The following is a 56,995-nucleotide window of genomic DNA, read 5'->3' on the forward strand; positions in this document are numbered from 1 at the left end:
CGATGTGGTTGTCGAGGATGTTGCGTTTCGATGAGTTCGAGGACGGCATCGTCAGGGCCGGCGAAGTAGATGCTGCGGGCCTGCCAGTTGGCCGCGCAGTCGAATTCGTCGTGCCATTGACCATCGGTCTGCAGCGTGACGCGCTGCGATAGCCACGCCTTGGCCGTGTTCAGGCTTCCCGCAGGAATGGTGAAGGCGATGTGATGCGCACCGTGATACGCCGGTCCCGGAATCAACGTGAGCGTGCTGTCACCGATATGAACCGTCGCCCGGTCGCGATCCAGTTGTACTGGTAAACCAAGGATTTCGGTGTAGAAGCGAGCAGCGCCGGGCACGTCGGTAGCGGTGATTCGCACATCGTGAATCTTCATATCCGGATGCTAGGAGCTCACGTGCGCTTGAGGTCAAACGAGTGGCTGAAGCTCACCCAGGACGGTGGGTAAGAACTCCGCCACGGTGGGATGAATGTGCACGGTGCGTTGAAGTTGTCGCGCGGGCACGCCGTACTGCATGGTGTCGAGCAGGCAATGCACGACTTCGTCGCCGCCCACCCCGAGGATGGTCGCGCCCAGGATGAGATCGGTATCGGCATCGACCAAAACCTGCATGTAGCCGTCGGTCTCGCCTTTTTCTATGGCGCGGCCGACCTGGCTCATCGGTTTGCGGCCGACGAGAACGGAGTGTCCGGAGGCGCGTGCCTGCGTCTCGGTCATGCCGACCCGACCCAGCGGCGGGTCTGTGTATAGGGCGTAGCAGGGCAGTCTGTCGGTGACCCGTCGTGGATCGTCATCGAGCAGGTTCGCGGCGACGATCTCGAAGTCGTTGTACGACGTGTGGGTGAAGGCTCCGCGCCCGTTGCAGTCGCCCAAGGCCCAGATGCCCGGCACATTGGTGCGCAGCTGATCGTCGACCGTGATGTACCCGCGATCGTCGGTGGTAACACCGGCGCTCTCCAGGCCCAAATCGTCCGTGTTCGGTCGGCGTCCCACCGCGACGAGTATGTGAGAGCCGGTGACCTCGGGCGCACCTTGTGTGCAGTCCACGCCAACGCCGACGCCGTCGTCTCCGCGAGACAGGCTGATACAGGAGGCATTGAGGCGGAAGGAGATTCCCTCACGCTCCAGGACTTCTTGAATGATCGCCGAGGCGTCGGGGTCCTCGCGTTCGACCAGCCGTGGTCCACGGTGCACCACCGTCACCTTGCTGCCGAACCGGCGGTAGATCTGCGCGAATTCCAGTCCGACATAACTGCCGCCGATGACGATGAGATGTTCGGGGATCTCGTCGTACTCGATGAGCGAGCTGTTGGTGAGCAGCGGAACCTCATCGACGCCCGGCCAATCCGGAACCACGGCCCGGCCACCGACGTTTAGGAAGATTCTTTCGGCAGAGATGATCTCGTCTCCCACGGCGAGTTCGGTGGGAGAGATGAAGCGTGCGTGTTCGTGATAGATCGTGCAACCAAGATCCTTGAGCCATTTCTCGCCGCCGTTGCGCGACGGGAGGATCACTGAATCCTTGCGCTCCCGCACGCGGGCCATGTCCATACTCACTGAGCCGTCGAGGACAACTCCCCACCGGGCTGCGTCGCGCGCCATATGGGCGGCGTGCGCGCTGGCGACCAACGCTTTGGTGGGGCGGCATCCGGTGTTGACGCAGGTACCGCCGAACAGGTGTCGCTCCACGATGGCCACCGTCATTCCCGCGCCCCGCAATCGGGCAGCCAGGGAGGGGCCGGCCTGGCCGGCGCCCACGATGACGGCGTCAAAATGTGTGCTCACGTGGCGAGCGCCACGGTGATGGCCACGGCCGCGGCCACAGTGACGACGTCCTCGGTGAGGGCGGCGGGCAGATCCTTACCGAAGGCCTCGGCCAGCTTGCCGCGCGCCCACGCCCCGCCGAGCGTGCCGATCACCGCACCGACGGCGCCGAGCAGAAGACCGATGATGAGTCCGGGAGAAGTGCCGCCCGCCAGAGTGCCGAACACCGCGCCGTAGAAGGCGCCGAGGACCACGCGCGCCGCGAACGCGGGCGGCGCCTTGCGGCTCGGCGTCTTGGGTAGTTTGTCGTTGACGATCTCACCTACCGCCAGCACCGTGGCGATGATGGCGACGATCAGGCTGGCCAAAAATGAGGCCCAGGTACCTTCCACTAGAAGGCATTTGGCGAATGCCGCCCAGCTCAACACGGCAAGTGGGGTCATCGCGCGCAAGCCCGCGACGATCCCGATGAGAAGTGCAGCTATATACAAACCGGTCATGAGTTCTCCCGATGCGTTGGCCGGATCTTGATGCGCTAGAGCGTAGACCTGCGCTGTGTCTTTCGCGTCAGAACAGGGTGGGGTCGTCGAAACCGGGGGCGTGCTCGAGCTTGAGTAGTTCGCGCTTGGTCACGACGCCGCCGTAGGCGGAGAAGCCGTGCAGGCTGTGATCGGCGGCCAGCACACGGTGGCAGGGGACGAGCAGCGGAATCGGATTGCGGCCCAACGACTGTCCCACGGCCTGCGCGGCGCCCGGCGCACCGACTGCAGCTGCCACCTCACCGTAGCTGCGGGTTGTGCCGGGGCCGATGTCCCTGGTTACCGCGTACACCTCGCGATCGAAATCGGTGATGCCGTCCAAATCCAGTTGAACCCACTGCAGATCGTCGTCCTCGCCGGCGAGGACGCGCGTCAGGCCATCGATCGCCGCGGCCACGAAGGGCGGCGGTATCAGTTCGCTTCCGGCGGGGCGTCGTATCCTGGCTAGGGTGGCCGCTTCGTCATGCTCGGGCAGCTGCAACGCGACGATGCCGTTGTCGCTCCACGCGATGGCGCAGGTGCCAATTGCGGTGCCGAAGAAGCAGTGGCCGACAGTGCTCACGCCGCCCAGTATGGCCGGACCCACCGACAGGTCGCGCTCGCCGGTGGGTCCGTGCCGTGGGGTGTCGTGACCGTCATTGCAATGCGCGCCGCAGTTCCGCGATCGCGGCGTCCTTCTCCTCGGCAGTCAGATCGGGATCGCTCTTCACGATCTCGATCTTGTGCTCGATGAACGCGCGGTCATCCGCCCCCTGCCGGTGCTGGCGGCTGAGTTCTTCGAACTCCTGCCGCCGGTCGGCGATGGGGCCGGTACCGGGAGGGGAAGGCGATCCGTTATCACTCATGATCGGCTGCTCCTGCTCAGTCAACTCTTGACCACGAAAGAGTAATTCGGGTCCAGGAACAGTGGCGAGAATCCATGTCCGTCATTGCGAATGGTCGAGTCGGCCGCGCGCAGCAGTGCCCATTGTCCCCAGTTACCGGCCGCGTCGCGGCCCACCAGCATGGTGTTGAGGAATCCGAGCCAGCGGGTGTTCGTGTAGCTGTTCTGGAATGTCTCGACGATCGGTCCCCAGCTGCCGACCCAGCCGGAGGTCTGTTCGGCGGTGGAGGATTGGTAGTCGAAGCGGTACACGAGATCCCAACGGTTCGCCGCACGGTTGTGCAGCAATACCTCGTTGCGCCACCGGTTCGGTGCGATCTCGAAGGACTGATTCCACACGAGCAATGTCTGCAGACCCCAGCCATGTGAGGAGGTGCTGCGCAGGTAGGACGTCAGATTCGCGAAGGGGATGTCGGTCTGCCAATGATCCGAGCGTGCCCAGTCGAACACCTTGAATCGGGCGATGTCCTGCGCGTGGTAGGACACGAACGCCTCGACACCTTTTTGTGCTCGGTTGGTGGCGGTCAGGTACAGGTAGTCGGCCACGTTCCCGCCGGGCTGGTGTGGGCAGACGATCTCGTAGTAGAACGAGGTACCGCGCGCGAAGCGGGTGCGAAAGCTGTTCGTGTAGAACATGCCGTAGCCGACTCCGCCTGGAGGCGGGGTTATCCCGGCGGCGAGTTCGGCGATATCCGCCACCCCCGCAGCCTCGGCCAGCGTTGCCTCGGCCTCGCGGCGGGTGGTCGCCGGGAGCTTCGGATGTGATTGCAGCACAGCCAGCTTCGATGCGAGGAAGGCTCGTTCTGCGTACGGATCCTTGGCGGTCTCGGCGGTCAGCTTGCGGAACTTACTGCGTCGATCGGCCACCTCGCCGTCCAGGGGCGGCGGCGCGGTCACTTCGGTGTCGAGTGTTGCGGTCATGGTGTGTCCTTCGATTCCAGCCCGATGACTGTCACCGGGTTGGCACCATGTTGTGCGAGTGGACATCCGCTCGACATGCGTAGCGGGCTACTCCATTCGCGCTTCGATCACTGTGGGTCTGCTACTTCGGTGCGGCAGCGATATCGTCGTCGGGCGTGTCTGCCAGCGCCCGTTGGGGTTCCGCGGTCGCTGCGATCTCGCTGAGGTCTCCCGCGGCTTCGGCGGGGGTGAGCTTGGCCTTGCGCCAGGTGTACGCGACCAGTGCCACCCAGGCGATGACGATCACCAGGTAAATCGGCGTACGCACTGAGTCGGGAGTGTCGAAATACCGCAGCAGTGTGCGGGCGTTGGTCAGCACCAGTACGCCGCCGACCGCGGTGCCGAGCACCACGGAGTTGACGCGCGAGACAAGCCAGGCCGCGATCGGCGCGGCGATCACGCCGCCCAGGGCCAGCCCGGCGATCACGATCAGATTGTTGAAGAACTCAGAGCCGAGCCCGAACAGGAAGCCGATGCTCGCCGAGACGGCGACGATGAACTCCGACGCACTCACCGAGCCGATCACCGTGCGGGGTGCGGCCTTACCGCTCGTGAGCAAGGTGCTTGTCGTGATGGGCCCCCAGCCGCCGCCACCGGAGGCGTCGATGAATCCGCCGAAGAGGCCCAGCGGGGCCAGGAACCTCGCCGAGAACGGTGTCGTCGGCGCATAGTTCCCACGCGGCGGGTTGGTGCTGAATCGGTAGATGAGGTAGACGCCGATGGCCAGCAGGATCCCCGCCGTGATCGGGGCGGCGGACTCCGTGGACAACCGTGACAGCACGGTGGCCCCGAGGAACGCGCCGATGCCGCCGGGTATGCCCAACCGCAGCAGGACACGCTTGTCGACATTGCCGAACCGCCAGTGGGAGACACCCGAGGCCAGCGTCGTGGCGACCTCGGCGAAGTGCACGGCGGCACTGGCGTGGGCGGCACCGACACCGGTAAACACCAGCAGCGTCGTGGCCGTGACCCCGAACGCCATACCGAGCGTCCCGTCGACGATCTGGGCACCAAGACCCACGAGAGTAAAGATGAGAAGTTTGATCACGGGACGGGCTCCTGGCGGGTATTTGTGCGTCTAGCAGGAGTTTCGACAGTAGAGCTGACAGGTTCCGAATTCGCCGGTTGTTCTTACCGTGATCGAAACCTGTGGCTGACCTGTCAGCTCACTGTGAATACCTGCCGACGCCGTCCGCCAGCGCGGAACGGGGTCCTAGTCGAGGTAGTCGCGCAGCACCTGCGAACGGCTCGGGTGGCGCAGCTTCGACATGGTCTTGGACTCGATCTGCCGGATGCGCTCACGGGTCACCCCGTACACCTGACCGATCTCGTCGAGGGTGCGCGGCTGGCCGTCGGTCAGACCGAAGCGCAGACGCACCACGCCGGCCTCACGCTCGGAGAGCGTCTCCAACACCGACTGCAGCTGATCCTGCAGCAGGGTGAAGGACACCGCGTCCACGGCGACCACGGCCTCGGAATCCTCGATGAAGTCGCCGAGCTGCGAATCGCCCTCGTCACCGATGGTCTGGTCCAGCGAGATGGGCTCACGCGCGTACTGCTGGATCTCCAGCACCTTCTCCGGCGTGATGTCCATTTCCTTGGCCAGCTCCTCGGGCGTGGGTTCGCGACCCAGGTCCTGGAGCAGCTCGCGCTGAATGCGGCCGAGCTTGTTGATGACCTCGACCATGTGCACCGGGATGCGGATGGTGCGGGCCTGGTCGGCCATCGCGCGGGTGATGGCCTGACGGATCCACCAGGTGGCATACGTCGAGAACTTGTAACCCTTTGTGTAGTCGAACTTCTCGACCGCGCGGATCAGACCCAGGTTGCCTTCCTGGATGAGGTCAAGGAAGGCCATACCGCGGCCCGTGTAGCGCTTTGCCAGCGACACCACCAGACGCAGGTTGGCCTCCAGCAGGTGGTTCTTGGCGCGATCGCCGTCACGGCAGATCCACGACATGTCGCGGCGCTGGGCGGCGGGAAGCTTCTCACCCTTTTCGGTCAGCTCGGTGACGATCTGGGTTGCGTACAGACCGGCCTCGATCCGCTTGGCCAGCTCAACTTCCTCTTCGGCGTTGAGCAGGGCCACCTTGCCGATCTGCTTGAGGTAGGCGCGCACCGAGTCCGCGGAGGCGGTGAGCTCGGCGTCCTTACGGGCCTGTCGCAGCGCCTCGGATTCCTCTTCGTCCCAGACGAAGTCGCCTGACGCCTTGTCCTTCTCGGTGGGCTCGTCGCTTTCGGCCTCCGCCTCGGGCTCGGGTTCGACGGCAACCTCGGCGAGGTCGGCCTCGATGTCGGCGTCCTCGGCGAGGTCAGGCTCGAGATCCTCACCGGGCTCGATGTCGGCGTCCTCGGGGCTGCCCTGCGGTTCGAGAGCGGGATCGATTGCCTTGCCTGCGGCTTTCTTGGCCGGTGCCTTCTTGGCGGGGGCCGCCTTCTTCGCGGGGGCCTTGGCCGCGGCCTTTTTGGCCGGTGCCTTCTTCGCGGGTGCTGCCTTGACGGCGGCCTTCGCGGGGGCCTTCTTGGCTGGTGCCTTCGCGGGTGCTGCCTTGACGGCGGTCGTCGTCGAAGGTGCTTCGTCGGCGGCCTGCGTTACCGGAGCTGCTTTCGTGGCTGCCACGTACGCCCTTTCCTGGCTACTTCTTCGACGCGCATGGGCATGCAAAATCGAGAATTTGGCTGTCTGCTTGATGTTCGTCGCTGCCGGGGAGCACCTGCGTGGCCCTGCGTGCGGCTATCTGTTGCCATTGTAACGACAACAGCGCAGAACCTGTGAAAAAGCTAAGGTGAAACGCCAGCATGTGCGGCCATCGCCGCGCCAACGATTCCCGCCGTGTTCTGCAGTGCAGCGGCCACCACCGGGGTTCGATTCGTCAGCAGCGGCACCCACTTGTCGGCCTTGCGGCTGATTCCTCCGCCCACGATGAACAGGTCGGGCCACAGCGCGTTCTCCACGGCCTCCAAGACCTTGGTGACCTCGGGCGCCCACTGCTTGTAGCTCCAATCGTTCTTTTCCTTCACCGACGACGCCGCACGATGCTCGGCCTCCATGCCGCCGACTTCGATATGTCCGAACTCTGTGTTGGGCAACAGGATTCCGTTATGAAGGACGGCAGACCCGATCCCGGTTCCGAACGTCAAGAGGACGACCAGGCCGGACTGATCCTTGCCCGCTCCGTACCGGTCCTCGGCCATTCCGGCGGCATCGGCGTCATTGAGCACGGTGACGGGTTGGCCGTTCAATTCGGCGCTGATGATGTCGTGGACGTTGACGCCCAACCATGATTTGTCGACGTTCGCGGCGGTACGCGCCTCGCCGTGCACGATCACGCCCGGATAGGTCACGCCAACGGGCCCTGTCCAGGAGAAATCACGGACGACTGTGGCGATGGTCTCTGCGACGGCCGTCGGCGTGGCGGGCTGGGGAGTGGGGTATTTGACTCGTTCGCCGATCATCTCGCCGGTAGTCAGATCCACGATCGCGCCCTTGATGCCGCTGCCGCCGACGTCGATGCCGAACCCTCGCTGTGCGGTCTCGCCGGCTTGCGTCGCAGGTGCGGACGGTGCGGATTCGGTGGCGGTCATCGGCGCTCCTTGGCCCTGGATCTACATGGCTGGCGAACACGGTCGAACACAGCCGGAACAGACTAAATGCGAGTGACACCCTAATGCCCCAGGGGACGCCGCGCGTGACGCTCGTGGCTGTGCTGCGATAGACGCGTGGGAATCGATCCGGGAGCGTTGCGTTCGGTAGCGGTGCGGCTGGCATCGGAGGCCGCCGAATTTGTGCGGCATCGGCGCGGAACCGTCGATTGGGCGGCCTCTGTGCGGACCAAGACCTCCGAGACAGATCCGGTGACCCTCGTCGACACAGAATGTGAACGGCTGCTGCGCCGCAGGCTCTCGACGTTGCGCCCGGATGACGCGATCCTGGGGGAGGAGGACGGGGTGACCGAAGGGGGCGCGAGCGGCTCATCGCACGTGCGCTGGGTGATCGATCCGATCGACGGCACGGTCAACTTTGTCTACGGCATTCCCGCGTATGCCGTGTCGGTGGCCGCTCAGGTGGACGGGGTGTCGGTGGCGTCTGCGGTGGCCGATGTCGCGGCGGACCGCGTCTTCTCGGCGGCCTCAGGCCTTGGCGCGACCGTGCGTGAGGCAAATGGCCTGCAGTGGCCCTTGGCGTGTAATCCGGTCCGGGAGGCACGGTTGGCTCTAGTGGCTACGGGCTTCGCGTATTCGACGGCGCGGCGAGAACGTCAGGCTCAACTGGTCGCACAGCTCCTGCCCAAGGTGCGTGACGTGCGGCGGATCGGATCCGCAGCGCTGGATCTGTGTGCGGTGGCAGAGGGGCGTGTCGATGCCCAGTACGAGCACGGGCTGGGGCCGTGGGACTGGGCCGGCGGTGCTCTCATCGCGCGTGAGGCCGGTGCGGTGCTGGTGCTGCCGGACGCGGATGCCCGCAGTGCCGACGGCGCCCTCATCGCGGCCATGGCTCCCGGACTCGCCGAGGAATTCGGGCAGCTCCTGACCGATATCGACGCGATGGCGCCGATTCCCGGCTAACAGGTGCTCTGCCGCGCCTTGAGGATGAAATCAGAGTTGGCCTGGTTACCGGATTTGAGGCTGTTGAGCGCCGAGGTGACCGCGTTACCCGAGGCGAGTTCGGTGAACTCGCTGCCGAGCGCCAGGTCCACCGAATTGTCGGATCGCTTGTCCTCGATGAACTCGACACACGGCGCCACCAGCGAGAGTGTCAGGGCGTTGGCGTACCCGGATTCCCCGAATCGGATCTGTCCGACACAGTTCAGACGGGACCCGCTGGGGTAGAAGGGGTCGTTGTCGGCGGTCGGTGAGGGGAACCCCAGATCGCGCAGCGCGGTGGAGACATCCCCGGCCTGACCGGCCTGGCCGTTGGCGTTGAGGACGCGTGCCTTGACGTCGTTGAGCGTCGCCGGGGTGGTTCCCGACAGCGAGGAGCGTGACACCGGCTTACCGATGGACCCGGCCCCGGGCTCGGTCTGCGGAGCGGGCGGGTTGCATGCCGTCGCCTCCTTGACCGGCGCTTCCCGGGTGAGCGCCGAGGCCCAGACAAATACCGTGACGACCAGGAGCGCTATTCCCACGCAAAGGGCTGGCAAATAGTTCCGGCGGCGGAACGGGCGCCCGTACTTGTCTACCGAGGTGCCCTCGGTGATGTCTGCGACCACGGATGGCACTCTAGGCCAGCTGACTTCTAGGCGACAGACGGCGAAATAGACTGGGTGTCCACTACCGTGTGATGTAAATCACACAAAGAACCGACGGGATCTGGGCACTAATAGTTTGTGGTGTCCGTTTCAGCCTGGTACAAAGCCTTGCTGCGCCTAATGCAGAAGCTTGAAGACGAGATGGTGATAAGGGGATGGACGCATGGCTACCGACTACGACGCTCCGAGGCGATCAGACGCCGACGATGTGTCAGAGGACTCGTTAGAGGAGCTCAAGGCTCGTCGTAACGAAGCACAGTCGGCGGTGGTCGATGTCGATGAGGCGGAAACCGCCGAATCGTTCGAGCTACCAGGTGCCGACCTTTCCGGTGAGGAACTTTCGGTCCGGGTCATCCCGAAGCAGGCCGACGAGTTCACCTGTTCGAGTTGTTTCCTGGTGCACCACCGCAGCCGGCTGGCCAGTGAGAAGAACGGCCAGCTGATCTGCACCGACTGCGCGGCCTGAGAGTCGGAGCTAGTCGCGGCCTAGCCGCGTACTAGCTCCGTAGGGCTGCCAGTACCCGGTCGGGATGGCGGCTGCTCACCAGCCAGTACGGCGTCGGATCTTCCGGGTCGTCGAGTACCACCAGGACCAGCGGGCCGATCCAGGCCCGATGCACGACGAAGGCCGCCGGATCGAGCTGACGGCCGAGCGCCGAGCTCTTCGCGGTGGCGGGAATTGCCGCTGACTTGGCGATGACACTGACCGGCAGATGTGCTGATCCGGCGCGCAGCTCGGCGCCGCCGTCCGGTCCGGCGGCAACCTCCACGCGGATCCTGCTGAACCACAACAAGACTCCCGCGACAATCGCGAACAGGATCGGGTACGGCACCCAGCTGGGCAGTTGGCGCATGCTCTGATTGATTTCCAGCCCGAGCAGCGTTGCCGCGCCAAAGCCGGGCAGGGGCCACCACCACGGAACCCACAGCCGCTCGACGTAGCGGATATCGGTCGTGTTGTTGGGGGAGGCCGTCACGCGGCCAAGGGTAGTCTGGGCGATCGTGCCCACACCTACGAGATTGGCGATCGTTCGCCTCGATCGAGAGCTGCCCCTGCCGTCCCGTGCGCATGCCGACGACGCGGGGGTCGATCTCTACAGCGCCGAGGACCTCGTGATCGAGCCCGGGCGCCGGGCGTTGGTGGGTACCGGTATTGCCGTGGCTGTCCCGACCGGGATGGTCGGGTTGGTGCATCCACGCTCGGGCCTGGCTGCGCGCGTGGGCCTTTCGATCGTCAACAGCCCTGGCACGATCGATGCCGGGTATCGTGGCGAGGTGAAGCTGAGCCTCATCAACTTGGACCCGGAGACCCCGATCGTCATCGCCCGTGGTGACCGGATCGCGCAGTTGCTGGTTCAGCAGGTTGAGCTGCCCGAGCTGGTTGAAGTGGATTCTTTTGACGAGGCCGGTCTGGCCGTGACCACCCGCGGTGTGGGCGGACACGGATCCAGCGGCGGACATGCGAGTTTGTGATGGCTTTGCACCGAAGTGGTGGTCTTAACGACCTGGACGATGCCGACGACGCGTCGGGCGAAACATTCGACGGTCCATACGAAGTCGAGGACTTCGAGAGTCCGGAGGACGCCGGAATCGGGCGCCTGGACCTGGGTTCGGTACTCATCCCGGTGCCCGAGGCCGGACAGATTCAGGTCGAGTTGACCGCTTCCGGTGCTCCCGGTGCGGTCTTCGTGCTGACACCCAACGGGCGCTACTCGGTGGCCGCCTACGCCGCACCGAAATCCGCCGGACTGTGGCGCGAGATCGCGGGCGAGCTGGCTGAATCGCTGCGCAAGGAAGCGGCAGAGGTGTCCATCGCCGACGGACCGTGGGGCCGTGAGGTCGTCGGAGTCGCCGAGGGAGGCTCCGTGCGCTTCATCGGGGTCGACGGCTACCGCTGGATGATCCGCTGCGTGCTGCAGGGGCCCGCCGAGACTTTCGACGCGCTGGCGCAGGAGGCCCGCGACGCGGTGGCCGATACCGTCGTCCGCCGCGATGACAGCCCGTACCCCGTGCGCACTCCGCTGCCGGTCGCACTGCCCGAACCGATGCTCGAGCAGCTGCAGGCGGCTCAAGCGCAGGCGATGGCCCAGGCAGAGGCCGAGGCCGTCGCCGAGGAGCCCGCCCCGCAGGATGATCCGACGCCCGTGGCCCGCCGCAGCGTCTCCGGGTCAGCCATGCAGCAGCTGCGGTCCACGATCACCGGCGGCTAGATCCGGCGGGCGAGCGCGAGCTTGGGGTTTAGTCGGGATCGAACCGGAACACCGACAGCGTTCCGGCCAGGGCTTCGAACTCATCTGGGGTTCCATGACGGACCAGCCCGGCGCTTTTCGCGAACCGCACACCCACCGGAACCTTCACAGCGAATTCCCGCAGGGCGCGCCGTGCCGTCTCGGGCGGCACGCTGATGATCCTGACGTGCTGGACGCGGTTTCGTCGGGTGAGAGTTCCGGAACCGGCCGCGGCGGCGTTGCGTGGCCAATCCGAGCCCGGATAGCCGCCTACGGCGTAGAGCTGACCGTCCATCTCGAATGGTGTGATCGGCGTGGGGCGGGGATGCCCGGTCTTCCTGCCGGGGACGGTCAGCACCATCGCCGGACCAGTGGGTATGCCGAGGCGGTGAAATGCCCGCACCACTTTGTTCATCGATTTGAGCCACCGCGGTGGGGTGTTGGTCATGGCCGTCATCCCTTCTGTGGTGCGAACTCGGCACGTGCGAACTCAGCCCGGTATCTGTTGGCCCAGGATGTGAAGGTCTCCGCGGGACGCTCGAGTATCCGGTCCACCCCGTGCGTCACAACCGCCGGCACGGTCACCGTGGCTGCCTGCATGGCCAGGTATGCGTCGGCGAATCCCGCCGGAAACCCCAGACCGGCGAAGTGTTGACGGACGAGATCGTCGGAAACCTGCAGGTATTCCAACGGCCGATGCAGAACCTCCCCGAGTGCCGCGACCAGGTCGGCGTTGGTGAATGCCTGCGGGCCGGTCAACGGGATGCGATGTCCGACGAGGTCGTCCGTGAGCAGGGCATGCGCCGCGACCTCGGAGATGTCCCGGTCCGCGATCGGGGCGACAGAGGCGGCCGCGTACGGTCCGCGGACCGCGTCACCCGCCTTGAGCTGGCCCGCCCACATCCCGAGAAAATTGGACGTGAAGACCGTCGGACGCAGACTCACCCACTCCACTCCGGAATCGACGGCGCACTGTTCCACCTCTTTGTTTCGATCACCGCGGAACCGCGATGGTTGCCGGGAGACGTCGTCGTCGCAGTTGATCGCCGAGAGTGCGACCAGGCGGGTAACCCCTTCGCGTACGGCCTGATCCACAAAATCGATGAGGTCCTCTCCGAGTGCTCGAGAATTCAGGAAGACGGCGGTGGCACCGCGCAGGCCGGCTCGGGCCCTCTCGATGGTTTTCACCTGGGGTGAAAAATCCGCGTGCGCAGGGTGGCGAGTGACCGCGCGTACGTCGGCGCCCGCCCTGCTGAGCAGATCCACAAGCGGGCGCCCCACATTGCCTGTTGCGCCGGTGACGAGAATTGTCATGTCGGGTGCTCCAATTCGGGAGGTTCGGATGGCTTTCCATGTTTCGGCCACATGAGTACGACGGGGCGCGGGCGCGAGAAGTTACCGAAGTGGGCGGTAACTTTCCGGGCCGCGGAATCGTCGTAGTGACATGAGTTCCTCGTCTACGCGCGGCGCGCTGGTGGCCGCGGCCTGGCGTGAGCACTACCCATACCTGGTGAATCTGGCCTATCAAATGCTCGGCGACATCGGGGATGCCGAGGACTGTGCTCAGGAGGCGTTCGTGCGGCTGGCGCGCGCCGACCGGACGGAGATCGACGAGCCGCGGGCCTGGCTATCGGTGGTGACCGGCCGGTTGTGCCTGGACCAGTTGCGTTCGGCACGAATGCGCCGTGAGCAGACGGGCGTCGCATCGACCGTGGAATCCGGTGCACCGCTGCATGTTTCCGCGAGCGCTGATCCCGTCGACAGAGTCACTCTGGACGACGAGGTGCGGGGTGCCTTGCTGGAGGTGTTGCGCACGTTGAGTCCCGGCGAGCGGGTCGCGTTCGTCTTGCATGACGTGTTCGGAGTGCCGTTCGAGGAGATCGCGTCGACAGTAGGCCGTCCGGTGGGCACGTGCCGCCAGCTCGCCCGGCGTGCGCGGACCAGATTCCAGCAGTCGGCATCGCGCACCGGTGATGTCACCGGTGCCGAACACCAGCAGCTGATCGAAAAGTTCGTCACCGCATGTGCAAACGGTGATCTGACCGGACTGATGGGGGTTCTGGATCCCAGCGTCTGGGGAGTAGGCACCATCATCGGGGATCCGGCGCCCCCACCACAGGTCAACCGTGGACGCACAGATGTCGCCACCAACCTGCTCGTCTACCTCGGTCACGGTGCCACGTTGGTCGGTGGGCCGTTCGGGCAGCCGGTTCTGCTGGCCTTCGCGCAGCGCAGGCTGTTCGCGGTGGTCACCCTGACGGTGCGCGAGGGCCTGGTGCTCAAGATTGAGGCCACGGCCGACCCCGCAGCGCGTGGTCTGTGATTCAGATGTCGCTCAGCGCACCGACGCACGCCCGGCCCAAACAGGACGGGTCGGCGCCCAGCTGATCGAGGGTGAAGGTGCGCAGCGCCGCGCGCGGCGCCCAGGACGCCCAGTCCTGGGCGACTGTAAGCGGATGTATCGGATCATCGGTGGCCGCCGCCACTGCCAAGGGCACGGTCAGTCCGCGGATATCGTCGGCCGTCGGGTTCATAAATGCCGACACCTCCTGCATGGCGCTGGGCAGACCAGGCCACTGGGCGGCCCACGAGCGGGTGAGCTCTGCCGCAAGCCAGGCGGGGCTGCTGGCCTGCATCGCGGCGGTGACTGCGGCCAACCCGTCCGAACGCAGCGATTCCGCGGTGACCCGGGCGGACACCGAGGCCGGCGAGTTTTCCGGCTTTCCGGTCCACGCGGGCATGGCTGCGAGCACCGCCACCGTCGCCCCGGGGTTGCGCAGGGCCCACGTCAGGGCCACGGCGGTGCCGATGGACATCCCGCCCACGACGATCGGGCCACCCCGAGCGGCCCGGTCAAGCGCCCGTAAGTAACTGTTGACCAGGTCATTCGGTTCTGGACGCACCGCGACCAGGGTGGCCCCCGCGCTGCTGAGAGCGGGGCCGAACGCCCGCGTGATGTAGTCGTCGTCGGAGCCCGTGCCCGGCATGAGAACAGCCGTGTGGCCATCAAGTTCGGGGGATAGGCCGCTTGCGGCAAGACCGTTGATGGGTGTCACGCACCTGATCTTGCCCGGTGTGCGGGACACCCCGGGGGCCGCCTGGCATCGGGGCGTGCAAAGGTCTACCGTGGCGGTTGCACCGATGAGCCGCTTGCGCCAAGTGACTCCACGAGCGATCACACGATCGGGCATGTTGAGAGGCCAGGACGAGAAGTGGCTACCACAGGCGGTTATCTGCGTCGACTGACTCGTCGGCTGACAGAGGACCTGGAGCAAGTAGACGCCGAGAAGATCGGTGACGACGCCGCCGCCACCGGTGCTCAGCGCGTCATCGATTGTCAGCGCGGCCAAGAGGTCACCATGTGCGGAACCTTGCGCACCGTCGAGACCAATTCCAAGGGTTGCGTGGCAGGCGTGAAGGCCGAGCTGTTCGACGGCACCGACACGGTGATGCTGGTCTGGCTGGGTCAACGCCGAATCCCCGGTATCGAATCGGGCCGCACCCTGCTGGTGCGCGGTCGACTCGGCAAGCTTGAGAACGGCGGCAAGGTGATTCACAACCCGTACTACGAGATTCAGCGCTAAGTGCCAGAGACCCCATCGCACGAGCCGGACGGCTCGGGCGGCGCGCATGTCGGCTCGGATACCGCGGAGGGCCCGCAGCTGAAATTCAGCGTGCCCGGGACCAAGCCCGAGGAGCCGGGAAGCTCGCCACTGCACGAGATGTGGCATCAGGCCGGGGGATGGCAGGGAATCGTCTACTCGTCGATCCCGGTGATCGTTTTCGTTGTCGCGGTCAGCATCTCCTCGTTGATGCCGGCGATCGTCGCTGCGCTGGTGGCCGCCACCCTGGTTTTGGTCTGGCGTCTGGTGCGGCGTGAATCGCTGCAACCGGCAGTCTCGGGGTTCATCAGCGTCGGCATCAGCGCACTGATCGCGTACCTACTGGGAGAGGCCAAGGGCTACTTCCTCATTGGGATCTGGGCCAACTTCTTCTGGGGCACGGTCTTTTTGGTATCGGTGATCATCCGCCGCCCGATCGTGGGCTACGCGTACAGCTGGGCCACCGGCGGCGACATGTCGTGGCGCGGTGATCGGCGCATCCTGACGGCCTTCGATATCGCGACGGTGGCCTGGATCGTGTTGTTCGCCACCAGATTTGTCGTGCAGCAGTGGCTATACCTCGCGGGCAACACGGCCTGGCTGGGCGGCACCAAGATTGCGATGGGCTGGCCGTTGACGGCCGTCGGCGCATTGATCACCTTGCTGGTGATCCGCTATGTGCGCCGCCACACCGACGTGGCCGAGGAATCCTCGACCAGTACCTAGCCGAGGACCGCGCGGTGGAGCTCGTCCTCAATGTCCGCGGTCGCGACCAGGATCAGCTCATCGCCGCCTTCGAGGGGCTCATCGGCCTGTACGGGAATGACCCGTGATCCGCGCAGAATCGCCACCAGCACTGCGTCGCGGGGGAGCTCCAGCTTCCGAACCGGCTTGCCGCCCCACGGGGTGTCGTCGGGAAGCGTGATTTCCACCAGATTGGCCTGACCGCGCCGGAATTCCATGAGCCGCACCACGTCACCCACGGCGACGGCCTCCTCGACGAGGGATGCCAGCATGCGCGGTGTCGATACCGCGACATCGACGCCCCAGGCATCGTCGAACAGCCACTCATTGCGCGGGTCGTTCACCCGGGCCACGACGCGCGCCACGGCGAACTCGGTCTTGGCCAGCAGGCTCAGCACCAGATTGGTCTTGTCGTCACCGGTCGCCGCGATCACCACGTCGAAGGTGTGCAGTTCCTCGGATTCCAACAGGCTGATCTCGCAGGCATCCCCAAGCCGCCAATGCGCCTCGGGCACCGCCTCCGGATCGATGTGATCGGGATTGCGTTCCAGCAGGGTGACTTCGTGTCGGCTCTCGATGAGCTCGCGTGCGATGGAACGTCCGACGGCGCCGGCGCCTCCGATGGCGACCTTCATCGGGCACCCCCGTGGTCATCGTCGGCATCCTCACCCGGCGGCTGCGCCGCGATCGCCATGGCCTCGGCGGCGCGTCCGGACACCGCCGACACATACACCTCGTCACCGTCCTGGATGACTGTCTTGGTGTCGGGAAGCACGCCCGTACCAAACCGGATGATGAAAGCCGCCCGCGCACCGGTGGCGGTCTCCAGCGCCGTGACGCGCTTGCCTATCCACTCTTCGTGCAGCGCGAGCTCGGTGACGACCACCGAACCGGACGGATCACGCCACTTGGTCGTGTCGCTTTCCCGGGTGAGGGCATGCAGCAGACGATCTGTCGTCCACGGCACGGTGGCGACGGTCGGAATGCCGAGGCGCTCGTAGACGGCGGCACGCTTGGCGTCGTAGATACGGGCCACCACGCGCTCGACGCCGAAGGTCTCGCGGGCCGCCCGGGCCGAGATGATGTTCGAGTTGTCACCGGAGGAGACCGCGGCGAACGCCTGTGCCCGCTCGATCCCGGCCCGCAACAAGACGTCGCGATCAAAACCCATGCCGACGATGCGTTCGCCAGTGAATTCGGGGCTGAGCCGGTTGAACGCGGAGGCTTCCTTGTCGATGATCGCCACCTCGTGGCCAATCCTGGCCAGGCCCCCGGCCAGCGCGGCGCCCACACGCCCGCAGCCCATCACCACTACTCGCACCGGTAGACCCTTCTGGATAGGCGTTCGTCTTACTACGCGCCGCGATGCTGAACGCCGCGTCACGGCACCCGACACAGCGATGTCAAGTGAGACCGTACCGCGATTGCTCGCGTGGCCTAATGTTGGCGTTCGTGTCTACGCTTTCCAAGCTGTCGACGGCGGCTCGACGCCTGGTAATCGGCCGACCGTTTCGCAGTGACAGCCTTGGCCATACCCTGCTGCCGAAGCGCATCGCGCTACCGGTTTTCGCCTCGGACGCCCTGTCCTCGGTGGCGTATGCGCCCGAGGAAATCTTCCTGGTGCTCTCGGTCGCGGGCATGTCCGCCTATGCGTTGACGCCGTGGATCGGACTTGCGGTCGCCGCGGTCATGATGGTCGTGGTGGCGAGTTACCGGCAGAACGTGCACGCCTATCCTTCCGGTGGCGGCGACTATGAGGTGGTCACCACGAATCTCGGGCCTACCGCGGGCCTGACGGTCGGTAGCGCCCTGCTGGTGGATTACGTGTTGACCGTTGCCGTTTCCATGTCCTCGGCGATGTCGAACATCGGCTCGGCCATCCCGCTAGTCGCGCAGCACAAGGTCACCTTCGCGGTGGTCGCCATTGTGATCCTGATGTCGATGAATCTGCGCGGAGTCCGCGAATCGGGCGCCGCGTTCGCGATTCCCACGTATGCCTTCATGATCAGCATGTACCTCATGTTGGGCTGGGGGCTGTTCCAGATCTACGTGCTCGGTACCCCGCTGAAGGCGGAATCGGCCTCCTTCGAGATGCATGGCGAAGGAAACGGCCTCCTGGGCTTTGCGCTGGTGTTCCTTGTCGCGCGGGCTTTCTCGTCGGGCTGTGCGGCGTTGACGGGTGTGGAAGCGATCAGCAATGGTGTGCCTGCCTTCCGGAAACCCAAGTCGCGCAACGCGGCCACGACGCTGTTGCTCCTCGGTGGCGTCGCCATCACCCTGTTTATGGGCATCATCCTGCTGGCCGAACGCACCGGAGCCAAGATCGCCGAGGACCCGGCGCAGCAGCTCGTGGGTGCACCCGCCAACTACCACCAGAAGACCCTGGTCGCCCAGCTTGCCGAGGCGGTGTTCGGTGACTTCCGGATTGGATTCCTGTTCATCACCGTGGTGACGGCCCTCATCCTGGTGCTGGCCGCCAATACCGCGTTCAATGGTTTCCCGGTGCTCGGATCGATTCTGGCGCAGGACCGTTACCTGCCGCGCCAACTGCACACGCGCGGCGACCGGCTGGCGTTCTCCAACGGCATCATCTTCCTGTCGGCAGTCGCCATCTTGTTCGTGGTGGCGTTCAAGGCCGAGGTGACCGCGCTCATTCAGCTGTACATCGTCGGCGTCTTTGTGTCCTTCACGCTCAGCCAGATCGGCATGGTGCGGCACTGGACCCGGCTGCTCAAGACCGAGACCGACCCGGCGGTACGCGGCAAGATGATCCGCTCACGCATCATCAACACCATCGGTTCCATCATGACCGGCACAGTGCTGATAGTCGTCCTGGTCACCAAATTCCTTGCCGGAGCATGGATCGCGATCCTGGCAATGGGTCTGCTGTTCGTGCTCATGAAGATGATTCACAAGCACTACAACACGGTGGCCCGTGAGCTGGACAACCACGAGGGAGAAGTGGTGTTGCCCAGCCGCACCCATGCCGTCGTCCTTGTCTCCAAGGTGCATCAGCCCACGCTGCGCGCCCTCGCCTACGCCCGTGCCACCCGTCCCGACGTCCTGGAGGCGATCACCGTCAGTGTTGACGATCGGGACACCCGAGAACTCGTCAGGGATTGGGAGACAAGCGATCTCAGCACTCCGCTGAAGGTGATCGCCTCCCCGTATCGCGAAATCACTCGGCCCATCCTCGACTACGTCAAGCGCATCAGCAAGGAAGCGCCGCGCACAGTCGTCTGCATCTTCATTCCCGAGTATGTGGTGGGGCATTGGTGGGAGCAGGTGCTGCACAACCAGAGTGCGCTGCGACTCAAGGGGCGCCTGTTGTTCGTTCCCAATGTCATGGTCACATCCGTTCCGTGGCAGCTTGACTCGTCCGAGCGTCGCCGCGAGCTCGACGAGCAGTCCGCACCCGGCGACTCACGGCGAGGGTTCGACTCCTAGTGGCAATCGGCGAAATCCTCGAGGTCCAGACCGGTGGGCCCGCCAATGGGGGCAGCGTGGTGGCCCGGCACGACGGGCGCGTCATCTTCGTCAGATACGCGTTACCTGGCGAGCGGGTGCGTGTCCAGATCACCGATGACCGGCAAGCCAGCTTCTGGCATGGCGTCGCCGTCGACGTCCTGGACCCGTCACCGCACCGCATCGATCCGATATGCCCCATCGCGCATGGTAGCGGCGAGTCTGGTTGCTGTGACCTGTCTTTCGTCGATCCGGCGTATCTGCGCGAGCTCAAGGGTGATGTGGTGAGCCAGCAGTTGTCGCGGCTCGGCAAGTACGACTGGCAGGGTGCGGCCGAACAGATCGGGGCCGGAGACTCCACGGGGTGGCGGACTCGGGTGCGTTTGGACGTGAACGCGTTGGGGCAACCCGGCTTTCACCGGTATCACAGCAACGAGCTGGTCACCGACCTGCGCTGTGCCCAGGTGGTGCCGGGATTGCTCGAGGGGCTGGATGAACCGGATCTCGGTTCCGAGGGTCCGCTGCACGCCGTGCTGGACGATCAGGGGCGTCGGCACGTGCTGCGCGGGCGTTCGGTGGTCGAAGGCGAGGACGTTGCGGTTCAGAAGGTCGGGGACCGGCTCTGGTTGGTACCGGTGACGGCGTTCTGGCAAGCACATCGCGACGCGGCGAGCACCTACAGTCAGCTGGTCTCCGAATGGGCCGAGCTGGAGCCGGGCATGAGTGCCTGGGATTTGTACGGCGGTGTCGGGGTCTTCGCGGCGGTGCTGGGGGAGGCGGTGGGACGCACGGGACGTGTTGTCAGTGTCGACACCTCACGTCCGGCGTTCCGGAGCGCCAAGGGTGCGCTGGGAGATCTGCGTCAGGTCACCATGATCTGCGGTTCGGTACGCAACGCCATGCGCGACCTGGGTAAGGCCGATGTCGCGGTTCTCGACCCGCCCCGCGCGGGTGCCGGACGTGAGGTCATCGGGCGAATCGCCGATGCCGGCGTGCCGCGAGTCATCCATATCGGTTGTGAGGCAGCGGCATTCGCACGCGATGTGGGGTTGTACCTGGAGCGCGGGTATCGGGTAGAAGAGCTGCGGCTGTTCGATGCGTTCCCGCTCACTCATCACATCGAAAGCTTCGCGCTGCTCACCCGCTAAGACGGCGGCGGGCGTAAAGATCTTATAAAGTAGCTTCCCAGGTGTGCCGGGAAGTCTGGTCGGCGGTATTTAGCCCTGCCAGAAAGGACGGACACCAATCCATGAGGCTGCGCCAACGCGTCTTTACCCGCGGATCGTGGGCGGAATCGTCTCGTGTCGCCGAGATTCTGCGCCAGGAAACCGTCGGCGGCGTGCTGCTGGTGGCGGCGGCGCTGACCGCACTGCTCTGGGCCAACTCGCCGTGGAGTTCCTGGTACTACCGGCTGGGAGCCATCACGGTCGGGCCCGAGCGGCTGCATCTGAACCTGACGCTGGCGGGCTGGGCCACCGACGGGCTGCTCGCGATCTTCTTCTTCGTTGTAGGCGTGGAACTGAAGCGTGAATTCGTGGCGGGGGATCTGCGGGACCCGGGGCGCGCCGCGTTGCCGATTGTCGCCGCCATCGGCGGCATGCTCGTTCCGGCCGCCATCTATCTGGCGGTGAACGCCTCCGGTGGTGGCGAGGCGATGCGCGGCTGGGCAATCCCCACCGCCACCGATATCGCCTTCGCGCTCGCCGTGCTCGCCGTGATTTCAACACATCTGCCGTCCGCGCTGCGCACATTTCTGCTCACCCTGGCGGTGGTGGATGATCTGCTGGCCGTCATCGTGATCGCGGTCTTTTATACCGATGAGCTGCATTGGGGGGCGCTGGGCCTCGCGCTCATTCCGCTCGCGCTGTTCGCGCTGGCGGTGCAGCGCCGTCGCCGGGAATGGTGGCTACTGGTGCCGCTGGCACTGTCCGCCTGGGCGTTGGTACACGCCTCGGGGGTGCACGCCACTGTGGCGGGCGTACTGCTGGGATTTGCCGTCCCGGTATTGAGGCGGGACGGGCGTACCGATGTGCACGGCATGGCCGAGCGATTCGAGCACCGGCTACGACCGCTGTCGGCGGGTGTCGCGGTGCCGGTGTTCGCGTTCTTCGCTGCGGGCGTCACCCTCGGCGGCTTCTCCGGGCTGTGGCAGGCGCTGCTGGATCCGGTGGCCTTGGGAGTGGTCCTGGGCCTGCTGGTGGGTAAGCCGATAGGGATCTTCCTGACGACGTATCTGTTGGCGCGGTTCACGCGGGCCAGTCTCGATGACGATCTGAGCTGGCTGGATATCGTCGGTGTGGCCCTGCTGGCCGGGATCGGCTTCACGGTGTCGCTGCTCATCGGCGAATTGGCGTTCGGCGCCGGATCGGCCGCCGAGCACGTCAAGGTCGGCGTGCTCGCCGGATCGTTGACATCGGCGGCCGTGGCCTCGGTCGTGCTGAGGCTGCGCAACCGGGCATATCGGCGCATCGAGGCCAAGGAGACCCTCGATGCCGACCACGATGGAGTGCCCGATGTTTTTGGCTCCGCTCCAAGCGACCAAATCTGAATCGCTGCGTAGACTGACCTGATGCTTGACGACATCAGGGGACCGGGTGACCTGCAGGGTCTCTCGAAGCGAGAGCTGGACTTGCTCGCCGACGAGATTCGCGAGTTCCTGATCCATAAGGTCGCCGCGACCGGCGGCCATCTAGGACCCAACCTGGGTGTCGTCGAGCTGACGCTGGCTCTCCATCGTGTGTTCGAGTCCCCGTATGACCCGATCATCTTCGACACCGGGCACCAGGCGTATGTGCACAAGATCCTGACCGGCCGTTCCGGAGACTTCGACACGCTGCGCCAGAAGGACGGCTTATCGGGGTACCCGTGTCGGGCCGAGAGCGAACACGATTGGGTGGAATCCAGCCACGCGTCGACGGCGCTGTCCTACGCGGACGGACTTGCGAAGGCATTCGAACTGACAGGGCAACGTCGCCGCCATGTCGTCGCGGTGGTTGGCGATGGCGCGCTCACCGGCGGCATGTGCTGGGAGGCTCTGAACAACATCGCGGCCGCCGATCGCCGCATCATCATCGTCGTCAACGACAACGGACGAAGCTATGCGCCGACCATCGGTGGCCTCGCCTCGCATCTGGCCGGGCTGCGGCTCACGCCCACCTACGAGAAGGTGCTCGACGAGAGCCGGAAGCTGCTGCGCGGTATGCCGGTGGTGGGACCGTTGGCGTACGCGTTGATGCACAGCCTCAAGGTGGGAGTCAAGGATGCGGTATCGCCGCAGGTGATGTTCACCGATCTGGGCATCAAATACGTTGGGCCCGTTGATGGACACGATGAGCATGCGGTCGAGGATGCACTGCGCCGTGCCCGTGGTTATGGCGGCCCGGTGATCGTGCATGTGATTACCCGCAAGGGCATGGGGTATGCGCCTGCCGAGGACGACGAGGCCGAGCAGATGCATTCCACCGGCATTATCGACCCGAAAACCGGCCGCTCCATCAAGGCTTCGGCGCTGGGCTGGACATCGGTGTTCTCCGACTCGCTCATCGATGTGGCCAGTGAACACCGCAATATCGTGGCGATCACCGCGGCCATGCCGGGACCGACCGGGCTCAGCAAGTTTGGTGAGCGTTTCCCGGATCGGCTCTTCGACGTCGGTATCGCCGAACAGCACGCCGTCACCTCCGCGGCCGGTCTCGCGATGGGCGGCCTGCACCCCGTGGTGGCGATCTACTCCACCTTCCTGAACCGTGCGTTCGATCAGGTGATGATGGACGTTGCGCTGCACAAGCTTCCGGTGACATTCGTGCTGGACCGGGCGGGCATCACCGGAAGTGACGGGGCCAGCCACAATGGCATGTGGGACCTGTCGATCCTGAACGTGGTGCCCGGAATGCGGGTCGCTGCGCCGCGTGATGCTTCGCGGCTGCGTGAAGAGCTGACCGAAGCGCTGGCGTTCGATGATGGGCCGACCGCGCTGCGTTTTCCCAAAGGCGAAGTCGGCGAGGATATCCCGGCTGTCGAGCGTCGAGACGGCGTCGATGTGCTGGCCCGTCCGGCGGGCGGATTGCACGCCGATGTGCTGCTGGTGGCCGTCGGCCCGTTCGCATCGACCGCGTTGGCGACGGCCGAGAGGCTTGGCAAGCAGGGGATCGGGGTCACTGTCGTCGACCCGCGGTGGGTGCTGCCGGTGCCCGAGTACGTGGTCGGCCTGGCCAGGCAGCATCGGCTGGTGGTGACCTTGGAGGATAGCGGCGTGCACGGCGGTGCCGGTAGCGCGGTGACCAAGGCGATGCAAGACGCCGATGTAGATGTGCCGAGTCGGGATATCGGTGTCCCGCAACAGTTCCTAGACCATGGGTCCCGGGGGCAGGTTCTTGAGCAGCTCGGTTTGACCGATCAGCACATCGCTCGCAAGATCACCGGCTGGGTGGCCGCGATGAGCCGCGAGACGGCCGACAATTCGGTTTCCGAACAGATCGACTAGCTCCGCACCCAGTCCGGAGTGGCGAGGATTTCGCGCAGCTCTTCCACGAGACGCCCGCTGTGAAATCCGTCGGCCGCCGCATGGTGGATCTGCACTGCCAGCGGCATGATGGTTTGGCCAACCCGATCATGGAACTTGCCGACGGTGAAGATGGGAGCCAGATGTTCCCAGCCGGGGGCGATGGTCAGCGTGAAGCTGGAAAAGCTCGTCCACGGGATGCTGGAGATGTCGAACACATTCCGGGGTCGGGGCAATCCTTGTGGGAAAAGCGTTGAGGAGTGGCGATGTTCGGCGAGCAGGTCGACGACTTCGGTGTGGAACGCGTCGAAGTCGGTGCTGTAGTTGGCGCTGATACTCGCGAAGGTCTCGCGGTCGGGATTGAACACGGTGAACGCCGGGTCCACGGTGTCCCAGATTCCCGGATTTCCTTGATCGTCAAGGGCCATGCGGAATTCTGGATAACGATTCACGACGGTCGCCAATGCCCAGATCTGTGTCGGATATGTCTTGCGACCGGATGCGCGAATCGCTCTGAGGAGGTCGGTGACGTCCAGATCGACCGTAATCGAGTAGTAGGTGGGACAGCGGTTGAGATAGTGCGCGAACCATTCACCGCGTGGCCACTGTTGCACATCGACGGGTTCAAGTGTTGCCATGGAGACCAGCAGAGCGTCTCCCGGGCGGCCTTGCAACTCAATTTTGGCCGTGTCGGCGAGTTAGCCCCGGCTGTCGGTCAGCGTCGCGGTGAGGATCGGCACCGTCAGTTCCCGTTGCCATGGGCGCGCGCCGTGGCCGGCGAGTAGTTCTTCGACGTCCCCATTGCCGTTCCAGTCCCAGCAGAGCCGTCTCACGATCTCCGGGGTGACGATGTTCTCCACGGGCACCGAGATCTCCTCGGAGAGCGCCGACAGGGCTGTGCGCGCGGCTTCCAGGCGCGCGTAGGCCTCGGGTTTGCGTCGCGACCATCGCGATACCGGCGGTGGCCCGATGGTGGGCTCATTGACCGGTGGAGGGGTGTCCGCGCTGCGGGCTTTCGCCAGCGCCGCGAGCCAACGATCGGCCTGCTGCTTCTGCCGGGGACCGCCGAACACCGGAAGAGCGATCAGTTCGTTCCGTGTCTTCGGGTCGGCCATCGCAGCTTCGACGATCGCCGAATCGGGAAGCGTCCGGCCGGGGGCCACATCTCGCGCGCGCGCCAGTTCATCACGGCTGAGCCATAGTTCGCGGACGGCCGCCAACTGGCCGGGTTTGCGTATCTTGTGGATTCCGGAGGTGCGACGCCAGTTGTCCCGCCGCGTCGCCGAGGCCGTCATGTGCGCAAGGTACTCGAATTCCTGCCGGGCCCATTCGGTCTTGTCTTGCTCGTCGAGAACTTCGGCGATCTTCTCGCGCAGCTCGATGAGCACCTCGACGTCTAGTGCCGCGTAGTTGAGCCAGTCGTCCGGCAGGGGACGTTTGGACCAGTCGGCGGCGCCATGTCCCTTGGCCAGACCCAGACCCAGCAGTCGATGCACCATCGCCGCCAGGTTCACCTTCTCGAATCCGGCTAGCCGCCCGGCCAGTTCGGTGTCGTAGAGCGACGGCGGTCTCATCTCCAATTCGGCCAGGCAGGGCAGATCCTGGTCGGCGGCATGCAAGATCCATTCGTCGGCGCTCAGCACCTCGACGATCGGTCCCAGTGCGTCCGGAACATTCGTCGGGTCCAGCAGCACCGATCCGGCGCCGCGTCGGCGAATCTGGATCAGGTAGGCACGATTGGAGTACCGGAATCCGGAGGCGCGCTCGGCATCAACGGCGAAGGCGCCGGTTCCGGACGCCAAACGTTGTGCGGCCATGCGGATTTCATCCGTCGAGGCGGTGAGTGGCGGCACCCCTTCGGCGGGGCGAAGCAGTGGTGTCGGTTCGGGGAGCTCGGAGTCGTTGTCCATATCTGAATCAGCAGCGTAGGCCCTAGGCGCGGTGGCGCGACCCCAGATCGGTCACACCGACCGGTGGCAGGCCGGCGGCATGCTCTAGTACCTCGCAGAACGCCTCGACGTGAGTTCCGATATCGGTACCGGTGGCGGTCCAGGATGCCCGTAGTTCCAACTGGTGAGCGCGTCCCGGACCGGCGATATCGCCGTAGCGGACCGAGGTGGTTGCGGTCACCGTTCCGCCCAACGCCGTCACGTCCGCGGTGCGCGTGTTCAACGCGTCCACGAGCCAGCTCCACGCGACCTCGGGCAGCAACGGGTCCACGGCCTCTGAGGCATCCAGATCGGCCTGGATGTAGGCGACCAGCCTCATGGTGCCGTTCCACGCCTCATCACCCTCGGGGTCGTGCAACAGGATTAGCCTGCCGAAGGCGTCGCCCTCGGATTGTTCGGGCACGTTATCGGTATCGAGGTGCTTGATTTCAGCGCCGAGTGCGTAGCTGAACGGAGCCAGCCGCTGTGGGGGACGAATAGTGCCCAGCTCGATTTCCGGACGCGCGGTCACGGAGTTCATCGCGTCGACCGCCGCGCGGAACGGGGCTGGTTCGGCAGACGTCACAGCAATGGACGCTAGCGCGCCGGGCCGACATGCTCCCGAAGGCGCGCCGTACGAGGTTGCCATGGCAGCATGGGCAGTGATGACCGGATTGAACGAAGATCGCACGACGCAGGCAAAAACCCGTCGTGAGCTGCCACTTTCCCCATATCTCGCAGCCGCCGAGGGCCGGGTTCCCAGCCGACCTCCGGTGTGGTTTATGCGGCAGGCCGGGCGTTCGCTGCCCGAGTACCGCGCGGTGCGCGCCGATCACGCCATGCTGGACGCTTGCTTTAATCCTGAACTGGTTTGCGAGATCACGCTCCAGCCGATCCGGCGGCACCAGGTCGACGCCGCCATCTTGTTCTCGGACATCGTGGTGCCACTCAAGGCCGCCGGGATCGATCTGGACATCGTTCCCGACGTGGGACCCGTGATCGCGAACCCGGTGCGCACCACCGCCGATGTGGCGGGACTGCCGCGTCTGGAGCCCGGGCAGGTTGAGGCCGTCAGCGACGCGGTGCGACTGCTGGTCACCGAGCTGGGCGCCACCCCGCTGATCGGCTTCGCCGGCGCTCCCTTCACGCTGGCTTCCTACCTTGTCGAGGGCGGCCCGAGCCGCCACCATCAGCGCACGAAGGCGCTGCTGCAGGGAGATCCCCAGACCTGGCACGCGTTGATGACCGCGCTGACCGATATCACCATCGCCTTCCTGCGCGCACAGCTCGATGCGGGCGTGGATGCGCTACAGCTATTCGACTCGTGGGCGGGCGCGCTGTCGCTGGCCGACTATCGGTCTGCTGTATTGCCGCACAGTACAAGGATTTTCGATGAATTCGCCGGTGCGGGCGTACCCATGACGCACTTCGGGGTGGGCACCGCCGAGCTGCTGGGTGCGATGGGGGAGGCCGGCGCCACGGTGGTCGGTGTGGACTGGCGTACTCCGCTGAATGTCGCGGCGGGTCGGGTTGGCCCCGGAAAAGCCTTGCAGGGCAACCTCGATCCGGCGGTCCTGTTCGCCGGGTGGCCGGTGGTGGAGCGTGAGGTGCGCCGAATCGTTGGCGAGGGGCGTCAGGCCGTGGCCGACGGTGCCGCCGGGCATATCTTCAATCTGGGGCACGGGGTGCTGCCGGATACCGATCCGGCGGTACTCACCGATGCGGTGGCGCTGGTGCATTCGTTGTGACCTCCGCGGCGTCGTCGGCCTCGCCTTCCATTGCCATTGTGGGCGGCGGTATTTCGGGGCTGACGGCGGCGTACCGGTTGCGGTGCGAGCTAGGCGATGACGCGCGCATCACCGTGTACGACCCGGCCGAGCAGCTGGGTGGGATCCTTCGCACCATCACCCTCGGTGAGCACCGGATTGACATCGGTGCCGAGGCATTCATCACCCGCCGCCCCGAGGTGCTGGACCTGTTGGAGGAACTGGGGCTGGCGGACCGCAGGCTCGACACCACAGGAGCGCGACCACTCATATATGCCGGAGGCAGTCTGCATCCGCTACCCACGCGGACGGTGAACGGCATCCCGGCCTCGGCGTCGTCGGTGGTCGGGCTTGTCGACGAGGAGACGGTAGCGCGCATCGAGAGCGAGCCGCAGCGCGATATGCACTGGACCGTAGGAGCCGAACCCACCGTCGCGGACCTGGTCTCGCTGCGGTTTGGTCCGCAGGTGGTCGAGCGGCTGGTCGATCCGCTGCTCGGCGGCGTGTACGCGGGTTCGGCCGCGACGACGGGGCTGCGTACGGCGGCACCCGGCATTGCCCGGGCGCTCGATGAGGGGGCGGGCAGCTTGCTCACCGCGGCCCAGCAGGCGTTGCCGCCGATCTCGGCCACCGGCATCTTCGGTGCCATCGATGGTGGCTATGCGGTGCTGCTGGAGGAGCTCTGGCGCCGCGCCCGCGCCGAACATCGGCAGCTCGCGATCACCGGTATCGCGCGCGATGGCGACGGTTGGACGCTCACCGGCGACGGAACGTCGGCTGATCATTTCGACGCGGTCATCGTCGCAGTGCAGGCACCCCGCGCGGCGGCGATTCTGGATGCGGTCGCACCCGAATCGGCCGCGGCGGCGCGGACCATTCCGGTCGCGTCTTCGGTGGTCGTCGCGCTGACACTGCCCGGCGATGCCCCAATTCCGGCGAATTCAGGCGTGCTGGTGGCGTCGCAAGAAACCTTGCACACCAAGGCCATAACCTTCTCGACCAGCAAGTGGGGATTACGCGGACGCAATACCCAGGTGGTGCGGTTGTCCTACGGACGCTTCGGTGACACCGTGGCGCGGGCCACCAGCGACGAGCAGCTGCGGCACTGGGCTGTTGTCGACCTAGAAACCGTGCTGGGTGCGCCTGTCACACCGATCAATTCGGCGCTGGCCCGTTGGATCGACGCCATGCCGCAGTACGGTCCCGGCCACGCCGATGTGGTGGAAGCGATCCGCGACGGGTTGCCGCCAGGGGTCGCGGTGGCGGGGTCGTACCTGGACGGGATCGGGGTGCCCGCTTGTGTGGCCTCCGCCTCTCAAGCGGTGCGAGCCACCGTGGCACGATGGGGACATGGCTAGCCTCGATTTCGACACCCTCAACTCCACCATTCGCTACCTGATGTTCTCGGTGTTTCAGGTGCGCGACCAGGGACTGGGCGAGGATCGCGATACCGCCGCCGATGAGGTGGCCACCCTGATCAAACGCCATGAAGATGACGGTGTCGTGGTGCGCGGCATCTACGACGTGGCCGGGCTGCGCGCCGATGCCGACTTCATGATCTGGTCGCACGCCGAATCCATCGAGAAGCTGCAGGCTTTGTACAGCGACTTCCGCCGCACCACCGCGCTGGGCCGGGCCAGCACCCCGGTGTGGAGCAACGCGGCCCTGCACCGGCCCGCCGAGTTCAACAAGAGCCACATCCCGGCCTTCCTGGCGGGGGAGGAGCCCGGCGCTTACATCTGCGTGTATCCCTTTGTGCGGTCCTACGATTGGTACCTGCTGCCCGATGAGGAGCGACGCAAAATGCTCGCCGATCACGGTATCGCCGCGCGCGCGTACAAGGATGTGCGCGCCAACACCGTGCCTGCTTTCGCGCTCGGCGACTACGAGTGGCTGCTGGCGTTCGAGGCGCCCGAGCTGTACCGCATCGTCGATCTGATGCGCGATTTGCGTGCCACCGAGGCGCGGTTGCACGTCCGCGAGGAGACGCCCTTCTTCACCGGCCCGCGGGTCTCGGTCGAGGAGCTCGTGGCCCGCCTCCCCTAGGGCCACTCCGCGCCGACACGCCGTGACATGCCGAGACACGCCCGCGGAACGCGGCGTGTCGGCGACTGAAGTCAGTCAGGACGGCTGCAGTGTCAGTGAGATGGAGTTGATGCAGTAGCGCTGGTCGGTGGGCGTGGGATATCCCTCACCCTCGAACACATGCCCCAGGTGGCTGTGGCAATTGGCGCACACGACCTCGACGCGACGCATACCCAGCGACTTGTCGGGCTTCAGGATCACCGCGTCCGAATCGGCCGGGTCGAAGAACGACGGCCAGCCGCAATGGGATTCGAACTTCTCGGTGCTGCGAAACAGCTCGGCCCCGCACGCCCGGCAGGCGTACACGCCCTCGGTCTTGGTGTCGGTGTACTCACCGACGAACGGTCGTTCGGTACCCGCGCGGCGCAGCACCGAGAACTCCTCAGGAGTCAGCCGCTCCCGCCACTGCTCGTCGGTCAGATTCACCTTCGGGTCGTTCGATGTCGTCATCGGTCGCTGACTCCTTAGTGCTTGTCCCAGCCGTCATCCAGTCCGGATCTAGCCCGTTATCCAGTGTGCCAGCGGCCTTGGCCTCCCGGTACCGAAGCACCAGCACCATCATCACCACGATCAGCAGCAGGCACCATCCGTAGGTGATCTTCAGGTACTCCAGGGCGCGGCCGGTCGTCAGCCAGTGCACGAGCAGCCAGCGGTCCATGGTGAAGAAGCCGTAGATCGCCAGCCAGGCCGGCCAGTTTCGCAGCACCGAGTTGGGCAGCACGATCGTCATGACGAACGGGAACAGCGCCATCGAGTAGTAGCCCTGCCCCAGCCCCAGGAGCAGGAACGAAGCCGTCAGCACCACACCGCCGGTGGTCAGCGCCCAGAACCTGGGGTCGCGCCGGCGGTAGTACTTGTACAGCAGCCAGACGCTCACCAGGGCGATCAGCAGGAATGCGATGCGCAGGAAGCCGATCAGCGGCGTGGGGAGCCCGTAGTACACGCCATTGCCGGCGATGGAGCTGTTGAAGTAGTCGCGGGTCTCACCGAGGTAGCTCATGGTGCGCCGGAGATAGTCCCAGCCGTCGACGATCCGCACCTTGTGCGGGCCGAACATCGCCACGAGATTGAAGAAGGCGGGGATGCCGAAGGCGGCCGCGAAGACCCGCCACTGCCGGTTGAGTAGCGGCAGCAACAGCAGCGGTAACAGCAGCGGTTTGATCACCAGTGTCAGGCCTATCGCGACGCCGGCCAGCCATTCGGAGTTCTTGCGGCCGTCTAGTAGCCAGCGGAAGAACAGCACCTCCAGCAGCAGCACCACGCCGTTGATGTTGGTGAAAACAATTGTGTTGGTCACGCTTTCGGTGCAGAACATGGCCAACAGCAGCGCCGGTGCGGCCACCGAGGCCAGCGTGAAGTTGAACAGCCTCAGCAGGAAGTAGGCCGCGATCACAATCGCGATGGCGTTGATGGTGATGAACCAGTACCGCGATGCGTCCACGGGCAGATATCCGAAGGGCGCCAGCAGCAGCGTGCCACCCGGTGGGTAGATGTAGTGCGGGTCGACGTAGCTGAAGTTCTCGTTGTACACCGGCAGGTGTCGCTTGAAGGCGATGACGGCGCGGTAGACGGGCCCGAAGTCGTCGGTGATGTAGCCGTTGGTGCCCAGCACGTAGCTGCGGTGGATGACCGCCATGATGGCGACGGGCCACAGCACCGAGCGCAGGATGGTCGCGATCGTGGGCGGTGCGGTCGGAGGTTTCAGGGCCTGCGAGACGGAGTTTTTGAAGCCTTCAATCAGGCCTGAAAAGGACGTATCGACTGACACCACGCAGGCACCGTACCTTGAGCGCCCAGGGCAGTTCCGGCAAGTACGACTAGGCCGGGCAGAACGTGTCGGTCTCCGGGAGCTTTCCGTCGTTCAGGTAGGCGAGGAAGGGCGGCTGTGCGCATGCGGTGTAGACGATCGCACCGTGGCCGATGCCCTGCCACATGACCCGCTTGCTCGCGGCCTTGGCGTTGATGATCACCGCGGCGGTTGGCGACACGCCCTCGCTGCCGGAGATCGGATCGTGCTGTCCGCCGAGGATCAGCACGTTGATCTTCAGGTCCTGCGGCGGGTTCGGCTTGGATCCGCTGGGCCATTGCAGGCAGTTCACCAGCCCGAGGGCAGAGGTGCGCCCGAACAGCGGGTACTGCTTACCCCAGGCCACCACGAGCTCGCGCACCCGATCAGGGGTGGGGCGTGCCAGTGCGTCGCTGCAGGAATTGACGAACTGTCCATCGGAATCGCGCAGTGCGTTGGCCCGGTCTACCAGGGGGGTGAGGGCCTCTCGGTCGGTACCGCGCGCCGCATTGAGTGCGTTCGCGAGGTTCTGCACGACGGCTGTCCCGTCGCCGACCGGGTACCCAAGTGCCGTGGTGATCGCCCTGACGATTGTCGCCCGCGACCACGGCAGTCTGCCGTTCTGAGCGCGGTTCAACAGGTCGCCCACGGCACCCGCGGGATCCGGTCCCAGCGGGCAGTTGTTCGCGACGCACTGCGCCGCGAATGCGTCGAATGCCGACTGCTCACCCTTGAGCCGCTGCTCGGCAGCCGCTTCGGCGGCGATATCGACGGCCACCGGTGAGTCGAGCATCAGCCGGGCCAGCTTGTTGGGGTGGGATCCGGCGTACGCCAGGGCAACGCGAGCGCCGCTGCCGATGCCGAGCAGCGCCAGGCCGGGCACATCCCATTGGGCACGCAACGCTTCCAGGTCCTCCGCGGCATGCGCGTCGTTGTAGGCGGAGTCGCCGGGGGAGATGGTGTCGGTGCAGTTGGTGGTCGCGGTCTCGACGATCTTGCCCAGACTCGCAACGGGATCGTCACCGCCACGGTTCTGCGCCAGGTCTCGCATATCCCGCAGGTCCCAGGTGTCGCGACACGTGATCGCATCGGATCGCCCGATACCGCGGCGGTCGACGGCCACCACGGGGCGCTGTTTGAGCACCTGTGCGCCCGGACCGTTGAGCCACGTCGCCAGCTGGACCGAGGACGGCAGATCGGAGCCGGTAGTGAATACCAGCGGGCCGGCGTCGGCGGGTGTCTGGGAGGTCTTGGCGCGCACCGCGCCCACCGTCACGCTGCCCGGCGCTCCGTTGATCGGGTCCAGTGGCGCCTTGTACTCGGCGCACTCGAGCGTGAACGTCGGCGACGTGGTGATGTTGGCGCTGCCGAGCACCTCCCGGGTGCAGTCCTGCCAGGACAGGTCGACCTTGGGCTTGTCGATCGATGGGGGTCCGCTCGGCGGCGGTGCGGTGGCGGGGCCCGCATTTCCGTGGCCCTCGTCCATGGCGAAATGCGGTCCCGCCGAGGGGCCGGGGGCGCATCCGGCCAGTACTCCGGTCAGCAGCTGGGCAACCGCCATCGCCCCCATCAGCCGTGCACGCATGCCGACCACAGTATCGGGTGAATGTCCCTCAAGCCCGGACGTGCCGCGCGAACAGGTAGCCGTCGGCATCGCCGAGCAGCAACACCCGCCGCCACGACGTGAGCACGTCGGCGGGGCTTGCCGTAATGCGGGCTGCGCCGCCGCTGACGGTGGTGGGTGCGGTGGTCAGGCACAGTTCGTCGACGAGCCGCGCCGCCAGCAGGCTGCCTAACAGGGACGGTCCTCCTTCGCACAGCACCCGGGGCAGGCCCCGGCTGTGCAGCTGCGCCAGCGCCGCGTGCAGATCGACCTTCCCGGCGCGCTCGGCGGCCAGAACCTGCACGCCTGATATTCGGGCCTCGACATTCCTCGCTCCGGAGGCCGTGGTCACCACGATGGGCGCGACCTCGGACTCGGTGAACAAGGGAATGCTCGGGTCCACCGTCCCCGAGGCCGTGACCACGGCAATCACCGGAACCTCGCTCTGCCCGCGGGCCTGGCGGCGCTGGCGCAGACCGACCGGCAGATGCGCGCCGTGATAGCGCTCTGCCCGCACGGTGCCGGCCCCGACGAGAATCACATCGGCATTGGCGCGCATTGCCGCGAACACCGCCTGGTCGCCTTCGCCGCCGAGTCCGCCGGACAATCCGGTTACCGTGGCGGCCCCGTCGAGGCTGCCAATCATGTTGGCGCGCAAGTACAGTCCGCCGCCGCCCGGGTAGTCATAGAGGTCCACCAGCTCGCCGGAATCCACCGGTGCCCCGGTTGTCAGCTGTGTGAGCTGTATCCCAGCCGGGCCCTGAATTGCCTGTTCACCGTCACTGTCGGCCACAAGGAGATCTCAACACGCCGTTACGCTGCCCGTGTGACTGATCCGCAATCCGGTGCCGTTCCGGGCCATTCCCCGTCGCTTCGCCCGCCCGGGAACCCCCAGCACCTTGCCGACCGGCACCCCACCGTCTCCAATGAGCGGCTGATTGCCCAGCTGGTGCCGCCCCCCACGTTCACGTCGGTGAGTTTCGACTCCTACCGGCCTGACCCCAACGAGCCGACGCAGGCGGCGGCCGTGGAATCGTGCCGTGCCTTCGCTCAGGAGGCGACCATCCGCCGGGCGGGCAAAAAGAAGCTGTTCGGCAAGCGCGAGGTGTTGCCCGGGGTCGGGATTTATCTCGACGGCGGGTTCGGAGTCGGTAAGACCCACCTCTTGGCGTCGATCTATCACACCGTGCCCGGTCCGAAGGCGTTCGCCAGCTTCGGTGAGCTGACACAGGTGGCAGGTGTTTTCGGCTTCCTGGAGTGCATCGAGCTGCTCGCGGATTACACGGTGGTGTGCATCGACGAGTTCGAGCTGGATGACCCGGGCAACACCACGCTGGTGTCGCGGCTGCTCTCGGAGCTGGTGGCGCGCGGGGTGTCGATTGCCGCCACCTCCAACACCCTGCCCGAGCAGCTCGGCGAGGGCCGATTCGCCGCCCAGGATTTCCTGCGTGAGATCAACACGCTGTCGGCGATCTTCAACACGGTGCGGGTCGAGGGCCCCGATTACCGCCACCGTGACCTGCCGCCGGCTCCCGAGCCGCACACCGATGATGAGCTTCGCGAATTGGCAGCCTCGATCGACGGCGCCACCTTCGACCAGTTCGACGATCTGTGCCGGCACCTGGCGAGCATGCACCCGTCGCGGTATCTCACCCTGATCGAAGGTGTGACGGCGGTGTTCATCGCGGGCGTGCAGCAGGTGCACGATCAGGCGGTGGCGCTGCGGATCGTCGCCTTGACGGACCGCCTCTACGACGCGGGTATCCCGGTGGAGGCCTCGGGGGCGAAGCTGGACACGGTTTTCGACGACGAGATGGTCGCCGGCGGATTCCGCAAGAAGTACCTGCGTGCCACCTCGCGGCTGCTGGCGCTCAGCGCCGCTCCGCTACCAAGCACTATATGACCCGCTGCATCACGTAGTCGTTCTCGACGCGCTCGCCCACCTGGAAGGTCTTCGTGCCACTGCGGTTGAAGCCGTGTTTGGCGTAAAAGCGCTGCGCACGTTCATTTTCCTGGTTGACGCCCAGCCAGACACCCATCGCCCCGTGCGCGGCGGCGTCGGTAAGGGCCGCGGTCATCAGCGCGCCCGCCACCCCGGCCCGATGGAACTCGGGGAGCACGTACATCTTGGAGAGCTGCATCGCGGGCCGCAGCGTGACGGCTCGCTGCACGTCGGGATCCTCTGCGACACCGTCCACGAGCATCGCGTACCCCACGATGGCGTCGTTCTCGCGCGCGACCAGTACCCGGTGCTCGCTGATGTACTTATCGAAGTTGTTTGTGCTGAGGTTGGCCGCGATGAATGCCGCGATGTTCTCCGGGGTTGACGACGCGGGACACGCCAGCGGGAAGGTGTGGGCGGCGACGGCCGCGACTTCCGCACTGTCGGCGGGCGTCGCGCTGCGGACCTGAATCGGCATGACCGGCACGCTACCTATACTTGGCGCGGTTCCGAGACAGCGACCATGTTGATGATCAACCCTGAGGAGCACCATATGACGCGGCGCGTGACGGCCTTCGGTGAGATTCGTGACGCCGTGGTGGGGCAGGGCCTGCGCACACTCGCCCGCACCACCCCATGGGTGGAAACCGAGCTGGTGGGTATCGCGCAGGTGGTCAAGCCAGGGGATGTGTGCCTGGACGTGGGTGCCGCCGCCGGTTTCTACACCGCGGAGCTGGCGCGCCTGGTGGGTGCGGACGGCCTGGTGTACAGCCTGGAGCCGCTGCGGTTCGCCCATGCCACCTCGTCGGCGGCCCTGGGGCTGCGTAGCGCGCAGAACGTGCGCCGCCACGCAGTCGCACTCGGCACCAACCCGGGTGAGCAGGTCATGAGCGTTCCGTTGCGCAACGGCAAGCCGATCACCGGACGGTCCTTCGTCGACGCCGGGGCCGATGGGCTGGGCTCGAACGCCGAGTTCGATGAGCACATCCGGGTGGTCGTGGACACCGAGACGTTCGACGGGTTCTGCCAGCGCCTGAGCATCACACGGATCGACTTCGTGAAGATCGATGTCGAGGGCGCCGAACTCGATGTCCTGGTGAGTGGCGAGAAGACCATCGAACGGGCCCGTCCGGCGATGATGCTCGAGGTAGAGGATCGCCACATGGAGCGGTTCGGACGCAACGCCGAGGACATCGTCGCGTGGTTCACAGCGCGGGATTACCGGATGTCGGTATGGAGCGCAGACTCCTGGCGGCCAGTGGACAAGGTCACCGATACCTTCCGGAACTACCTGTTCCAGCCCCGCTGAGAGCTCAAAGGTCCCACTGGGCCAGGTGGACCTGGGTCTGCGACGAACGCAGCACGATGTGCCGCACCGGTCCGCGGTAGACGTCCCAGTACACCGCGCCGCTCACGGTCGAACCCTGTGGCGCGTTGCGCAGCGCGTAGTTCAGATCGTCGGGCTCGTCGGTGCGCTGAGGCTCATAGGCATCCCCGGTTTCGGGTGAAATGCCGCCGAGCTTGAGCGCCATCAACAACGCATACGCATTGGGCACCTTGGTCGGCCGGATGGTCACGTACGCCTTCCAGATGATGCCGCGTGGGGGAGCCATGCCGGCCGGGACACCGGTGGGTTCGATGTTGTGCACGGTGACATCGGCGCCGATGGTGCCGTAGTCGAAATGCAGCGTCTCGCCGATGTGCCCGATGGGCGTCACCCGCTCGGGTTGTGCGGTCGCCGTCGGCGCCAAGGCCATGGCGATGGCGGTGAGGGCGGCGATGAGCTGGAAGGCGGGGCGTAGACGCACCCAGCGATCTTGGCACACGTCGTGCCGGGGACGGTGCCACATGGCTCTTCGGCATTCGCCCGGTATGGAGGCGCTGACAACCTACGATGTCCTGATTGGGGCGGTCCGCCGCACCGGACGGGACGTGAAGTATGCGCGTATTGGTCACTGGCGGTACCGGATTCGTGGGTGGATGGACGGCGAAGGCGATTGCCGACGCCGGGCATCAGGTCCGCTTCCTGGTGCGTAAGGAAGCTCGTCTGCACACCACGGCGGCGACGCTCGGTGTCGACGTATCGGACTACGCCGTTGGCGATATCACTGATCGGGACTCCGTCGAGGCCGCGCTCGACGGATGCGATGCGGTGCTGCACAGTGCGGCCATGGTCAGCACGGATCCCCAAGAAGCCGACCGGATGATGTCCATCAACCTTGAGGGCACCCAGAACGTTCTCGGGACGGCGGTTGACCGCGGCCTCGACCCGATAGTGCACGTTTCCAGCATCACAGCGCTGTTTCGGCCGGGCCTGGAAACCTTCGAGGCGGACCTGCCCGCAGCCGGAGGCAGCGATGGATACGGTCAGTCGAAGGCGCGGGTCGAGCTGTACGTGCGCGATTTGCAGGAATCCGGTGCACCGGTGACCATCACGTACCCGGGCATGGTGCTGGGACCACCGGTGGGGGATCAATTCGGTGAGGCCGCTGAGGGAGTGCGCTGGGTCCTGCTGATGAGGTCGGTCCCGGGACGCAGCGCGGCGTGGCTGGTGGTCGATGTCCGAGACCTCGCTGCCCTGCACGCCGCGCTGTTGGAACCGGGGCGGGGTCCGCGGCGCTACACCGCGGGCGGTCATCGGCTGGAGGTGGATGAGCTGGTGAATGTGTTGACCGATGCGGCCGGCAGTACGGTGCTGGCCGTTCCGGTGCCCGACTCACTGCTGCGCGTGGCGGGGACGGTGATGGATCAACTCGGCCGTTATGTGCCGCTCGGTACTCCGATGACCGAGGCAGGTATGCAGTACTACACGCAGATGCCCGCCTCTGATGACTCACCCAGCGAGCGTGAACTCGGTGTCACCTACCGTGACCCACGGGAAACGCTGACGGACACCATCGTCGCCTTGCGTGGTCAGAAGGCGACCTCGAGATTGTTCGGTCTATGGCCCTTCTCCGAATAGAGCGCGTCAGCGCGCTGTCTGTCGGCGAAGCTTTCGTTCGCATCACCGACTGGCCGCGGCACAGCGAGCACATTCCGCTGACGACGGTATCCGTGACGAGCGACCCACCCGCGGGGGTGGGCACCACGTTTGTAGGGCGAACAGGTCTGGGAGCCATAGGTTTTGACGACCCGATGACGGTCACGTGCTGGCAGCCGCCACAGGAGGGGAGCCCCGGCCGCTGCCGGTTGGAGAAGACTGGGACGTTGGTCTTGGGGTGGGCCGAGATCGAGGTGCAGGCACTCGATTCTGGTTCACGCGTCGTCTGGACCGAAGAGGTGAGCATTCGAGGCCTGCCGCGCGCCTTCGACCGGTTGACACAGGCGGGTGGGCAGTGGATGTTCGGCCGCGCGATGGACGGATTGCTGCGCTAGCGGGAAGCGCGCCACTGCGCGATGGCGATTCCGACCTCGGTGGCGGGCGGGTCGCCGTAAATCCACTCGCGCGCGATGCGGTGCCAGTTGCCGGTGACATTGAGCTGGCCGAGCACACCGAAGGTGTAGAAATCTGCACGACGCGAGAAGATGTGCTCGGGAGGCAGGTTTTGTCTGCGCATTCCGGTGAATTCACTGGAGCGTGGATCCACCGCGAGAATCATGGCGCTGGAAGCGATTTCCGGAGTGATGGTCATTTCCTCGTCGACAAGATTCCACCCCGAAGCCGCATGGCAGTACTCCAGACAGTCCTGGGGGGTGACGTCCGAATGTGGGTCGACGATCCCGCGCGCCACCATCGCGCCGTACATGTCCTGGGCGCGGCCCTCGGTGGCGGCGCGCATGATCTTCCGTTCGAAGTCGACGTGTTCGGGATTCATCCGGTTGTACAGCCCGAAGTCCACGAATCCGATGGTGCCGTCGGCCGCGCGCAGAATGTTCCCCGGATGCGGGTCACCGCAGAAGTCGTTGTCCTGGAACAGTGATCCGATATAGAACCGGAAGATGAGCTCACCGATGCGGTTGCGTTCCTCGTCATCGAGTGTCTGCATGAAGGGAAAGGACTGTCCGTCAAGGAATTCCGTCACGAGAATCTGTGATGTGCACATGTCGGACACGCAGTCCGGGATCACGATGAACGGGTGCCCGCGATAGCGTTCGGCGATCTCGTGTTGAGTGCGAGCCTCCCGCGGATAGTCGAGCTCGCTCTCCAAATTCATGGAAATCTCTTCCATGAAGGCCGAATTGGACAGTGTTGGTACCGCTTTGCGCCAGAACTTGGTGAACAGTGCGAGATTCTGCATGTCTGCTCGTACCGCGTCATCGACGCCGGGGTATTTGACCTTGACCGCGACCTCGCGCCCGTCGTGCAGGACGGCTCGGTACACCTGGCCGATGGAGGCGGCGGCGACGGGCGTCTCATCGAAGTCGCGGAAGTTCTTCTGCAGCGCTCCCAGGTTGGACTCGATGATCGGGCGCATCACCGTGAACGGCTCACGCGGAGCCTGATCGCGCAGCCTGGCCAACTTCTGGCGGAAGCGCTCGCGATGGGCCTCCGGCACCATGTCCACTTCCAGCATCGACAGCAGTTGGCCCAGCTTCATCGCCGAACCCTTGAGGCCGCCCAGCACGGTCACGAGCTGATCGGCCGCCTGCAGCGTGGAGCGCTCCGCGAGGAGCGCGCGTGCTTGTTCGGATCGACCGATCATGGAGAGTCGGCTGCTCGCGGTGCGTACCGCCTGCCCGGCCGCCAACTTGCCGAGCGCACGGCCACGAGTGATGCGCGCCAGGGGGACGCCGTCGGTCATGCGGTGCCGCCTGGTGTGCTGGTGAACGCCAGGTGCAGCGGCTGGTCGGGATCAAGCGTCAGGCCGTTGAACTCGGCGATCGACGCGGCGAGCCCGGACAGGACGGTGGTCAGATACTCCACGAATCTCTCGATGGGCATCGGTTGGGCACGTTGCTGATTGGGCCCCAGGAACCATTCGGTGGCGGTGCCGATGGCACCGGCGGCAGAGCTGACCGCCAGGTCGGCGTCGTCGATGTCCACCGTCTCGTCGTCGATCGCATTCGACAGTATCTCGGCGATATCGTGCGTCATCTGCTGCGCGGTCTCCACCAAACGCTCAGTGCCGTCACTGGAATTGACGAAGTGGCCGTGCACGATGAAGCGCAACACGTTCGGATGATCCGAAATCATGCGGGCGTACTCGTTGGCGCCATGCTCGACCAATTCGCGGGCCGAGTCTGTCATCAGATTGATCCGACCCATGGCCGCGTTCCACACCATGTCCTGCACACGTTCCAGCACGGCGCTGTGCAGGTCGGCCTTGTCCTCGAAGTAGCGGTACAACTTCGGTTTGGCGACCCCCGCCTCGCGCGCGATGTCGTCCATGCTGACGGTCGAACCGATGGCATCGATGGCGCGAAACGCGGCGTCCAACAACTCTTCCCGGGCAACCTTGCGGCGGTCGCCACGTCGGGCGGCACCGGGGCCGACTTTCGACGCGATGGCTGTACTCACGCTTTCCACGCCTCTCATCACCAGTGATGGTACGTGTGCCCGGACCCTGATTTGCCAGTTCGGGGGGACACATGGGTCTTGCCTATTGTGCTTGCGCCGTGCGGTATGGATACTACCAGTAGTACTCCGAGTACTACTAGAAATCGCCAGGTCAGACGTCAATGGTGACGTCCCAGGAAGGAGTTCCGTCATGGCTGTTGTCGAGCAGGGGCGGCCGGGAGTCGCGGCGCGCGAGTTGCCCAAGGTGCGCCGGATGAACTTCCGGTTCGGTGAGCCGGCCCCCATGAAGAAGCACTACGTCGAGGGTGACATCGTCTTCAGTCACTTGGTGTCGCTGCTTTCCGGTGCGTTTCCTCCCGGCGAGGAGTCCTTCATCAGGTCCGTGCGCAACTACGCCGACCAGATCACCGACCCGGTGTTGAAGAAGCGGGTGGCGGGGTTCATCGGGCAGGAGGCCATGCATGGCCGCGAGCACCGCAAGCTCAACGAGAAGATCATCGATATGGGCTACCCCTTGGTCCGGATCATGAACTTCGAAGAGGGGAGCCGGCGTGAGAAGTTCGTCATCGCGCTGGAGAAACGTGCACCCAGAATCGCGCACTTGGCGATGACCGCTGCCGCCGAGCATTACACGGCGGTACTCGCCCAGCGGGTCCTCTCCAGTGCTCAGCTGCAAGAGATTCCGATGTCCGACGAGGTTCACCACCTCCTGAACTGGCATGCCATGGAGGAGATGGAGCATAAGTCGGTCGCCTTCGACGTGTATCGCTCGGTGGGTGGTCCGGAATCGGTGCGCATCGGTGTGATGTCACTGATTTGGGCAGGCACACTGCCCTTGATGACGCTGGCTGTCTTGGCGTCGATTCTCACTGACCCGAGCGGCTGGAAGCCGTTGTCGGTGCTGCGGCAGACCATCGATGTGTACCGCGGTCCGCTGGTGAAGGGTTTGATGCGCGATATCGCCGAATACATGCGCCCCGGGTTCCATCCCGATGATGTCGACACCGAGGAACTGCTCGAGACGTGGCAGGGCATCCTTTTCGGATCCGAGGGCGAGCTGAATGATCGTCTACCGGGCCGCCGTGCGGTGGGCCAGTGACAGCAGAAGCCATCAGGGTCACCGGCAGCGACACCACCGGGAACACGGTCCTGGAGGTTGAAATCTACGGCAGCACACACATTTTGGACTGGCCGAAGGGCAAGAAGCTGCTCGACGTACTCTTGGACGCGGGGATCGACGCGCCCTATGTGTGTCGCGAATCGGCCTGTGCCACCTGCATGTGCTCGGTGCAATCGGGTCAGACGCGGATGCTGATGAACGAGTCTCTCATCGACAGCGAGGTGGCCGAGGGGTTCACGCTGGCATGCCAGACGCTACCGGAATCTGACCGGGTGCAGATCTTCTTCGACGCGTGAGCAAGGACTCCCGCGACACCTGACGAAAGTTACGGCAGGCGTCGCGGGAGAACCGTGCCCGGGTCCACCCGCAAACCCGCAGGGCCGGGCCATGATCCAACGCCACCGCAGCGGTGGCGCCCGCCGCCACGATCATCCAGCACACGCGCAGCAACGTCCTGACGGTTCGTGGAGTGGACGCGAATCCCTCTCGTAGAGAGTCGATCTGGAACGCCACGTGGTGATGCTCATCGTCGAGGATTCGCATGGACATCGCTTCCACCGCGGGGTCACCGCACTGCGACATGGCGGCGTAGTAACTCAGTGCGATCACCTCGGCCACCGTCAGCACCATCACCTCCCAACGCAGAGTGAACATCCGGCGAGCCGACACGAAGACCGAGTTCGACCAATGTTGCGACAGCGGTGGCACATCGAGGTGCTCCAGGCTGCGGCCCAGCAGATGAGCGTGCTGCTGTTCTTCGGCGACGAACAATTCGAGGGCCCGCGCGTAGTGCGGGTCGCCTGTGCGCGCCTTGCGTAGTAGCACCTCGCCGTCGCCGCGTTCGCCGATCTCGAAGCGCTGCAGAGAGCGGCCGATGGCCGAAGCGGATTCAGCGGACAGCACGGTGTCTCCGCGCCAATTGATTGCGGCGTCGATTTCGCGGTTGCGCTTGCGGTTCCGTTCGAAATGGTCGACCCAGTTCATGCCGCACGGTAGCAATCAGTTGTGAAGCACCTGTGAAGACGCAGATGGGCCTTCCGGTTAGGCTTTTCAGATTGGCATCACGGCAGATAAGCTGAGTGTCTTACTCATCGAGTGAAGTGGATCGACTATGGCGACATTTGACCTGCTGGTGCGTGGCGGCCTGGTGTTCGACGGGACGGGCGCACCCGGCCAAATCCTGGACGTCGGGGTTCGCGGCGGCAAGGTGGTGGCCATGGCATCCGGCCTGTCGAGTGCCGACGCCGATGAGGTCATCGATGCCGACGGCAAATGGGTCATCCCCGGCATGGTCGACGTGCATACCCACTACGACGCCGAGGTGCTTGTCAGCCCGGGGCTCGGTGAATCGGTGCGGCACGGTGTCACCTCAGTCATCTATGGCAACTGCTCGATGTCCGCGGTGTACGCGGATCCGGAGGATGTTGCCGATCTCTTCGCCCGGGTCGAGGCCCTGCCGTGGGATGCGGTTCACTCGGCTCTGAAGGAGCACAAAGACTGGGATGGACCGCGCGGGTATCGCAAGTTCATCGAGTCACTTCCGTTGGGTGCCAACGTCGCAACACTGATCGGGCACTCCGATATCCGTGCGGCGGTCATGGGTCTTGCCCGCGCGACCGATTACGACGAACGCCCCTCATCCAAGGAGTTGGCCCGAATGCGGGCGATGGTGGCCGATGCGCTCGACGCCGGTTTCGTCGGCCTGTCCACCGACCGGCTGCGTTTCTCCAAGCTGGAGGGCACCCGGTTCGCGGGTCGACAGTTGCCGTCCACGTACGCGACCTGGCGCGAGTACGGCGCACTCTATGACGTGGTGCGCCGACGCGGCGCGGTGGTGCAATCGAACCTCGACGTGGAGAAGCGGCCCGAGACGGTCATGCACTTCCTGCTCAGCGGTGCCCGCCCCTGGCGTCGCTCCCTCAAGACCACCCTGCTGGCGGCCTTTGATCTGAAGAGCAACCGATCGGTGATCAATCTGCTGAAGGCGGCGACCGGCGCCCTGAACCCGCTGCTGCGCTCCCAAGTCAACTTCCAGCTGCTGGCGGTGCCGTTCCATCTGTACTCCGACGGCATGGATTTGGTGATCTTCGAGGAGTTCGCCTCGGGCACGGCGGCATTGGATATCCGCGATCAGCTTCAGCGGGTCGATCTGATCAAGGACGAGGGATATCGGCGACGGTTCCGCAAGGAGATGGCCCAGAAGTACGGGGTGGTGGCCTGGAATCGCGATATGTACGACACGGAGATCGTCGGTTGCTCCGACGAATCGGTGGTGGGCAAGTCGTTTGGTCAGGTGGCAGACGATCGTGGGGTGCAGCCCGTCGACGCCTTCCTCGACCTCGTGTCCGAGTACCCGGGGAAGGTGCGCTGGCACACCACCATCGCCAATGACCGAACCGACATTCTGAACCAGGCCATCAAGTACCGCCACTTCCAGCTGGGCAACAACGACTCGGGTGCGCACCTGCGCAACATGTCCTTCTACAACGCGGGGCTGCGGTTACTCAAGCGCGTGAAGGAGGCCGGAGAGGCCGGCAAGCCCTTCATGCCGCTGGAAGCCGCAGTGCACCGGCTCACCGGCGAGCTCGGCGGGTGGTACGGCCTGGACGCCGGGCGCCTGCGTATTGGAGACACCGCCGATATCGCGGTGATCGACCCTGCGGGCCTTGATGATTCGCTGGAAGAATACCACGAGCAGTTCATGGACGAGTTCGGGGTGTCCCGACAGGTGTGCCGCAATGACAGGGCGATCGCGGCTACGGTCGTCGGTGGGCAGCGGGTGTACTCCTATGGCACCTTCGTCGAGGGCTTCGGCAACACGGTCAAGGCAGGCAGGTTCCTGGCCGCGAGCTAGCTGAGCCAGCCCATGTTCTTCCCGAAGGTCTCGGCCGCGGGGGACAGTGAGCCCAACTCGCTGCTGCGCTGCACGTAGCCTTGGATGGCCACCATGAACTGCATCGGGTTGTAGACGTCTTCCTCGTTGGCCCATTGGTTATCGCCGGCGTAGCGGAAGATGCTGATATTCGTTGCTTCCCAGATGCTTCCGTCGCCGGGGTCCTTCATGCGGTTGACCAGCTCGCAGATGACCCAGCCGTGTTCCTCGTCGACGACGTGCCAGTTGGAGAAGTAGTGCGGCATCTCCGCCCCGGGGAACTCCGACATGGTCTTGACCATGGATTCGCGGATGGCGTCGCGGCCCTCGAACGTGCCGTAGGTCGGTTCGATATAGCTGGCATCCTCGGCGAACAGGTCGGCGTATGTGGCCCACTCACCCTTGGGGCCTATCTCATCGACCACCCGAAGGTGATGGTCGAACATGCTCTGCAGCTCGTCGCGTGACCACTGTCCCATGGCGGGCACACTAACACCGGTCACGATTCCGAATCCGGGCTTTCGTCGGTATCGCTCCGGAACTGAAAGCGGCGCACAGAAATTCGCGCGGCTACAACAGCCCGAGCTGTTTGAGATCCTTAGCGTATTTGACGATCAGATCCCGGGTGAGGTGGGGGATGTCGATGTTCTGGGCGGCTTGGACACCCTCGCGGAATCTGATGGCGGGTATGAAGGCCCCGTTGTGCGCGTGTTGCGGGTATCGGTATGCGTGCAGCAGGGGTAGCAGCGAGTGCTGCTTTTGCTTTTCGGGTAGGCCGCGGATGGCGGTGTCGAAGCGGTCGAACCACTCGTTGTAGTTGTCGATGCGCTGGATGGGGTAGCCAGCATCGATGAGCCAGTCGACGAAGTTGTCCAGCGATATGCCGTCGGCATGTGGGTTTACCGAATCGTAGGTCTGGAATGCTTCAGAAGACGCGACCGTCGTGCCGACCGCGGTAATGGCCGATGCCGTGAAATCTGCTGGGAGCCCGTCATAGTGAGCGAGCGGACGTTCACCCGTGGCCTGCTTCTGATAGAACGATCCGGGTGCGATGCCGGTGGCGATGAGGCTGAGGATCAGGCGGGTGAACTGGTCGGGGACGTTGAGCTGGCCGGTGTAGTGGCTGTGGGCCAGGATCATGTCGGAGCGGAACACTGCGACTGGCAGGCCGCAGAGGTCGTGAGCCTCCCGCAGCAGTACCTCGCCCGCCCACTTGGCATTGCCATATCCGTTGGCGTATCCCTCATCGATGGGCCGGACCGCGCTGATGGTGCGGATGTCGGAATCCTCATCGAATACCCTGGGGTCCACCGACATTGCTACGGCTACCGTGGACAGATAGGTGATGGGTTTGATCTTGGCGGTCAGTGCCAGCTTGATGATTTCTGCGGTGCCAACGACATTCGGGCCGAACAGCTGGCCGTAGGGGAGCACATGATTGACCAGCGCGGCGGGGTGCACGATCACGTCCACGGTGTCGGCCAGGCGCTGCCAGGTATCGGCATCCAGTCCCAGGTTCGGGTCGCCGATGTCGCCGGGGAGCACCTCCAGGTGCTTTTCGGCCAGCGCTCGGAAATGCGCCAGCAGTTCGGCATCTCCGCTGTCGAAGGCTTCTTCCAGACGCCGGTAGGCGGCATCGGCATCCTTACCGCGGATGATGGCGATGAGTCTTCCGCCGGTCTTGTCCAGGCGTTCAAGCCATTCCAGTGCCAGAAACCGGCCCAGGTAGCCGTTGGCTCCGGTGAGTAACGCGGTCTGCGGTGTTCCGACGGCTCTGGGCAGTGAGGGGGCCGCCTGCAGGGTGGCCTCGTCGATGAACTTGTCCAGAGTCAGGTCGGCGGCGCGGATCTGGGTGTGCCCCGCTCCGTGCACCGTCTCGGCGGTGGGTTGGGCCGAGCCGGAGTCGCGTTGCCTTTCGATGATGCGTGCGATGGCGGTCAAATCGTTGGCAGCGCTGACGATATCGCCGACCGGAATTTCGACGGCGAAGATGTCGCGGAGCAGATCCGAGAATGAGAGGGCGGAGAGGGAATCGCCGCCCAGGTCGATGAAGTGCGCCTCTGGGCTGACCTCGGCCGCGGACAGCCCCAGCAGGGCCGTGACCGCACGTTGCACGGTATCCAGGACCGGCTTTCCCTCGTGTCCGGCCGAGTGCAGGGCCTGAAGTTCGAGTGCCTGGGTGCTCGCGATGTCGGAGTACAGCTGCTCGAGGCGGGCACCGTACTTCTCGTGCAGCTTGGGCCTGGCCAGCTTTGCGATACCGGTCAGCAGGCCGTTGGCGGCAGTGAACGGCTCGGTCTCGACCAGGAAGTCGCGGGGCACCTCGTAGGGCTGCAGCTGTGCGTCGCGGGCGACCTGCTGAAGAGACTCGGCGATCAGGCGCCTGAGTAGGTCGTTATCGCCGTGGCTTAGCTCGAATGCCTCGGAGGTCGGTACCACCACGGCCAGCAGATAAGACCGATCGCTGCTTCCATAGACGCAAATCTGGTGTACCAGTGTGCTGTTGGCGTACTCGGCCTCAAGGTTGGCGATCGCGACGAATTCGCCCTGGGACAGCTTGATGACGTTGTTGCGCCGGTCGACGATCTGGATCTTGTCGGGCTCGAGCTCGGCGACGATATCGCCGGTTTTGTAGTACCCGTCCGGATCGAACACATCGGCCGTGACGTCGGGACGCTTGAAGTAGCCGCCGAACACCGACTCGGCCTTGACCAGCAGCTCACCTCGCGGGTGCGGCTTGTCGGTGGAGAAGTACCCCAGCTCGGGCACGTCGATCAGCTTGTAGTCGATGACGGGCGGGCGCTGGATTCGTCCGTTGCGCACAATGACCCCGGCCTCGGTGGACCCGTAACCGTCGGTGATGCGGGCGTCCAGGCAGGATTCGATGAATGCCGCGAGCTCTTCCGACAGCGGCGCCGAGCCGCAGACGATGGTCAAAACGCGTCCGCCGAAAAGGTTCTCACGTATCTCGGTCTTGACTTCCGCGTCGAGGTCGGCGAGGTCGGTCGCGGGATCCACCCCAGCGCGGCGGTCGACCTCGTTGCGGTAACGCTGAAAGAGCATGTCGCACACGCGGGGAACGAGGGTCACCACCGTGGGACGGGTGAGGGTGATGTCCTCGAAGAGGGTGGACATATCGCTTGATGCCGCGAAGTAGGCGAGGCCGCCGCAGGCCAGCGCCGTGACCAGACTGCCGCGGCCCATCACATGACTCATCGGCATGAAATTGAGGTTGATCAAAGGAATTTCGGCCTTGGAGCTCAGGGTGTCGGCCCTCAGCCATGGTTTGGCGACCATCTTCTCGGTGTATGTCGCGCCCTTAGGGGTGCCCGTGCTTCCCGAGGTGTAGATCACCAGCGCCAATGGGTCCTCGCCCTCGTCGGCGGTGAATAGGGGAGCCTCCGGAAGGGCCCGCCCATGCCCGATCACCGCAGATATCACGTCAACGGAAATCGGCAGCCCGGCCTCGGCGATCCGGTGCTGCGCGGATTCGATGCTCTCGTGCTGTGTATCGACACCGGGGTGGTAATCGAAGACGGTGATATGTCGCAGCGACGGCGTGGCAAGCGCCGATTCCATTGCTGCATCCAATAACTCGGCGCTCACGGCCAGCACCGAGGGTTCGGATTCGGCAAGGATGGCGGTCCAGTTCGATGCGGGCGCGCTGGTTTGTAGCGGTACCGCCACCGCGCCCAGATGGATGCACGCCAGATCAACCGCGGTGTAGTCGACGCTTGTGAAGCCGAGCATCGCGACAAAATTGCCTGTCCGCAGCGGCGCGTTGGCATCGTGATGCCAGGCGGAAGCCAGCGCACGGGCCATACCCCACAGCTCGCCGTAGGTGACGGTCTCGAATTCGGGCAGTGGACGCAGCGTCGAGCGTCCCGCCTCATCGGTGACGAGCTCCTGGGTCCGGTGCCCGAGGGCGGGCCGGTCGGCGTACCCGTCCATGATCGTGGCGACCACCTGCGCGAGCCGCAGACCGGGCACGGCGACGGCAGCATCTACCGCGGTGTCGGGTTTGGCGGCACCGAACTGCGGATCCTCGGTGAAGAGACGCCTCACGCGGTCGACCAACCGCTGACGACGTGCTTCCTTCGTATGGGCAGCGGTGGCGTCGATCGTCATATCGGGCAGCTTACGAAACCGTCGATTCTGTAAGTGCGGGGGCTCACCTGGACCTACAGCAGACCGAGCTGTTCGAGATCCTTGGCGTACTTGACGATCAACTGTCGCGACAGATGCGGGATGTCGGTCGTACCGTCCTGCCCGACCGGACCGATTCCGGCCGCCTGCACCGCGTGCTGGAAACGCTTGGCCGGAACAACCCCATGGTCCTCGGCGCCGGAGGGCTGTTCGAACGCGTGCAGCAGGGGTAGCAGCGAGTGCTGCTTTTGCTTTTCGGGTAGGCCGCGGATGGCGGTGTCGAAGCGGTCGAACCACTCGTTGTAGTTGTCGATGCGCTGGATGGGGTAGCCGGCATCGATGAGCCAGTCGACGAAGTTGTCCAGCGAAACACCATCGGAATGCGGGTTCACACAGTCGTACGTCACGTAGGCGTCGGTGGCGTCGGGGCCCTCCGGCACCTGCGTGCCCAACGTGGTGATGGCCTCGGCGGTGAAGTCACCCGGCAGCCCGTCATAGTGCGCACGGGGACGCTCAGCCGTGGCCTGCGCCTGGTAGAACGATCCGGGAGCGATACCGGTGGCGATCACGCTGAGGATCAGGCGGGTGAATTGATCGGGGACGTTGAGCTGGCCGGTGTAGTGGCTGTGAGCCAGGATCATGTCGGAGCGGAACACCGCGACTGGCAGGCCGCAGAGGTCGTGCGCCTCCCGCAGCAGCACCTCGCCCGCCCACTTGCTGTTGCCGTAGCCGTTCGCGTACAGCTCGTCCACGGGGCGCACCGCGCTGATGAGCCGGATATCCGACTCTTCGTCGAAGGTGGCCGGGTCGACATACGCCGCGACCGCGACCGTCGACAGATAGGTGATGGGCTTGATCTTGGTGGTCAGTGCCAGCTTGATGATTTCACCGGTGCCAACGACATTCGGGCCGAACAGCTGCTTGTAGGGCAGTACGTGGTTCACCAGGGCGGCCGGGTGCACGATCACGTCCACGGTGTCGGCCAGGCGTTGCCAGGTGTCGGCTTCCAGGCCGAGGTTGGGATCACCGATATCACCCGCGAGCACCTCGAGGTGTTTTTCGGCCAGCGTCCGGAAGTGCGCCAGCAGTTCGGTGTCGCCGGTGTCGAACGCCTCCTCGAGGCGGCGGTAGGCGGCGTCGGCGTCCTTGCCGCGAACGATGACGATGAGCTTGCCCTCGGTTTTATCCAGGCGCTCAAGCCATTCCAGTGCCAGGTAGTGGCCCAGGTAGCCGTTGGACCCGGTCAGGAGCACGGTCTGCGGGACTCCGACCGCTCTGGGCAGTGAAGGGGCTGCCTGCAGGGTGGCCTCGTCGATGAACTTGTCCAGGGTCAGGTCGGCGGCTCGGATCTCAGTATGCCCCGCTCCGTGCACCGTCTCGGCGGTCGGCCGGTTGCCGCCGGAATGGCGTTGTTCGTCAACGAACTTCGCGATTCCGCTGAGGTCGTTGGCGGCACTGACGATGACACCGACGGGAACCTCGACGGCGAAGATATCGCGCAGTAGGTCGGAAAAGGACAGGGCAGACAGGGAGTCGCCACCCAGGTCGGTGAAATGTGCGTCCGAAGGCAGCACAGCGAGTTCGGCCGATGACACGCCCAGCAGGGCCTGTGCGGCCTTGAGTACCGTCTCCAGCGCGGGCTTATCGGGATCGTAATCGGAACGCAGCCGGTGCATTTCCAAGCTCTGCTGCTCGGCGATATCCGCGTACATCTGTTCGAGCCGATCGCCATAGTGCGACTTGAGGTTCGGCCGTGCCAGCTTCGCAATGCCGGTCAGCAGACCGTTGCCCTGGGTGAAGGGCTGGGGCTCGACGATGAAGTCACGCGGGATCTCGTAGGACTGCAACTGGATCTCTCGGGCGATGTCCTGCAGCGAATCCGCGATGGTCACCTTGAGTGCCGCGGTGTCTCCCTTCGCGGCCGCGACGGCCTCCGGTGTCGGCACCACGACCGCCAGCAGATAGGACCTTTCGCTGCTGCCGTACACGTAAATTTGGTGTACCACAGGGCTGTTGGCGTACTCGGCTTCCAGTGTGGCGACCGCGACGAACTCGCCTTGGGACAGTTTGAGCACGTTGTTGCGGCGATCGACGATCTGGATGTTGTCGTGGGTGAGCTCGCTGACAATATCGCCGGTCATGTAGAAACCGTCTTCGTCGAAGACGCCCGCGGTCACCTCGGGGCGCTTGTAGTAGCCGAGGAACATGCCGTCGGTCTTCAACAGCAGCTCACCGCGCGGATGCGGCTGGTCGGTGGAGAAGTACCCCAGCTCGGGCACATCGACGAGCTTGTATTCGATGACCGGGGGGCGTTGCACGACTCCGTCGCGGAACACCATGCCGGCCTCGGTGGATCCGTAACCGTCGGTCAGATGCAGCTCAAAGCAGGACTCGATGAATTCGCCGAGCTCTTCGGATAGCGGTGCCGAGCCCACCATGACCGCCAGTACACGGCCACCGAACAGGTTGTCACGGATCTCGGCCTTGACCTCCGCGGCCACCGCATCTGAATCCGCGGCGTGACCACTGGCCAGGCGACGATCCACCTCGGTCTGGAACCGTTGGAAGACCATGTCGCATACGCGGGGCACCAGGGCGAGCGCGGTGGGGCGAATCAGCTCCATGTCTTCGAAAAGCGTTGACATGTCGCTGGATGCGGCAAAGTACCCGAGTCCACCGGTGGACAGTGTTGAGGTGAGTGTGCCGCGGCCCATGATGTGGCTCATGGGCATGAAGTTCAGGCCGATCATCGGCAGGTTCTCGGTCCCGGCCATGACGTCTTCGCGAATCCACCAGCGGCGCACGATGTTCTCACTGTGCATGGCGCCCTTGGGGGCCCCGGTGCTGCCGGAGGTGTAGATCAGCAGCGCCAGCGGGTCGTCGCCGTCGGAGGGTGCGTAGAGCGGGGCCGCGGGAAGCTGTGCGCCACGCGCGATCACCGCATCGAGCGTCTCGATGGTGATGCCGGTTCCCGCGAGCTGTGCGCTGGCGGCGTCGAAGGCCTCGCGTTGCGCATCGACCTCGGGGGTGTAGTCGAACACCACGACCTGCTTGACCGACGGGGTGGCGAGTACGGATTCCAGTGCAGTGCCGATCAATTCGACGCTCACTGCGAGTGTGTTGGGTTCGGTCTCGGCGAGAATGGTGGTCCACTGCGAAGCCGGTGCGCTGGTCTGCAGCGGCACTGCGACTCCGCCGAGAATCATGATCGCCAGATCCAGCACCGTGTAGTCGACGCTGGTGAAGCCGAGCGTAGCGACCAGGTCGCCGCTGTTGACCGAATGTGCCGCGTCATGGTGCCAATAGGCGGCGACAGATGTTGTGCGGGACCATAATTCGCCGTAGGTTGTGGTATCGAAACGGGGGAGTAGACGCAGCACGGAGCGGCCCTCATGGTCGGTGGCGAGTTCACGTGCGCGCTCGCCCAGTGCGGGGCGCTCGGCGTATCCGGTCATCAACGTCGCGATGGCCTCCGAGAGATGAAGGCCTGGGCGCAGTACCTGCTCGGCGACCGCACGGTCCGGGGCAGTGGCGCGGAACTGTGGATCGCTCTCGCGCAGATTCTCGATGCGGCGGGCCAGCTGCTCCAGCTGCGGGTCGGTCTCGTTGGTCACGGTCATGGCAGCCTCACATCGACAGGGTGTTCTTTGAAAGTCTGAAAAGTAGATTACCTAAACTAACGATATCTCCAGACATGGTATTCCTCACACCCTGCTCCCACTGTCCGGGATGCGCATCCATCGATAGCGTCGATGTGAAGACGGTTGCGCAGGGCTCTCCCCATGCGAAGGATTACCCGCTGCGACGAGCCATGACTGTAGGCGCCACGGCTTACACGGAGGTTGCTCAATGGGGTCGCTCGGGCGTCGAATGCTCGAGGCTTGGGTGAAGAGCCGGCTCGGGCGGATCAGGTGCGGGTGAACTCCACGATGTCGCGCCACCGGCTTCCGGTGGCAGACGAGAAGGCGAAACCCTCCGGTTCGGTGAGGGTGCGTAGCTCGGCGATACCCAGGCGATCGGGGTCCAGGAAGATCTCCTGGAAGACCAGCCGTCCGCCGGGCTTGAGTGCCTTGTGCAGTGACTGGATGCATGCCGTCTTGTCGGGGACTTCGCCGATCACGCTGGCGAGGAAGGCGATGTCAAAGGACTTGTCCGGGAAGGGAAGTCCATTGCTGGCGTCACCCGAGTGAAATCCTGCGTTCCGATATCCGGCCCGATCGAGCTTGCGTTTCACCTTGTCGAGCATCTGGGGCTGCACGTCGAACAGGTCGAGATGGCCGGAGGGGAGTCGCGGGGCGATCTGCACGCTGAAGATTCCTGGCCCTGGGCCGATCTCCAGCACTCGTTCGTCGCCGCGTAGCGCCAACCGCTCGGCCACACCCGCGGGGTTCACGAACTTCCGGTGAATCGGATTGTCGAGCATGAAGGCCGCCTGGTGCGGAAACGGGAAGTCGCCCACCCTGCGCACCTGGCGTATCACGGTGTCCATCCATGTTGTAGGCATGAACTAAGGGTACCCTTAGTTGAACTGTGGTGGGGCTGTTGCTAGTGGTGGCCACCACCACTGCTGCCACTACTACTGCTGCCGCTACTGCCACTGCCGTAACCGCCACCACCGCTACTGCCGCCCGAACTGGGTGCCTGTGTCGCCGTGCTGTACGTCGGCGCCTCCCGCGTGGGTGCTTCGCGTGTAGGTGCCACGGTTTCTGGCGCCGACGCTCGTGAGGGGGGCGTCTCACGCTCGACGGGTGCCTGCTTCGCCGGAGCCTCGGTGGGGACCTGTTGGGGGGCAGGTTCTACGGTCGCCCGTGGTGTGGGTGCTTCGGGCGTCGGGGCCTCGTAAGTCGGCGTGCTGTGCTGCTTGGTCGGTTCGGGAGCGGCCGATGGCTCGGCCGTCTCCGAGGGTGGTGTGGTGACCGTTTGGCGTGGCGTAGGCGTAGGTGTAGCCGGTGTCTCATGAGTTGGAGCCGTCGGCGTCGTCACGGGTGCCGATGTCTCTTCCTTCGGTGTGGATGCGGGAGCCGCCGAGGTGGGTGCCGGAGCCGGGATGCTGGTGGTGGCATTGGCCGGAGGCCCGGACGTCGGGGTCGGTGACTGTGACGGTTCGGTCGACGGGGCTGGGCTCGAAGTGCTGGACGTCGCGCGCGGCTCCGTGGACGGGGCCGGTGTCAGTGGCGGAACCGCCGGCAGTGACGGGGGTGTGAAGTCCTCGGGCACTTGCTTTGGCGGAACCGTAGGCACTGGCGCCGTCAATACTGGTGGGGCGGCAGGCTTTACCTCGACAGGGGATACCGATGTCGGTGTCTTCTCGGGAGCTGGGGGTGGGGTGGCCAGTTCCTTGCTGAAGTTTCGGACCGACTTCGTCGAAAGGTCCTTGATGAGATCCCCCGACGGGCGGGCGGACTTGTCGTCGGTGAGGAACTGCGCCAGTGACGCATCGAGGTTCACCACCGGCTCGGCCAGCACCGGGCGGTCTGCGACGCGGGCGGTGCTGGTTACGGGGGACCAGTCACGCTCTAAGGGGTTGTCCCAGCTGCGATTCAGGTTCCAATCCCGGTACTGGGCAGGGTTGACCCCATGTGCCTGATCCCACAGGTTGCGGCTGTACACCGGGTTGGTGTTCTGGAACTTCCAGTCGTAGTACTCCCGATACGGGTGGTACCTGTCGTACCAACCCTGGTCGCGGGGATCGTCGTCGCGGAATTGCCCCCATTCGTTGCGGCCGTCTCGATCTCGACCGTCGCGGTTGTAACCGGACCAGTTGTAGCCGTCCCAGTTGTAGCCCGACCGGTCGTAGCCCCATCGGTCGTAGCCCCACCGGTCGTAGCCCCATCGGTCGAAGCCCATGAAGTCGAACCCGTACCGGTTGAAGCCGGACAGTCCCCAGTTGAACCAGTCCAAGACGTTGTATCCGTAGAGCAGAGACCAGGACTGGTCGTAGCCGCCCAGATCGAGCAGGTTGGGCGTCAATGGTGGCGCGACGGGAGCCGGCCAGTCGGCAACGGGGTCGACCGGAATTCCGGGAGGCGGGGGAGCCGAGTAGGACTGTGGTGCCGGGCCGGGCGCGCTCGCGGCGGCAGCGTAACCCCAGCTTGGCGGTGATGATGCCGGTGCCGCGGGCCCCACGTTGGCGGCCAGATTCGCGTCCGTGTTCACTTCTGGCGGGGCGGGCAGCGCGGGAAGCTGCTGGGCCTGTTCCGGTGTGTACTGGCGCAGCTGCTGAGTGAGCTGCAGATACAGGTTCTGCAGGGTGGTGCGTTCATTGGAGGCGGAGACGAACTCCAATCCCCGTTTGGCTTCGTTGAGTGAGGTCCGGGCCTCGGTGAGCTGATCAGGAGAGGGCTGCTTACCGTTGCCCAGGATGTCCTGGGCGTTTTTGAGCGGGGAAACCACGGCCCGCACGGCGACGTCCTGGGAGTGGGTGGTGAAGACGGTCCTGTTCAACGCCCACAGTGAACCGCCGGGTTCGGCAGCGTAGGCCGCGCCCAGAAGCACCGCTGCCAGCAGACCGATCAGCGTCCCGAAGGCCGCCGCACGCAGCTGCGGCTCACCGGGCACGTACTTGCTCCACTGTGCGGGCGGTTCGGGGTCGTTCTCGGGGAACTCCCACGCCCGCATCGCCGTGTCCTCGACGGGAGGCGGAACAATCGTCATCTCAACCCTCTGTACTACCGGCGCCCCCGCTACACCCAGCGGAGACAACTATCAGCACTAATACACACCGAACTCTAGGTATTCCATCGCCGGGGTAGTCGCGGTCGTTACCGATTCTCAGTAATCCGGTCCATCGAACTTCAGCGATGTTGGGGCGCAATCAGTCCCGGTACATCGCCCACAGCGTGGGGCCGTCGGGCGTCGGTTTGATCTCGTCGACCACCGTGAAACCGAAGCGTTCGTAAAGCGGGTTGTTGCGGATGTTGGAGCTCTCCAGATATGCCGGACCTTCGATCTGATCGATCTGGTGTTTGATGAGCGCCGAGCCGATGCCTCTGCCGGGGACGGTGGCGCCGATGGTGGCCAGATACCAGTGCGGGTGCTTGGGCCGGACTGCCGCGGCCGCACGCGCCAGCGCAATACCGCGGAAGACGCCGAGTCGTACCGCGCCGAGAAGCAACGGGATGGCCCGCATTCTCTGCGCGCCCGGTGGCTCCCAGCTTGGGGGATCCCAATGCGCGGCCCCGACGGCGACGCCGTCCTCGTACAGCAGGTACTCGCCCTGGCCGGAGCCGTGCAAGGCCAGTGAGATCCCGTGAAAAATTGCTTCGTCACGCCGGGGGTCGGAGTTCACCCAACGAACCACGGGATCTTCTGCGAATGCCGTGGCGATCACGCGGTGGGCAACGGCCTCGGTGGTGGAGTCGATGTCTCGGATCTCGCGGGTCATATGTGTTCTACGAGCCCGATGCCCCGAAGGTTCCCGATCAGGTGTCGCTGTGACGCATCACAACGGCGGCCGTGATCGCGGCGGCCACCAGGATCAGCGTCGACACCCCCGCGACCGCGTGGATTCCGTCGGTCCATCCGGTCCTGGCGAGCTCGGCCGCGGCGGCGCCTGCCTCTCCACCGATGTCCTTGGCGCGCGCCATGGCCTGTCCGAGTGTCTCGTGTACATGGGTGCGGGCGGCGAAGATCGCCGAGGCGAGGGCACCGAACAATGCCAGCCCGAAGGCCGTCCCGAGCTCAAAGCTCATTTCTGAGATGCCGGTGGCCTGCCCAGCCCGCTCGGTGGGGGCGGCATTGAGCGCCACCGCCGAGACGAACGTGAACATGACGCCGGCGCCGGCGCCCACGATCACCGTCGCCGCGATGTAGACGCCCACCGGCCCGTGCGGGCCGAGCGCGAGGAGCACCGCGTTGCCGACCGCCATGGCCAGCAGAGATGTGACGAATGTCCAGCGCTCCCCGAGTAGACGCTCGATACGTGCTGCGTCCATCGAGAAGTAGGCGACGGTCAGCGCCATGGGCAGTCCCAGGAAGGCTGCGGCCAGTACGTCGAACCCGAGCACCGACTGCAGGTAGAGCCCGGTGAGGTAGGTCGTGGCGCCGAACGTCGCCATCGCAGCGACGGTGCCGACGATTGCCACGGTGAAGGTCCGGTTGCGGAACAGGTCCAGCGCGAGTAGCGGGTGCGGGCAGCGCATCTGCTGCCGGATGAACACGGCCAAGGTGACGACGCCGATCACACCGGTGATCGCGACTGATAGCGAGAAGCCATGCGTCGCCGCGGCTTTCACGGCATACACCAGGGTCATGATTCCGGTCATCGACAGTGCGACGCCGGCGAGGTCGAACGGTTCCAGGACTGGGTTTCGGTATTCGGGGATGAGCGCGTTGGCGGTGAGCAGCAGCACGATCAGC

Annotated in this window: 55 protein-coding genes and 1 pseudogene (2 of these 56 running past the window's edge); 21 read left to right on the forward strand and 35 right to left on the reverse strand. The window is 65.1% G+C overall.

Going from position 1 to position 56,995, the window contains the following annotated elements; all coding sequences use genetic code 11:
• The 9 genes and pseudogenes from B4383_RS01865 to ppgK all read right to left on the reverse strand — a co-directional run.
• Positions 1-371, reverse strand: a pseudogene (locus tag B4383_RS01865) (VOC family protein); it reaches 296 nt to the left of the window's first position.
• Between the two features lie 33 nt (positions 372-404).
• Positions 405-1,781, reverse strand: coding sequence for an FAD-containing oxidoreductase (locus B4383_RS01870; RefSeq protein WP_078287727.1), 1,377 nt, complete (start codon positions 1,779-1,781; stop codon positions 405-407).
• Positions 1,778-2,260 (reverse strand): DUF4126 domain-containing protein, encoded by a 483-nt coding sequence (locus B4383_RS01875; protein ID WP_078287728.1) that lies wholly within the window; start codon positions 2,258-2,260, stop codon positions 1,778-1,780. Before B4383_RS01875 ends, B4383_RS01870 begins: the two co-directional genes overlap by 4 nt.
• Positions 2,261-2,327: 67 nt before the next feature.
• On the reverse strand, positions 2,328-2,885 hold the full coding sequence (locus tag B4383_RS01880; protein WP_078287729.1) for a methylated-DNA--[protein]-cysteine S-methyltransferase: 558 nt from the start codon (positions 2,883-2,885) through the stop codon (positions 2,328-2,330).
• A 49-nt stretch (positions 2,886-2,934) separates the two neighbouring features.
• Entirely contained in the window at positions 2,935-3,144 is a 210-nt protein-coding gene (locus tag B4383_RS01885; RefSeq protein WP_078287730.1) for a hypothetical protein, read from the reverse strand.
• A gap of 20 nt (positions 3,145-3,164) precedes the next feature.
• The gene (locus B4383_RS01890) at positions 3,165-4,103 is read right to left on the reverse strand and encodes a hypothetical protein (protein ID WP_078287731.1); all 939 of its coding nucleotides are present in this window, start codon (positions 4,101-4,103) and stop codon (positions 3,165-3,167) included.
• Between the two features lie 121 nt (positions 4,104-4,224).
• Positions 4,225-5,190, reverse strand: a complete 966-nt coding sequence (locus tag B4383_RS01895; RefSeq protein WP_078287732.1) for a sulfite exporter TauE/SafE family protein — start codon at positions 5,188-5,190, stop codon at positions 4,225-4,227.
• Between the two features lie 165 nt (positions 5,191-5,355).
• The gene (locus tag B4383_RS01900) at positions 5,356-6,807 is read right to left on the reverse strand and encodes an RNA polymerase sigma factor (protein ID WP_078287733.1); all 1,452 of its coding nucleotides are present in this window, start codon (positions 6,805-6,807) and stop codon (positions 5,356-5,358) included.
• Between the two features lie 116 nt (positions 6,808-6,923).
• Positions 6,924-7,727, reverse strand: a complete 804-nt coding sequence (gene ppgK / locus B4383_RS01905) for a polyphosphate--glucose phosphotransferase (protein WP_078287734.1) — start codon at positions 7,725-7,727, stop codon at positions 6,924-6,926.
• A gap of 156 nt (positions 7,728-7,883) precedes the next feature.
• On the opposite strand from ppgK, the gene B4383_RS01910 reads away from it, so the two are divergent.
• Positions 7,884-8,708, forward strand: a complete 825-nt coding sequence (locus B4383_RS01910) for an inositol monophosphatase family protein (RefSeq protein ID WP_078287857.1) — start codon at positions 7,884-7,886, stop codon at positions 8,706-8,708.
• On the opposite strand, the gene cei is transcribed toward B4383_RS01910, so the two are convergent.
• Positions 8,705-9,352, reverse strand: a complete 648-nt coding sequence (gene cei / locus B4383_RS01915; RefSeq protein WP_078287735.1) for an envelope integrity protein Cei — start codon at positions 9,350-9,352, stop codon at positions 8,705-8,707. The two genes, B4383_RS01910 and cei, sit on opposite strands and share 4 nt — an antisense overlap.
• A 202-nt stretch (positions 9,353-9,554) precedes the next feature.
• Here cei and B4383_RS01920 point away from each other — a divergent pair, with 202 nt between their 5' ends.
• The gene (locus B4383_RS01920; protein ID WP_005057245.1) at positions 9,555-9,857 is read left to right on the forward strand and encodes a DUF4193 domain-containing protein; all 303 of its coding nucleotides are present in this window, start codon (positions 9,555-9,557) and stop codon (positions 9,855-9,857) included.
• Positions 9,858-9,888: 31 nt separating this feature from the next.
• Here the strand turns inward: B4383_RS01920 and B4383_RS01925 are convergent, their stop codons facing one another.
• Positions 9,889-10,401, reverse strand: a complete 513-nt coding sequence (locus B4383_RS01925; protein WP_191986380.1) for a DUF3093 domain-containing protein — start codon at positions 10,399-10,401, stop codon at positions 9,889-9,891.
• On the opposite strand from B4383_RS01925, the gene dut reads away from it, so the two are divergent.
• Positions 10,394-10,864, forward strand: coding sequence for a dUTP diphosphatase (dut, locus tag B4383_RS01930; protein ID WP_176138376.1), 471 nt, complete (start codon positions 10,394-10,396; stop codon positions 10,862-10,864). The genes B4383_RS01925 and dut overlap by 8 nt on opposite strands.
• A complete protein-coding gene (locus tag B4383_RS01935; RefSeq protein WP_078287737.1) occupies positions 10,864-11,601 on the forward strand; it encodes a DUF3710 domain-containing protein in 738 nt (245 codons plus the stop codon). The genes dut and B4383_RS01935 overlap by 1 nt, the downstream gene beginning before the upstream one ends.
• A 28-nt stretch (positions 11,602-11,629) precedes the next feature.
• Here B4383_RS01935 and B4383_RS01940 read toward each other — a convergent pair whose 3' ends face one another.
• A complete protein-coding gene (locus B4383_RS01940) occupies positions 11,630-12,034 on the reverse strand; it encodes a nitroreductase/quinone reductase family protein (RefSeq protein WP_078287859.1) in 405 nt (134 codons plus the stop codon).
• A 38-nt stretch (positions 12,035-12,072) separates the two neighbouring features.
• The gene (locus B4383_RS01945; protein WP_078287738.1) at positions 12,073-12,933 is read right to left on the reverse strand and encodes an NAD(P)H-binding protein; all 861 of its coding nucleotides are present in this window, start codon (positions 12,931-12,933) and stop codon (positions 12,073-12,075) included.
• A 130-nt stretch (positions 12,934-13,063) separates the two neighbouring features.
• Here B4383_RS01945 and sigI point away from each other — a divergent pair, with 130 nt between their 5' ends.
• Positions 13,064-13,942 carry an RNA polymerase sigma factor SigI gene (gene sigI / locus B4383_RS01950; RefSeq protein WP_078287739.1) on the forward strand — a complete coding sequence of 293 codons (879 nt, stop codon included), beginning with the start codon at positions 13,064-13,066 and terminating at the stop codon, positions 13,940-13,942.
• Position 13,943: 1 nt separating this feature from the next.
• On the opposite strand, the gene B4383_RS01955 is transcribed toward sigI, so the two are convergent.
• Positions 13,944-14,606, reverse strand: a complete 663-nt coding sequence (locus B4383_RS01955; protein ID WP_078287740.1) for an alpha/beta hydrolase — start codon at positions 14,604-14,606, stop codon at positions 13,944-13,946.
• A 225-nt stretch (positions 14,607-14,831) separates the two neighbouring features.
• Here B4383_RS01955 and B4383_RS01965 point away from each other — a divergent pair, with 225 nt between their 5' ends.
• On the forward strand, positions 14,832-15,203 hold the full coding sequence (locus B4383_RS01965; protein WP_005057265.1) for an OB-fold nucleic acid binding domain-containing protein: 372 nt from the start codon (positions 14,832-14,834) through the stop codon (positions 15,201-15,203).
• Complete coding sequence (locus B4383_RS01970; RefSeq protein WP_078287742.1) at positions 15,204-15,947, forward strand: DUF3159 domain-containing protein; 744 nt, start codon at positions 15,204-15,206, stop codon at positions 15,945-15,947.
• On the opposite strand, the gene B4383_RS01975 is transcribed toward B4383_RS01970, so the two are convergent.
• On the reverse strand, positions 15,944-16,600 hold the full coding sequence (locus tag B4383_RS01975) for a TrkA family potassium uptake protein (protein ID WP_078287743.1): 657 nt from the start codon (positions 16,598-16,600) through the stop codon (positions 15,944-15,946). The genes B4383_RS01970 and B4383_RS01975 overlap by 4 nt on opposite strands.
• Positions 16,597-17,286 (reverse strand): TrkA family potassium uptake protein, encoded by a 690-nt coding sequence (locus B4383_RS01980; RefSeq protein WP_134064938.1) that lies wholly within the window; start codon positions 17,284-17,286, stop codon positions 16,597-16,599. Before B4383_RS01980 ends, B4383_RS01975 begins: the two co-directional genes overlap by 4 nt.
• A 119-nt stretch (positions 17,287-17,405) precedes the next feature.
• Between B4383_RS01980 and B4383_RS01985 the strand changes: the two genes are divergently transcribed.
• From B4383_RS01985 to dxs, 4 genes are all read left to right on the forward strand, one after another.
• The gene (locus B4383_RS01985; protein WP_078287745.1) at positions 17,406-19,412 is read left to right on the forward strand and encodes an APC family permease; all 2,007 of its coding nucleotides are present in this window, start codon (positions 17,406-17,408) and stop codon (positions 19,410-19,412) included.
• Complete coding sequence (locus tag B4383_RS01990) at positions 19,412-20,578, forward strand: TRAM domain-containing protein (RefSeq protein WP_078287746.1); 1,167 nt, start codon at positions 19,412-19,414, stop codon at positions 20,576-20,578. Before B4383_RS01985 ends, B4383_RS01990 begins: the two co-directional genes overlap by 1 nt.
• Positions 20,579-20,679: 101 nt before the next feature.
• Entirely contained in the window at positions 20,680-21,978 is a 1,299-nt protein-coding gene (gene nhaA, locus B4383_RS01995; protein ID WP_078287747.1) for a Na+/H+ antiporter NhaA, read from the forward strand.
• Positions 21,979-21,999: 21 nt separating this feature from the next.
• Positions 22,000-23,913, forward strand: coding sequence for a 1-deoxy-D-xylulose-5-phosphate synthase (gene dxs / locus B4383_RS02000; protein WP_078287748.1), 1,914 nt, complete (start codon positions 22,000-22,002; stop codon positions 23,911-23,913).
• Here dxs and B4383_RS02005 read toward each other — a convergent pair.
• From B4383_RS02005 to B4383_RS02015, 3 genes are read right to left on the reverse strand one after another with little or no spacing between them, the layout of a single operon-like run.
• Positions 23,910-24,569: a CatA-like O-acetyltransferase gene (locus B4383_RS02005; protein ID WP_078287749.1), complete on the reverse strand. Its 660-nt coding sequence runs from the start codon at positions 24,567-24,569 to the stop codon at positions 23,910-23,912. The genes dxs and B4383_RS02005 overlap by 4 nt on opposite strands.
• A gap of 60 nt (positions 24,570-24,629) precedes the next feature.
• Positions 24,630-25,841 carry a ribonuclease D gene (locus B4383_RS02010; protein WP_078287750.1) on the reverse strand — a complete coding sequence of 404 codons (1,212 nt, stop codon included), beginning with the start codon at positions 25,839-25,841 and terminating at the stop codon, positions 24,630-24,632.
• Positions 25,842-25,863: 22 nt separating this feature from the next.
• Complete coding sequence (locus B4383_RS02015; protein WP_078287751.1) at positions 25,864-26,445, reverse strand: DUF3000 domain-containing protein; 582 nt, start codon at positions 26,443-26,445, stop codon at positions 25,864-25,866.
• Positions 26,446-26,506: 61 nt separating this feature from the next.
• Between B4383_RS02015 and hemE the strand changes: the two genes are divergently transcribed.
• Genes hemE through hemQ form a run of 3 tightly spaced genes read left to right on the forward strand, consistent with a single transcriptional unit; the run spans position 26,507 to position 29,671 of the window.
• Positions 26,507-27,607 carry a uroporphyrinogen decarboxylase gene (gene hemE / locus B4383_RS02020; RefSeq protein ID WP_176138377.1) on the forward strand — a complete coding sequence of 367 codons (1,101 nt, stop codon included), beginning with the start codon at positions 26,507-26,509 and terminating at the stop codon, positions 27,605-27,607.
• Complete coding sequence (locus tag B4383_RS02025; protein WP_078287752.1) at positions 27,604-28,983, forward strand: protoporphyrinogen oxidase; 1,380 nt, start codon at positions 27,604-27,606, stop codon at positions 28,981-28,983. The genes hemE and B4383_RS02025 overlap by 4 nt, the downstream gene beginning before the upstream one ends.
• Entirely contained in the window at positions 28,976-29,671 is a 696-nt protein-coding gene (hemQ, locus tag B4383_RS02030; protein ID WP_078287753.1) for a hydrogen peroxide-dependent heme synthase, read from the forward strand. Before B4383_RS02025 ends, hemQ begins: the two co-directional genes overlap by 8 nt.
• Positions 29,672-29,746: 75 nt before the next feature.
• On the opposite strand, the gene msrB is transcribed toward hemQ, so the two are convergent.
• Genes msrB through B4383_RS02050 form a run of 4 tightly spaced genes read right to left on the reverse strand, consistent with a single transcriptional unit; the run spans position 29,747 to position 33,892 of the window.
• Complete coding sequence (gene msrB, locus B4383_RS02035; RefSeq protein ID WP_134064910.1) at positions 29,747-30,160, reverse strand: peptide-methionine (R)-S-oxide reductase MsrB; 414 nt, start codon at positions 30,158-30,160, stop codon at positions 29,747-29,749.
• On the reverse strand, positions 30,093-31,481 hold the full coding sequence (locus B4383_RS02040; protein WP_078287755.1) for a glycosyltransferase family 87 protein: 1,389 nt from the start codon (positions 31,479-31,481) through the stop codon (positions 30,093-30,095). The genes msrB and B4383_RS02040 overlap by 68 nt, the downstream gene beginning before the upstream one ends.
• 46 nt (positions 31,482-31,527) lie before the next feature.
• Complete coding sequence (locus B4383_RS02045) at positions 31,528-33,081, reverse strand: alpha/beta fold hydrolase (RefSeq protein ID WP_078287861.1); 1,554 nt, start codon at positions 33,079-33,081, stop codon at positions 31,528-31,530.
• 28 nt (positions 33,082-33,109) lie between these two features.
• Complete coding sequence (locus B4383_RS02050; RefSeq protein ID WP_078287756.1) at positions 33,110-33,892, reverse strand: pyrimidine reductase family protein; 783 nt, start codon at positions 33,890-33,892, stop codon at positions 33,110-33,112.
• Positions 33,893-33,925: 33 nt separating this feature from the next.
• Here B4383_RS02050 and zapE point away from each other — a divergent pair, with 33 nt between their 5' ends.
• Positions 33,926-35,002 carry a cell division protein ZapE gene (gene zapE / locus B4383_RS02055; RefSeq protein ID WP_078287757.1) on the forward strand — a complete coding sequence of 359 codons (1,077 nt, stop codon included), beginning with the start codon at positions 33,926-33,928 and terminating at the stop codon, positions 35,000-35,002.
• Here the strand turns inward: zapE and B4383_RS02060 are convergent.
• Positions 34,995-35,519 carry a GNAT family N-acetyltransferase gene (locus tag B4383_RS02060; RefSeq protein ID WP_078287862.1) on the reverse strand — a complete coding sequence of 175 codons (525 nt, stop codon included), beginning with the start codon at positions 35,517-35,519 and terminating at the stop codon, positions 34,995-34,997. The two genes, zapE and B4383_RS02060, sit on opposite strands and share 8 nt — an antisense overlap.
• Positions 35,520-35,594: 75 nt before the next feature.
• On the opposite strand from B4383_RS02060, the gene B4383_RS02065 reads away from it, so the two are divergent.
• Positions 35,595-36,350: an FkbM family methyltransferase gene (locus tag B4383_RS02065; RefSeq protein WP_078287863.1), complete on the forward strand. Its 756-nt coding sequence runs from the start codon at positions 35,595-35,597 to the stop codon at positions 36,348-36,350.
• Between the two features lie 4 nt (positions 36,351-36,354).
• Here the strand turns inward: B4383_RS02065 and B4383_RS02070 are convergent, their stop codons facing one another.
• Positions 36,355-36,849, reverse strand: coding sequence for a DUF1942 domain-containing protein (locus B4383_RS02070; RefSeq protein ID WP_134064898.1), 495 nt, complete (start codon positions 36,847-36,849; stop codon positions 36,355-36,357).
• A 131-nt stretch (positions 36,850-36,980) separates the two neighbouring features.
• Here B4383_RS02070 and B4383_RS02075 point away from each other — a divergent pair, with 131 nt between their 5' ends.
• The gene (locus B4383_RS02075; RefSeq protein ID WP_078287759.1) at positions 36,981-38,003 is read left to right on the forward strand and encodes an SDR family NAD(P)-dependent oxidoreductase; all 1,023 of its coding nucleotides are present in this window, start codon (positions 36,981-36,983) and stop codon (positions 38,001-38,003) included.
• Complete coding sequence (locus B4383_RS02080) at positions 37,985-38,416, forward strand: Immediate-early protein 2 (protein WP_078287760.1); 432 nt, start codon at positions 37,985-37,987, stop codon at positions 38,414-38,416. Before B4383_RS02075 ends, B4383_RS02080 begins: the two co-directional genes overlap by 19 nt.
• Here B4383_RS02080 and B4383_RS02085 read toward each other — a convergent pair.
• Together B4383_RS02085 and B4383_RS02090 are read right to left on the reverse strand one after the other, a co-directional pair.
• Entirely contained in the window at positions 38,413-39,783 is a 1,371-nt protein-coding gene (locus B4383_RS02085; protein WP_078287761.1) for an AarF/ABC1/UbiB kinase family protein, read from the reverse strand. The genes B4383_RS02080 and B4383_RS02085 overlap by 4 nt on opposite strands.
• Entirely contained in the window at positions 39,780-40,508 is a 729-nt protein-coding gene (locus B4383_RS02090; protein ID WP_078287762.1) for a TetR/AcrR family transcriptional regulator, read from the reverse strand. Before B4383_RS02090 ends, B4383_RS02085 begins: the two co-directional genes overlap by 4 nt.
• 181 nt (positions 40,509-40,689) lie before the next feature.
• On the opposite strand from B4383_RS02090, the gene B4383_RS02095 reads away from it, so the two are divergent.
• Positions 40,690-41,598 (forward strand): metal-dependent hydrolase, encoded by a 909-nt coding sequence (locus B4383_RS02095; protein ID WP_078287763.1) that lies wholly within the window; start codon positions 40,690-40,692, stop codon positions 41,596-41,598.
• Positions 41,595-41,915 (forward strand): 2Fe-2S iron-sulfur cluster binding domain-containing protein, encoded by a 321-nt coding sequence (locus tag B4383_RS02100; RefSeq protein ID WP_078287764.1) that lies wholly within the window; start codon positions 41,595-41,597, stop codon positions 41,913-41,915. The genes B4383_RS02095 and B4383_RS02100 overlap by 4 nt, the downstream gene beginning before the upstream one ends.
• Here B4383_RS02100 and B4383_RS02105 read toward each other — a convergent pair.
• A complete protein-coding gene (locus B4383_RS02105) occupies positions 41,854-42,603 on the reverse strand; it encodes a hypothetical protein (RefSeq protein WP_078287765.1) in 750 nt (249 codons plus the stop codon). The two genes, B4383_RS02100 and B4383_RS02105, sit on opposite strands and share 62 nt — an antisense overlap.
• Before the next feature lie 127 nt (positions 42,604-42,730).
• Between B4383_RS02105 and B4383_RS02110 the strand changes: the two genes are divergently transcribed.
• Entirely contained in the window at positions 42,731-44,473 is a 1,743-nt protein-coding gene (locus B4383_RS02110) for an amidohydrolase family protein (protein WP_078287766.1), read from the forward strand.
• Here the strand turns inward: B4383_RS02110 and B4383_RS02115 are convergent.
• The 7 genes from B4383_RS02115 to B4383_RS02145 all read right to left on the reverse strand — a co-directional run.
• Positions 44,470-44,970 (reverse strand): nuclear transport factor 2 family protein, encoded by a 501-nt coding sequence (locus B4383_RS02115; RefSeq protein ID WP_078287864.1) that lies wholly within the window; start codon positions 44,968-44,970, stop codon positions 44,470-44,472. The two genes, B4383_RS02110 and B4383_RS02115, sit on opposite strands and share 4 nt — an antisense overlap.
• A 91-nt stretch (positions 44,971-45,061) precedes the next feature.
• Positions 45,062-48,619 carry a carboxylic acid reductase gene (car, locus tag B4383_RS02120; protein WP_078287767.1) on the reverse strand — a complete coding sequence of 1,186 codons (3,558 nt, stop codon included), beginning with the start codon at positions 48,617-48,619 and terminating at the stop codon, positions 45,062-45,064.
• 53 nt (positions 48,620-48,672) lie between these two features.
• Entirely contained in the window at positions 48,673-52,257 is a 3,585-nt protein-coding gene (gene car / locus B4383_RS02125; RefSeq protein WP_078287768.1) for a carboxylic acid reductase, read from the reverse strand.
• 287 nt (positions 52,258-52,544) lie between these two features.
• Entirely contained in the window at positions 52,545-53,126 is a 582-nt protein-coding gene (locus B4383_RS02130) for a class I SAM-dependent methyltransferase (protein WP_078287769.1), read from the reverse strand.
• A 56-nt stretch (positions 53,127-53,182) separates the two neighbouring features.
• The gene (locus tag B4383_RS02135) at positions 53,183-55,291 is read right to left on the reverse strand and encodes a hypothetical protein (RefSeq protein ID WP_078287770.1); all 2,109 of its coding nucleotides are present in this window, start codon (positions 55,289-55,291) and stop codon (positions 53,183-53,185) included.
• 160 nt (positions 55,292-55,451) lie between these two features.
• Complete coding sequence (locus tag B4383_RS02140; RefSeq protein WP_078287771.1) at positions 55,452-56,021, reverse strand: GNAT family N-acetyltransferase; 570 nt, start codon at positions 56,019-56,021, stop codon at positions 55,452-55,454.
• A gap of 37 nt (positions 56,022-56,058) precedes the next feature.
• On the reverse strand, positions 56,059-56,995 hold the 3' portion of the coding sequence (locus B4383_RS02145; protein ID WP_078287772.1) for an MFS transporter. It continues 566 nt past the right edge of the window; only the last 937 of its 1,503 coding nucleotides appear in the window; its start codon lies beyond the right edge, outside the window; it ends in the stop codon at positions 56,059-56,061.

The organism is Mycobacterium sp. D16R24 (assembly GCF_002013385.1).
Classification (GTDB): domain Bacteria; phylum Actinomycetota; class Actinomycetes; order Mycobacteriales; family Mycobacteriaceae; genus Mycobacterium.

Bases quoted from the DNA above. Each gene is read 5' to 3' on its own strand.
- B4383_RS01875 (WP_078287728.1), bottom strand. From the start codon at position 2,260: ATGACCGGTTTGTATATAGCTGCACTTCTCATCGGGATCGTCGCGGGC.
- B4383_RS01885 (WP_078287730.1), bottom strand. From the start codon at position 3,144: ATGAGTGATAACGGATCGCCTTCCCCTCCCGGTACCGGCCCCATCGCC.
- B4383_RS01890 (WP_078287731.1), bottom strand. From the start codon at position 4,103: ATGACCGCAACACTCGACACCGAAGTGACCGCGCCGCCGCCCCTGGAC.
- ppgK (WP_078287734.1), bottom strand. From the start codon at position 7,727: ATGACCGCCACCGAATCCGCACCGTCCGCACCTGCGACGCAAGCCGGC.
- B4383_RS01920 (WP_005057245.1), top strand. From the start codon at position 9,555: ATGGCTACCGACTACGACGCTCCGAGGCGATCAGACGCCGACGATGTG.
- B4383_RS01935 (WP_078287737.1), top strand. From the start codon at position 10,864: ATGGCTTTGCACCGAAGTGGTGGTCTTAACGACCTGGACGATGCCGAC.
- B4383_RS01940 (WP_078287859.1), bottom strand. From the start codon at position 12,034: ATGAACAAAGTGGTGCGGGCATTTCACCGCCTCGGCATACCCACTGGT.
- B4383_RS01945 (WP_078287738.1), bottom strand. From the start codon at position 12,933: ATGACAATTCTCGTCACCGGCGCAACAGGCAATGTGGGGCGCCCGCTT.
- sigI (WP_078287739.1), top strand. From the start codon at position 13,064: ATGAGTTCCTCGTCTACGCGCGGCGCGCTGGTGGCCGCGGCCTGGCGT.
- B4383_RS01955 (WP_078287740.1), bottom strand. From the start codon at position 14,606: ATGCCGGGCACGGGCTCCGACGACGACTACATCACGCGGGCGTTCGGC.
- B4383_RS01975 (WP_078287743.1), bottom strand. From the start codon at position 16,600: ATGAAGGTCGCCATCGGAGGCGCCGGCGCCGTCGGACGTTCCATCGCA.
- B4383_RS01985 (WP_078287745.1), top strand. From the start codon at position 17,406: ATGTTGGCGTTCGTGTCTACGCTTTCCAAGCTGTCGACGGCGGCTCGA.
- nhaA (WP_078287747.1), top strand. From the start codon at position 20,680: ATGAGGCTGCGCCAACGCGTCTTTACCCGCGGATCGTGGGCGGAATCG.
- dxs (WP_078287748.1), top strand. From the start codon at position 22,000: ATGCTTGACGACATCAGGGGACCGGGTGACCTGCAGGGTCTCTCGAAG.
- B4383_RS02005 (WP_078287749.1), bottom strand. From the start codon at position 24,569: ATGGCAACACTTGAACCCGTCGATGTGCAACAGTGGCCACGCGGTGAA.
- B4383_RS02010 (WP_078287750.1), bottom strand. From the start codon at position 25,841: ATGGACAACGACTCCGAGCTCCCCGAACCGACACCACTGCTTCGCCCC.
- hemE (WP_176138377.1), top strand. From the start codon at position 26,507: ATGGCAGCATGGGCAGTGATGACCGGATTGAACGAAGATCGCACGACG.
- hemQ (WP_078287753.1), top strand. From the start codon at position 28,976: ATGGCTAGCCTCGATTTCGACACCCTCAACTCCACCATTCGCTACCTG.
- msrB (WP_134064910.1), bottom strand. From the start codon at position 30,160: ATGACGACATCGAACGACCCGAAGGTGAATCTGACCGACGAGCAGTGG.
- B4383_RS02045 (WP_078287861.1), bottom strand. From the start codon at position 33,081: ATGCGTGCACGGCTGATGGGGGCGATGGCGGTTGCCCAGCTGCTGACC.
- B4383_RS02060 (WP_078287862.1), bottom strand. From the start codon at position 35,519: ATGCCGATTCAGGTCCGCAGCGCGACGCCCGCCGACAGTGCGGAAGTC.
- B4383_RS02065 (WP_078287863.1), top strand. From the start codon at position 35,595: ATGACGCGGCGCGTGACGGCCTTCGGTGAGATTCGTGACGCCGTGGTG.
- B4383_RS02075 (WP_078287759.1), top strand. From the start codon at position 36,981: ATGCGCGTATTGGTCACTGGCGGTACCGGATTCGTGGGTGGATGGACG.
- B4383_RS02080 (WP_078287760.1), top strand. From the start codon at position 37,985: ATGGCCCTTCTCCGAATAGAGCGCGTCAGCGCGCTGTCTGTCGGCGAA.
- B4383_RS02085 (WP_078287761.1), bottom strand. From the start codon at position 39,783: ATGACCGACGGCGTCCCCCTGGCGCGCATCACTCGTGGCCGTGCGCTC.
- B4383_RS02095 (WP_078287763.1), top strand. From the start codon at position 40,690: ATGGCTGTTGTCGAGCAGGGGCGGCCGGGAGTCGCGGCGCGCGAGTTG.
- B4383_RS02105 (WP_078287765.1), bottom strand. From the start codon at position 42,603: ATGAACTGGGTCGACCATTTCGAACGGAACCGCAAGCGCAACCGCGAA.
- B4383_RS02110 (WP_078287766.1), top strand. From the start codon at position 42,731: ATGGCGACATTTGACCTGCTGGTGCGTGGCGGCCTGGTGTTCGACGGG.
- B4383_RS02115 (WP_078287864.1), bottom strand. From the start codon at position 44,970: ATGGGACAGTGGTCACGCGACGAGCTGCAGAGCATGTTCGACCATCAC.
- car (WP_078287767.1), bottom strand. From the start codon at position 48,619: ATGACGATCGACGCCACCGCTGCCCATACGAAGGAAGCACGTCGTCAG.
- car (WP_078287768.1), bottom strand. From the start codon at position 52,257: ATGACCGTGACCAACGAGACCGACCCGCAGCTGGAGCAGCTGGCCCGC.
- B4383_RS02130 (WP_078287769.1), bottom strand. From the start codon at position 53,126: ATGGACACCGTGATACGCCAGGTGCGCAGGGTGGGCGACTTCCCGTTT.
- B4383_RS02135 (WP_078287770.1), bottom strand. From the start codon at position 55,291: ATGACGATTGTTCCGCCTCCCGTCGAGGACACGGCGATGCGGGCGTGG.
- B4383_RS02140 (WP_078287771.1), bottom strand. From the start codon at position 56,021: ATGACCCGCGAGATCCGAGACATCGACTCCACCACCGAGGCCGTTGCC.